The 57,671-nt window shown below is 59.4% G+C and carries 48 protein-coding genes and 1 tRNA gene (1 of these 49 only partly in view); 18 read left to right on the top strand and 31 right to left on the bottom strand.

Features of this window, described 5'->3' with window-relative positions:
* The 3 genes from trpD to HMPREF2605_RS07405 form a co-directional block, all read right to left on the bottom strand.
* Positions 1-245, bottom strand: partial view of an anthranilate phosphoribosyltransferase gene (trpD, locus tag HMPREF2605_RS07415; RefSeq protein ID WP_070847664.1) — the 5' end (the start) only. It extends 829 nt beyond the left edge of the window; only the first 245 of its 1,074 coding nucleotides appear in the window; the start codon lies at positions 243-245; the stop codon falls past the left edge of the window.
* A 111-nt stretch (positions 246-356) separates the two neighbouring features.
* Positions 357-710, bottom strand: coding sequence for a HesB/IscA family protein (locus HMPREF2605_RS07410; protein ID WP_005506039.1), 354 nt, complete (start codon positions 708-710; stop codon positions 357-359).
* A 292-nt stretch (positions 711-1,002) separates the two neighbouring features.
* Complete coding sequence (locus HMPREF2605_RS07405) at positions 1,003-2,397, bottom strand: M20/M25/M40 family metallo-hydrolase (protein ID WP_070847661.1); 1,395 nt, start codon at positions 2,395-2,397, stop codon at positions 1,003-1,005.
* 116 nt (positions 2,398-2,513) lie between these two features.
* Here HMPREF2605_RS07405 and HMPREF2605_RS07400 point away from each other — a divergent pair, with 116 nt between their 5' ends.
* Entirely contained in the window at positions 2,514-3,143 is a 630-nt protein-coding gene (locus HMPREF2605_RS07400; protein ID WP_070847658.1) for a DUF3043 domain-containing protein, read from the top strand.
* A gap of 185 nt (positions 3,144-3,328) precedes the next feature.
* On the opposite strand, the gene HMPREF2605_RS07395 is transcribed toward HMPREF2605_RS07400, so the two are convergent.
* The 9 genes from HMPREF2605_RS07395 to HMPREF2605_RS07355 form a co-directional block, all read right to left on the bottom strand.
* Entirely contained in the window at positions 3,329-3,979 is a 651-nt protein-coding gene (locus HMPREF2605_RS07395; RefSeq protein ID WP_070847655.1) for a DUF6318 family protein, read from the bottom strand.
* A 2-nt stretch (positions 3,980-3,981) separates the two neighbouring features.
* On the bottom strand, positions 3,982-4,698 hold the full coding sequence (locus HMPREF2605_RS07390) for a DUF6318 family protein (protein ID WP_070847653.1): 717 nt from the start codon (positions 4,696-4,698) through the stop codon (positions 3,982-3,984).
* Between the two features lie 369 nt (positions 4,699-5,067).
* Entirely contained in the window at positions 5,068-6,936 is a 1,869-nt protein-coding gene (locus HMPREF2605_RS07385; protein WP_070847651.1) for a DUF262 domain-containing protein, read from the bottom strand.
* A gap of 275 nt (positions 6,937-7,211) precedes the next feature.
* On the bottom strand, positions 7,212-8,300 hold the full coding sequence (locus HMPREF2605_RS07380; RefSeq protein WP_070847648.1) for a quinone-dependent dihydroorotate dehydrogenase: 1,089 nt from the start codon (positions 8,298-8,300) through the stop codon (positions 7,212-7,214).
* A 43-nt stretch (positions 8,301-8,343) separates the two neighbouring features.
* Positions 8,344-9,135 (bottom strand): isoprenyl transferase, encoded by a 792-nt coding sequence (locus HMPREF2605_RS07375; RefSeq protein ID WP_012903550.1) that lies wholly within the window; start codon positions 9,133-9,135, stop codon positions 8,344-8,346.
* 188 nt (positions 9,136-9,323) lie between these two features.
* Positions 9,324-10,187: a DNA repair protein RecO gene (gene recO, locus HMPREF2605_RS07370; RefSeq protein WP_070847645.1), complete on the bottom strand. Its 864-nt coding sequence runs from the start codon at positions 10,185-10,187 to the stop codon at positions 9,324-9,326.
* Between the two features lie 181 nt (positions 10,188-10,368).
* The gene (locus HMPREF2605_RS07365) at positions 10,369-10,644 is read right to left on the bottom strand and encodes a hypothetical protein (RefSeq protein ID WP_005509088.1); all 276 of its coding nucleotides are present in this window, start codon (positions 10,642-10,644) and stop codon (positions 10,369-10,371) included.
* Between the two features lie 387 nt (positions 10,645-11,031).
* On the bottom strand, positions 11,032-11,991 hold the full coding sequence (locus tag HMPREF2605_RS07360) for an L-lactate dehydrogenase (protein ID WP_049327177.1): 960 nt from the start codon (positions 11,989-11,991) through the stop codon (positions 11,032-11,034).
* A 275-nt stretch (positions 11,992-12,266) separates the two neighbouring features.
* Positions 12,267-13,853, bottom strand: a complete 1,587-nt coding sequence (locus HMPREF2605_RS07355; protein ID WP_070847642.1) for an amidohydrolase — start codon at positions 13,851-13,853, stop codon at positions 12,267-12,269.
* A 339-nt stretch (positions 13,854-14,192) separates the two neighbouring features.
* Here HMPREF2605_RS07355 and HMPREF2605_RS07350 point away from each other — a divergent pair, with 339 nt between their 5' ends.
* Positions 14,193-15,278 carry a 2,3-butanediol dehydrogenase gene (locus HMPREF2605_RS07350; RefSeq protein ID WP_049356965.1) on the top strand — a complete coding sequence of 362 codons (1,086 nt, stop codon included), beginning with the start codon at positions 14,193-14,195 and terminating at the stop codon, positions 15,276-15,278.
* Between the two features lie 178 nt (positions 15,279-15,456).
* On the opposite strand, the gene HMPREF2605_RS07345 is transcribed toward HMPREF2605_RS07350, so the two are convergent.
* Positions 15,457-15,542: transfer RNA gene (locus HMPREF2605_RS07345), tRNA-Leu, on the bottom strand.
* A 219-nt stretch (positions 15,543-15,761) separates the two neighbouring features.
* Between HMPREF2605_RS07345 and pepN the strand changes: the two genes are divergently transcribed.
* Both pepN and HMPREF2605_RS07335 read left to right on the top strand, forming a co-directional pair.
* A complete protein-coding gene (gene pepN / locus HMPREF2605_RS07340; RefSeq protein ID WP_070847638.1) occupies positions 15,762-18,434 on the top strand; it encodes an aminopeptidase N in 2,673 nt (890 codons plus the stop codon).
* 388 nt (positions 18,435-18,822) lie between these two features.
* Positions 18,823-20,079 (top strand): HIRAN domain-containing protein, encoded by a 1,257-nt coding sequence (locus tag HMPREF2605_RS07335; RefSeq protein WP_070847635.1) that lies wholly within the window; start codon positions 18,823-18,825, stop codon positions 20,077-20,079.
* Positions 20,080-20,299: 220 nt separating this feature from the next.
* Here HMPREF2605_RS07335 and HMPREF2605_RS07330 read toward each other — a convergent pair whose 3' ends face one another.
* The 6 genes from HMPREF2605_RS07330 to HMPREF2605_RS07305 form a co-directional block, all read right to left on the bottom strand.
* Positions 20,300-21,487, bottom strand: coding sequence for an LCP family protein (locus HMPREF2605_RS07330; protein ID WP_070604277.1), 1,188 nt, complete (start codon positions 21,485-21,487; stop codon positions 20,300-20,302).
* A gap of 327 nt (positions 21,488-21,814) precedes the next feature.
* Positions 21,815-22,069 carry a type B 50S ribosomal protein L31 gene (locus HMPREF2605_RS07325; RefSeq protein WP_005506069.1) on the bottom strand — a complete coding sequence of 85 codons (255 nt, stop codon included), beginning with the start codon at positions 22,067-22,069 and terminating at the stop codon, positions 21,815-21,817.
* A gap of 252 nt (positions 22,070-22,321) precedes the next feature.
* Positions 22,322-23,200, bottom strand: coding sequence for a TrmH family RNA methyltransferase (locus HMPREF2605_RS07320; protein ID WP_070666627.1), 879 nt, complete (start codon positions 23,198-23,200; stop codon positions 22,322-22,324).
* The gene (locus HMPREF2605_RS07315) at positions 23,197-23,985 is read right to left on the bottom strand and encodes an ABC transporter ATP-binding protein (RefSeq protein ID WP_070666630.1); all 789 of its coding nucleotides are present in this window, start codon (positions 23,983-23,985) and stop codon (positions 23,197-23,199) included. The genes HMPREF2605_RS07320 and HMPREF2605_RS07315 overlap by 4 nt, the downstream gene beginning before the upstream one ends.
* A gap of 193 nt (positions 23,986-24,178) precedes the next feature.
* On the bottom strand, positions 24,179-24,922 hold the full coding sequence (locus HMPREF2605_RS07310) for an SDR family oxidoreductase (RefSeq protein ID WP_060824810.1): 744 nt from the start codon (positions 24,920-24,922) through the stop codon (positions 24,179-24,181).
* 72 nt (positions 24,923-24,994) lie between these two features.
* Positions 24,995-25,711 carry a beta-ketoacyl-ACP reductase gene (locus HMPREF2605_RS07305; RefSeq protein WP_005509097.1) on the bottom strand — a complete coding sequence of 239 codons (717 nt, stop codon included), beginning with the start codon at positions 25,709-25,711 and terminating at the stop codon, positions 24,995-24,997.
* Positions 25,712-25,997: 286 nt separating this feature from the next.
* Between HMPREF2605_RS07305 and HMPREF2605_RS07300 the strand changes: the two genes are divergently transcribed.
* Positions 25,998-26,225, top strand: coding sequence for a hypothetical protein (locus HMPREF2605_RS07300; protein ID WP_005506080.1), 228 nt, complete (start codon positions 25,998-26,000; stop codon positions 26,223-26,225).
* Between the two features lie 186 nt (positions 26,226-26,411).
* A complete protein-coding gene (locus tag HMPREF2605_RS07295) occupies positions 26,412-27,140 on the top strand; it encodes a metal-dependent hydrolase (RefSeq protein ID WP_070847632.1) in 729 nt (242 codons plus the stop codon).
* Positions 27,141-27,873: 733 nt separating this feature from the next.
* Here HMPREF2605_RS07295 and abc-f read toward each other — a convergent pair.
* Positions 27,874-29,472 (bottom strand): ribosomal protection-like ABC-F family protein, encoded by a 1,599-nt coding sequence (abc-f, locus tag HMPREF2605_RS07290; protein WP_070847629.1) that lies wholly within the window; start codon positions 29,470-29,472, stop codon positions 27,874-27,876.
* Positions 29,473-29,763: 291 nt separating this feature from the next.
* Here abc-f and HMPREF2605_RS07285 point away from each other — a divergent pair, with 291 nt between their 5' ends.
* From HMPREF2605_RS07285 to HMPREF2605_RS07275, 3 genes are read left to right on the top strand one after another with little or no spacing between them, the layout of a single operon-like run.
* Positions 29,764-30,405, top strand: a complete 642-nt coding sequence (locus tag HMPREF2605_RS07285; RefSeq protein WP_049358339.1) for a biotin transporter BioY — start codon at positions 29,764-29,766, stop codon at positions 30,403-30,405.
* A gap of 32 nt (positions 30,406-30,437) precedes the next feature.
* On the top strand, positions 30,438-31,325 hold the full coding sequence (locus tag HMPREF2605_RS07280) for an energy-coupling factor ABC transporter ATP-binding protein (RefSeq protein ID WP_070847626.1): 888 nt from the start codon (positions 30,438-30,440) through the stop codon (positions 31,323-31,325).
* A complete protein-coding gene (locus HMPREF2605_RS07275) occupies positions 31,315-31,989 on the top strand; it encodes an energy-coupling factor transporter transmembrane component T family protein (RefSeq protein ID WP_070847623.1) in 675 nt (224 codons plus the stop codon). Before HMPREF2605_RS07280 ends, HMPREF2605_RS07275 begins: the two co-directional genes overlap by 11 nt.
* A gap of 79 nt (positions 31,990-32,068) precedes the next feature.
* On the opposite strand, the gene HMPREF2605_RS07270 is transcribed toward HMPREF2605_RS07275, so the two are convergent.
* A complete protein-coding gene (locus tag HMPREF2605_RS07270; protein ID WP_070847620.1) occupies positions 32,069-32,923 on the bottom strand; it encodes a DUF4253 domain-containing protein in 855 nt (284 codons plus the stop codon).
* Positions 32,924-33,465: 542 nt separating this feature from the next.
* Here HMPREF2605_RS07270 and HMPREF2605_RS07265 point away from each other — a divergent pair.
* Entirely contained in the window at positions 33,466-33,966 is a 501-nt protein-coding gene (locus HMPREF2605_RS07265; protein WP_049341270.1) for an HD domain-containing protein, read from the top strand.
* 79 nt (positions 33,967-34,045) lie between these two features.
* Here the strand turns inward: HMPREF2605_RS07265 and HMPREF2605_RS07260 are convergent, their stop codons facing one another.
* From HMPREF2605_RS07260 to HMPREF2605_RS07235, 6 genes are all read right to left on the bottom strand, one after another.
* The gene (locus HMPREF2605_RS07260; RefSeq protein WP_070643262.1) at positions 34,046-34,648 is read right to left on the bottom strand and encodes an Ltp family lipoprotein; all 603 of its coding nucleotides are present in this window, start codon (positions 34,646-34,648) and stop codon (positions 34,046-34,048) included.
* A gap of 237 nt (positions 34,649-34,885) precedes the next feature.
* A complete protein-coding gene (locus HMPREF2605_RS07255; protein ID WP_060824818.1) occupies positions 34,886-35,215 on the bottom strand; it encodes a metal-sulfur cluster assembly factor in 330 nt (109 codons plus the stop codon).
* 39 nt (positions 35,216-35,254) lie between these two features.
* A complete protein-coding gene (gene sufC / locus HMPREF2605_RS07250; RefSeq protein ID WP_049358343.1) occupies positions 35,255-36,013 on the bottom strand; it encodes a Fe-S cluster assembly ATPase SufC in 759 nt (252 codons plus the stop codon).
* 19 nt (positions 36,014-36,032) lie between these two features.
* Positions 36,033-37,307: a Fe-S cluster assembly protein SufD gene (gene sufD, locus HMPREF2605_RS07245; RefSeq protein ID WP_070847618.1), complete on the bottom strand. Its 1,275-nt coding sequence runs from the start codon at positions 37,305-37,307 to the stop codon at positions 36,033-36,035.
* The gene (gene sufB / locus HMPREF2605_RS07240) at positions 37,307-38,764 is read right to left on the bottom strand and encodes a Fe-S cluster assembly protein SufB (protein WP_049341273.1); all 1,458 of its coding nucleotides are present in this window, start codon (positions 38,762-38,764) and stop codon (positions 37,307-37,309) included. Before sufB ends, sufD begins: the two co-directional genes overlap by 1 nt.
* 187 nt (positions 38,765-38,951) lie before the next feature.
* Positions 38,952-39,818, bottom strand: a complete 867-nt coding sequence (locus tag HMPREF2605_RS07235) for a helix-turn-helix transcriptional regulator (RefSeq protein ID WP_070847615.1) — start codon at positions 39,816-39,818, stop codon at positions 38,952-38,954.
* A 175-nt stretch (positions 39,819-39,993) separates the two neighbouring features.
* Between HMPREF2605_RS07235 and HMPREF2605_RS07230 the strand changes: the two genes are divergently transcribed.
* The 7 genes from HMPREF2605_RS07230 to HMPREF2605_RS07200 all read left to right on the top strand — a co-directional run bounded on the left by HMPREF2605_RS07230 (position 39,994) and on the right by HMPREF2605_RS07200 (position 50,025).
* Positions 39,994-41,115, top strand: a complete 1,122-nt coding sequence (locus HMPREF2605_RS07230) for an ABC transporter ATP-binding protein (protein ID WP_070847612.1) — start codon at positions 39,994-39,996, stop codon at positions 41,113-41,115.
* On the top strand, positions 41,112-42,062 hold the full coding sequence (locus HMPREF2605_RS07225; protein WP_070847609.1) for an ABC transporter permease: 951 nt from the start codon (positions 41,112-41,114) through the stop codon (positions 42,060-42,062). Before HMPREF2605_RS07230 ends, HMPREF2605_RS07225 begins: the two co-directional genes overlap by 4 nt.
* A 685-nt stretch (positions 42,063-42,747) precedes the next feature.
* Positions 42,748-44,850 carry a transketolase gene (gene tkt, locus HMPREF2605_RS07220; RefSeq protein ID WP_070847606.1) on the top strand — a complete coding sequence of 701 codons (2,103 nt, stop codon included), beginning with the start codon at positions 42,748-42,750 and terminating at the stop codon, positions 44,848-44,850.
* A 171-nt stretch (positions 44,851-45,021) separates the two neighbouring features.
* On the top strand, positions 45,022-46,122 hold the full coding sequence (tal, locus tag HMPREF2605_RS07215) for a transaldolase (RefSeq protein ID WP_070847603.1): 1,101 nt from the start codon (positions 45,022-45,024) through the stop codon (positions 46,120-46,122).
* Between the two features lie 273 nt (positions 46,123-46,395).
* Positions 46,396-47,943, top strand: a complete 1,548-nt coding sequence (zwf, locus tag HMPREF2605_RS07210) for a glucose-6-phosphate dehydrogenase (protein ID WP_070738391.1) — start codon at positions 46,396-46,398, stop codon at positions 47,941-47,943.
* On the top strand, positions 47,940-48,926 hold the full coding sequence (locus HMPREF2605_RS07205) for a glucose-6-phosphate dehydrogenase assembly protein OpcA (protein WP_005506118.1): 987 nt from the start codon (positions 47,940-47,942) through the stop codon (positions 48,924-48,926). The genes zwf and HMPREF2605_RS07205 overlap by 4 nt, the downstream gene beginning before the upstream one ends.
* The gene (locus HMPREF2605_RS07200) at positions 48,919-50,025 is read left to right on the top strand and encodes a 6-phosphogluconolactonase (RefSeq protein WP_070847600.1); all 1,107 of its coding nucleotides are present in this window, start codon (positions 48,919-48,921) and stop codon (positions 50,023-50,025) included. The genes HMPREF2605_RS07205 and HMPREF2605_RS07200 overlap by 8 nt, the downstream gene beginning before the upstream one ends.
* 92 nt (positions 50,026-50,117) lie before the next feature.
* Here the strand turns inward: HMPREF2605_RS07200 and HMPREF2605_RS07195 are convergent, their stop codons facing one another.
* Positions 50,118-50,945, bottom strand: a complete 828-nt coding sequence (locus HMPREF2605_RS07195; RefSeq protein WP_246828187.1) for an IS3 family transposase — start codon at positions 50,943-50,945, stop codon at positions 50,118-50,120.
* A gap of 32 nt (positions 50,946-50,977) precedes the next feature.
* A complete protein-coding gene (locus HMPREF2605_RS07190; protein WP_070847593.1) occupies positions 50,978-51,490 on the bottom strand; it encodes a helix-turn-helix domain-containing protein in 513 nt (170 codons plus the stop codon).
* Between the two features lie 131 nt (positions 51,491-51,621).
* On the opposite strand from HMPREF2605_RS07190, the gene HMPREF2605_RS07185 reads away from it, so the two are divergent.
* Complete coding sequence (locus HMPREF2605_RS07185) at positions 51,622-51,969, top strand: type II toxin-antitoxin system HicB family antitoxin (RefSeq protein ID WP_005509120.1); 348 nt, start codon at positions 51,622-51,624, stop codon at positions 51,967-51,969.
* A gap of 117 nt (positions 51,970-52,086) precedes the next feature.
* On the opposite strand, the gene HMPREF2605_RS07180 is transcribed toward HMPREF2605_RS07185, so the two are convergent.
* Positions 52,087-54,729, bottom strand: a complete 2,643-nt coding sequence (locus tag HMPREF2605_RS07180; RefSeq protein WP_070847590.1) for a TerD family protein — start codon at positions 54,727-54,729, stop codon at positions 52,087-52,089.
* Positions 54,730-55,201: 472 nt separating this feature from the next.
* Positions 55,202-57,610, bottom strand: coding sequence for a DUF7825 domain-containing protein (locus HMPREF2605_RS07175; protein WP_246828186.1), 2,409 nt, complete (start codon positions 57,608-57,610; stop codon positions 55,202-55,204).
* Positions 57,611-57,671: the final 61 nt, after the last annotated feature.

Raw genomic sequence — 57,671 nt, 5'->3', positions numbered from 1 at the left:
TCTACGGCGTGGGGGTCGATGTCGACGGTTTCGGCTTTGGCGATCATGCCGGCTGCGAGTGCGCCGAGTTCTTCGGGGGTTTCGCCTTTGGAGTGGAGGGCGGTGAGGAAGGATGCGAGGATCGGCTGTTCGGTTTGGCCGGTCATGATGTGGTCCATTGCCCAGGCGACTTCGGTGTCGGTGAGGTTTTGGTGTTTGACGAGCTGGTTGAGGATGTATTTCCAGGTGATTTCGTGCGTAGTCATGTGTTAAGTGTAAAACCCCCGCCGCGTATCTGCATGGTTGGGTGCAGTATGCGAGACGGGGGTTTGTTAGGTGTGTTGCACTGTGGTGCTTAGCGCTGGGGTGTCTTCGGTTTAGTGGAAGGAGTCACCGCATGCGCAGGAGCCTGCTGCGTTGGGGTTGTCGATGGAGAAGCCCTGCTTTTCGATGGTGTCTTCGAAGTCGATGGTGGAGCCGTCGAGGTAGGGTGCGCTCATCTTGTCGACGATGACTTCTACGCCGTCGAAGTTGCGGACTGCGTCGCCGTCGAGGACGCGCTCGTCGAAGTAGAGCTGGTAGATGAGGCCGGAGCAGCCGCCGGGCTGGACGGCGATGCGCAGGCGCAGGTCGGTGCGGCCTTCCTGTTCGAGGAGGGTGCGGACCTTGGTCTGTGCTACTTCGGTGAGGTTGACGCCGTGGGTCGGCAGTTCGGTGGTGGTTTCACTCATTGGTGTTGTCCTTTTGTTTGGTTGGTTGCCCGTGTGCGCCGCGTGTGGGTGCGTGTGGGCGTTTTAGCCTTCACGATACGCGCCCGAGTGTTTGATGTACAACCTAGGGTGTGCATAGTTCGCCGGGGGCGTGAGTGTTGGCGTGGAGGCTTGACATGTAATTCTGCTTCTAGGATACCGAAAAAGTGGGGGTTGGGGTTTGTGACCCTTCTCCCCCACTTTTCTGGTATTTCTGGCGAGCGCGTTCTGCGCCGCTATCTCTGGCTAGTACAGCTAGCTACAGAGAATGCGTTTAGCGAGCGCCGAGTGCGCTGAGCAGTAGCGCCTCCGCAAGGATTGCGTTCTTGAAGTCCGGGATGTAGAGGGACTCGTTGGCGCTGTGTGCGCGGGTGTCGGGGTCTTCTACGCCGGTGACGAGGATCTGTGCCTGGGGGAAGAGGTCCTTCAGGTCGGAGATGAACGGGATGGAGCCGCCCATGCCGGTCTGTACGGGTTCGACGTCCCAGGCGGCGCGCATTGCGTCGAGGGCGGTTTGTGCGCCGTCTGCGTCGACTTCGGTGGCGAAGGGCATGCCGGAGTCTACGGCGGTGTAGGTTGCTTGTGCGCCGTGGGGTGCGTGTGCCTTGATGTGTTCGGCGAGTGCGCGGTGTGCGTTTTCGGGGTTGTCGCCGGGTGCGAGGCGGGTGCTGATGCGTGCGCGGGATACGACGGCGAGGGTGTTGGAGGAGGTTGCGATGGAGGGGATGTCCATGCCGATGACGGAGATTGCCGGCTGGGTCCACAGGCGGGATGCAACGGATCCGGTGCCTGCCAGGGGTACGGTGTCGAGGATGCCGGAGTCGTTGCGGAAGTCTGCTTCGGCGTATTCGAGTTCGGGTTCGGGGGCGCGGTGCAGGCCTTCGACGGCTACGGCGCCGGTGGCGTCGTGCAGGGTGGCGAGTAGCTGCGCCATGAGGGTGTGGGCGTCGAGCATGGGACCACCGAACATGCCGGAGTGGATGGCGTGGCTGCCGACGCGTACTTCGATGTCGCCGGATGCGACGCCGCGCAGGCTGGTGGTCAGGGCGGGTACGCCGGCGCGCCAGTTGGCGGAGTCTGCGACGACAATGTAGTCGGCGGACAGTTCCTCACGGTAGGTGTTGAGGAAGGAGACGAAGGAGGGCGAGCCTGCTTCTTCTTCGCCTTCGATGAAGAGCTTCACGCCGAGCTTGAAGTCCTCGCCGAGAGTCTCGTTGAGGGCTGCAAGTGCGGCGAGGTGCACGAGGATGCCTGCCTTATCATCTGCGGCGCCGCGGCCGTAGAGGCGGTCACCCTTGCGGGTTGCGACGAAGGGTTCGGTGTCCCACAGGTCGAGGTTGCCGGCGGGCTGTACGTCGTGGTGGGCGTAGAGCAGGATGGTCGGGTAGCCTTCTGCGGCGGGTCGCTGGGCGATAACGGCGGGCATGCCCTGCTTTTCGGTACCGTCTGCGGTGGTGTAGGTGGCGCGTTCGATACGTACGTTGTCGAAGCCTGCCTTGGTTGCGAGCGCGGCGACTGCCTCAGCGCTGCGGTCTACCTGGGTGAGGTCGTGCGATTCCCAGGCGATGGAGGGAATGGCGACGAGCTCGGTGAGGGTCTGCAGGGTTGCTTCGAAGTTTTTGGTGACGGCGTCGCTGAGGGCGCTGTGGTGGGTGAATTCAGTAGTCATGTTTCTACCTTACCCCCACCTTACCCGCCGCCGCCGGGTGGTTGGGGTTGTTTCAGTTGCTGGTGTGCGCTTGTGGGGGGCGGGTTTGGTGTGTGCCGTTCGGGTATGATGGGAGGGTGTTTGGTCGTAAGAAAGAGAAGGCTGAAGCGGAAGCTGTTCAGCCGCAGGTTGTAGAGGAGCCTCAGGCTCCGGTTAATCCGAAGTTCACCCCGAAGAAGGGCCGTCCTACTCCTTCGCGTAAGGAGCAACAGGCGGCTCGTCGTCAGCCTCTGGTTGTTAATGACCGTAAGGAGGCGAAGGCGCGTGAACGTGAGGCGATGGCGAAGGCTCGTGAGCGTCAGAATGATGCGTTGATGGGTGGCGATCAGCGTTACCTGCCCGCCGTGGACCGTGGTTCGCAGCGCCGTTATATCCGTGATTATGTGGATGCGCGTCGTAACCTTGGCGATTTCATGCTGGCTATTCTGCTGGTTCTGCTCATTGGTGGCTGGATTGCTCAGGGCGTGGCTGGTACGTCTAGCGTTGGTGCAACGATTTATTACGGTTCCGTGTACGCAATGTATGCGCTGATGATTCTGTGGGTTGTTGACTACTTCATTCTGTGGCGTGGCCTGAAGAAGAAGCTGATTGCGAAGTTCGGCGAGGTTCAGCGCGGTTCTGGCATGTATGCGTTTAACCGTGTGATGATGATTCGTCGTATGCGCCGCCCGGTTCCGATGGTGAAGTACGGCGAGTACCCGCACTAAGTCGTTAGTGCCTTATAGGTGCTTGGGGAGAGGTCTTGAATGTTCAGGCCTCTCCCCTATTTTTATGTTCTTACGCGACTCTCTTACGTGAGAAGCCACATGTGTTTCGAGAAGCCACTTCTTTGGTGGCTTTTCGAAACACATGTGGCTTTTGGGCGTATAACCGTGGCTAGACGCCGGTACGGTTAGGCTTCGATTCGGGAGTAGAGAATCTGCCATTTGCCGTCGCGGTGTTCGAGGGCAAACGTGTAGATTTCTTCTTCCTTGTCGCTGCTCCAGGTTTCTTGGCGGCCGTCGGGTTCCACCTCGGTGTGTTTGTCCCATTCGTGGAGGGTTTCCAGGTAGTAGGTTTGATGGTCGTCAGTCCTGGGTATGCCGGCGGGTTTGAAGTATTCGATGCCGTCGATGACCCATCCGCCGCGCTGGTAGAGTGCTTCTATTTCCTTGTAGATTTTGAGTTCTCCGTCGTTTGATGAGGAGAGGAATTCGCGGGCTTTGCTGTAGTCGCCAGTTTGGACGCCGTAGTTGACCCACTGGTTCCAGGCGTCCATGGTTTTGAGGATGCCGTCGGGGGTCTTTGCGCGGTAGCCGTCTTCGGGGGCGTTGGGTTTGGGGACGTTCTGGGCGGGGCCTTTGGCGTCTGCCTTGCGGTATTCGCTGTTACCGGCGTTGTTGCCGCTACTGCTTGGGCTGCTGTTGGTGGCTGCACCGGAGGCGGTGGACCCGTCTCCTGCAGTTGTGATGTCGTGCGGCACGCAGGCGGCGAGTAGGGTGCTGAGGGTGATGAGTGTGCCTCCGGTCAGCATTGAGCGGCGGTTCAGCATGTTGGGGTTCATGGTTAGCCCTCCACGTGTTCGTAGTTCATGATCTCCCACTTAACACCATTATGCTTCAGCACGAACTTAAACGTGTCATTGGTCTTATCCTCATTCACCCAGCTACGCGAGCTACCATCAGATTCAACATAAATCTCACGATCCCAGTGACGATACGCCTTCCAAAAATACGTCTCCCCACCCTCAGACCACGGCGCACCATCAGCCTCAAAATAGTCAACTCCACCAATAATCCAACCGCCGCTAGCGTAAAGATCCTCAACATCGGCATATGCCTGCAACTCATCTTTAAACTCCGACGACACAAACTGACGAGCCACGGAATAATCACCAGTCTCGGTGCCATAGTTAGCCCACTCAACCCACGCCTTAAGGGTCTTACGCATACCTTCAACAGACTTCTCACGGTACCCATCTTCTGGCTCAGCAGGCTTGGGTACATTCTGCGCATTGCCGTACTTATCAGCAGGGCGATACTCACCATCCGGTGCCTTCGAGCCGCCCGAATAGCCGCGAACACTGGACGGAGTGGCTGATGCAGAAGCAGTTTCAGATGCCGAAGCCGAATCACTCGGCGCCGCGGTTGCGGTAGCTGCCGCCTCGTTACTAGCCTGCTGGCCACACGCCGCCAGCAGGGCGCCTAGGCCCACAAGTGCACCGCTACCCAACAGGGTACGGCGATGAATTCGGGTACGGTAAAGGAAGGTACGAGGCTCCAAAACGGTGCGCTCCTATCGTCGGTGATGGTGTGTATGCACTTATCAGGCTGGTAAAAATGGTCATTATTGACCGCCGGAAGAACCCAGCCGCGCAGCGTACCCAGCAGATGCGACAATGCACCGCGGGAGGCTACATATAAAACCCTACCGCATATTTACAGTCGTTTGCTTTGCAATGAGTGTAACAACAGCAAACCATCATCATTCTAAGATTTTCAAGATTTACATATTGATCAATAAAGATATTCCAAAAAAATGCTACCCCTACAGAATGTTTTAAAATATTTGATACATACACCACTTCAAAAAATAATTGCGGGGGATTTTCAATACCAAAATCCCCCGCAATTAATATATATTAAAATTTATTTACTTATATTTATTGAAACTCCAAATTTCATCATATCCCCGCTCTGCCATTTTTTTCGTTCGATGCACAATGTCTTCAAGAGTCCAAGATTCAGCTTCAAGAATTTCTGACGGTATATCCTGCGACACTCGGACCTTCTTCAATATAACCTGCTTTTCCAGGAAGGGCTTGTTCTTCAAGTCAACCCCATTTGTCTTTCTCCTAACAAGAATGAGATTACCCGGGGAGTTAATGATCCTTGTAATCCTTTCTTTCTCGGCCTGTTTCCATTCATCAGTCACAACAGTCCCATTCTCATGTTTTATCTTTTCATCGACAGCCTTATGCAATCGATCCACTTCAGATTGTGGCATAATATGCTCAATCGTAGCGGGATTATCTGGCAACTCTTTTATCTCGGGCTGATATTTACGCAAAATATACATAAGTAATTTTTGATTATTATCGCTAGATCTATCATACTTGGCAACCTCTGGAAATTTTTTCACAAAAGATTCTTTACTTGTTATTTCCAACAAATATTCCTGAAACTCTTTTGCGAGAGAGTCTTGAATTTTCTGAATTCCACCTTGTTTGCCATTTCGAGGGGATGTCTTATATGTATCATTGGCATATCGAGTGTACAGATTCTCAATCTTACTACCCCTCACACTCTCAACCTTTGTAAAAATAAAATGGAAATCTTCAATCATTGAGAATAAGCGCTGAGTATTTTCCGCCCGGTAATGTCGGTCCCCTCCGTCAAAAAGACGCCTTAGAGTCGCCAAAATTAAAGGGTTGGGTTGCGTTACGCCAAAAGTCTGCAAGGCCTCAAGGGGAGGAATCCAGTTAGTATTTTTTACCCCTCGTTTTGTTTTATCGCCTCTCAAAATAGAAGCCTGGTTGTAGGTCGGCTCATATACAATTCGATAGGTCGAGACATCTTCCAGAAGAGATTTCAGGTATTTATAGGCAGTCTCTGCATCTTGGATATCGTTATGATATTTTTCAAAAGTTTTCTTCTTGCTAATTTTTATTCCGTCAGATGCACCGATAGACATCAAGTAATTATAGAAGTAGTCATCTTCCTTTATGCCACCTGAGATAGGGCACGTAGACAAGACGTCCAAGATTTTATTCCACATTTCAATATAGGTATCATTGTTCCCACTGTCACTCAAGTGGCTAAGAATATGACTTTTAATCAAATCAGTCTGATTTAGTTTAACACCCCTTACATTCAAAGTCATAAATATGCGATAAGCTCCACTGACATCACCCATTAAAATATCTACAAGAGTAAGCTCTCGGACTTTATTTAGTAACTCCAATAAGCGGCTCTTCTTCTCTTCTACTGCCCCCTTAGATATCATCCTTGAAATTTTTAGTTTAAAAAATTTATGTGCATCCATAAGGTTTTTTGAAGGTCCTGATGATATATATTGAGGTTCAGGTAGAGCAGCCCTGCTATCCGAATCTGGAATATCGATGATAGAGCGATAATTATTGTTAAAACCGCCTTCACCATTTTCATAATTAATCTTATAAAAGGACTCGGTTGACCCTGTTACATCGGGCTTGATGTAGTCATCAATTTTTCCACCCTTGAGGTCACCAAGACCAATATAGGCATCTCGAATAGCGGCGAGCAGTACAGAGAGAGTAGTTAAACGTTGCTGTCCATCAACAATATAGTACTTATTTTTCCCGACAGGATATCGGATTATAGTTCCGATAAAATGTGATTCTTCATTTGTTGTAATATCATTCCACAACTCCTCAAACTGTTTCTTCCTCCATGAATAAGGACGTTGGAACCTTGGGATGTAAAGTTCTTCCTCACGTTTCAAGAAGTCCGATAGTTTTGTACTAAAGACCTTAACTTCCACCAAATCTCCTTTGATGCATAGTGTAGTGGCGCAATCATCGGTGCTGCACCACTCTGATAGTACTATCGCTCCAGGTCAGGGTGCAATCCACAACACACCAAACGCTAACAGAATCTCAAGTAAAACTTCAGACCCCCTCCCCCAGATACCAACACAACTGCCCCTTACACGTTGAGCAGGCGCACAAAAAGGGGCACCACCTCCACCTCCAACGAGTAGAGAACGGTGCCCCTTCCAGCGCAACAAGGAGCGTACAGCTCCCGCCTGTAAGCCTTTTAGCTGCGAGCGCGGCGCAGCTTCACCAGGCCACGGTTAATGTGTGCCGCCCAGAGCGGACCCTCATACAGGAACGCGGTGTAGCCCTGCACCAGGTCAGCGCCAGCGTCCAGGCGCTCCTGCACATCCTCAGCGGTGGTCACGCCACCAACCGAAATGATAGCGAGGTCGTCGCCGATTTCGCGCTTGAGCAGGCGCAACACCTCCAGGGAGCGGGGCTTCAGCGGCGCACCGGAGAGGCCGCCGGCACCAATTTCCTTGACCTTGGTCATGTCGCTGGTCAGGCCCAGACCGTCGCGGGCGATGGTGGTGTTGGTGGCGATAATGCCGTCCAGCTTCAGCTCCTTAGCAAGGGCTGCCACCTCGATAACGTCCTCATCGACCAGGTCCGGCGCGATCTTCACGGTCAGCGGTACGTGGCGGTTAGGGCATACGCGGTCTGCCTCTTCACGCACAGCAGCAAGCAGCGGGCGCAGCGACTCGATAGCCTGCAGGGTGCGCAGACCCGGAGTGTTCGGAGAAGAAACGTTGACGACCAGGTAGTCTGCCTGCGGTGCCAGGGTGCGGGTAGAAATCAGGTAGTCCTCGATAGCGTTCTCGAGCTCAACGACCTTGGTCTTGCCGATGTTCACGCCGATGACCGGGCGTACAGCGCCGCGGTATTCGGTTTCGAGGTCTGCGCGGGCAGCAGCAACACGCGGGCCTGCCGCTGCGGCACCGTCGTTGTTGAAGCCCATGCGGTTGATAACTGCCTTATCTTCCACGAGACGGAAAAGACGCGGCTGCGGGTTACCGGGCTGTGCCTGGCCGGTGATGGTACCAATCTCAACGTGACCGAAGCCGATACCAGCCAGCGCGGCAATACCCTTACCGCCCTTGTCGAAGCCAGCAGCCAGACCGAACGGCGAGGGGAAAGTAATGCCCATGACGGTGGTTGCCAGTTCCGGTGCGGGCTGGAAGTACTTGCGCAGCGCGCGGGTGATGCCGACGTTGCGCAGGGTCTGAACGCCCCAGAAGCCGACGTGGTGTGCCTTCTCGGGGTCCATGCCCTTGAAGAAGATGTTGAAGAAGGTCGGGTAGATGCGCATTTGTTCTCCCTAAGGTTGGAGGGTGTGGGTGGTTTATGGGGCGTTACTTATCGTTCGCCACAGCGTCGACTGCGCCACCGTAGCGGCGGTCGCGGCGCGCGTACTCTTCGACAGCCTCCCAGAGGGTGCGGCGGTCAACGTCGGGCCAGAGCACGTTCATGAAAATCATCTCGGCGTAGGCGCTCTGCCACAGCAAAAAGTTCGAGATGCGCTGCTCACCGGAGGAACGCAGGAACAGGTCAACGTCGGGCAGGTCGGGCTCGTCCAGGTACTTCTGGATGGTCTTTTCGGTAATGTTGCCGGGCTTGATCTTGCCCGCCACAGCGTCCGCTGCGATAGCTGCTGCCGCGTCGGCGATTTCTGCGCGGCCGCCGTAGTTCACGCACATGGTGAGGGTGCAGACGGTGTTGTCGATGGTTTCGCGCTCGCAGTGTTCGAGCTCTTCGATGACGTTCTTCCACAGCTTGGGTCGGCGGCCAGCCCAGCGGATGCGCACACCCCAGGTCTTGAGGGTTTCCAGCTGACGCTGCAGCACCTCGGTGGAGAAACGCATAATGAACGCGACCTCGCTGGGTGAGCGCTTCCAGTTTTCGGTGGAGAACGCGTAGGCGGTCACGTACGGGATGCCCATTTCGATAGCGCCCGCAACGACGTCCAGCAGTGCCGCCTCGCCGGCGCGGTGGCCCTCGGTGCGGGGCAGGCCGCGTTCGTTTGCCCAGCGTCCGTTACCGTCCATGACGACGGCGACATGCTGCGGAATGAACTTCTTCGGAATCGGCGGAGGGGTTGCCCCGGTGGGGTGCGCGGGCGGGGGTACGGGCTGGGTGCGTGCCATGTGTGCCTTTCTTCCCTGGCGGGGTTCTCCCCCGGGGTCGTTTGCCTAGATATGCGCCAGAAATAAACGCTGGCGTGCTGTTAGCTATTTTACCGTGACACAGCGCGCATGGGCGGGTGCTTCGGGGTTTATTTTGTCCTCCGTTTGACGCACGGCTGACGCATAATCGCCGCACCGGCGTGCATCTTTTACGATGCAGGAATTTCTGCCTCGAGGGCGCTCGCCGTTTTGAGGGGGTGTTCGAGCAGGTTCTGGGTGGTTTTCAGGTAGAGACCCAGAATTTTGGAGGCGACCGGCACCGGCGCCGCATCAATAGTCGCCCAGGCGCGCGGATCCGCCGATGCGGTGGCGAGCGCGTAGCCGAGCTCTTCGGCACGCAGGCCGGTCAGGGGCGTGTCGGTAGCGGGCGCGCATTCGGGGCAGAGGATTGTGTGGTGCCCGTAGGTGTGGGCGGTATGGAAGGCAATGTACCTTCCGCTTCCACCTGCAGTGTTGGGGACGTTGTCTGCACCGGTATTTTCTGCGCCGTCCGCGTCCTGGCTCTCTGCGTTCACGAGCGGGTTACCGCATCGGGTGCAATTCTCACCGATGAGCGGCCAACCGGCGGCGTTCATGCTGCGCGCCAGGTACCGGGTCAGAATCCTCTGCGGCACATGCTGCCCGTGCGCGAGCGCGGCAAGCGCCCCGTGAGTCAGGGTGTAAATGTCGGCGGTGCTATCGGTGTCTTTGGTGAGTGCTTCTGCCAGTTCGGCGATGGTGGAAGCGCACGTGTACGCATCGTAGTTCGCCATAATCGGCGCGGTGTAGGCGTGCAGAGTCGCCGCCTGGGTGATAGTGTGCAGGTTCGTTCTGCCGCGGCTGAAAGACAGGTCGGTGTGCATGAACGGTTCGAGTCGCCCACCGAACTTGGAGGTGGGTTTGCGTACAGCCTTGGCGACTGCGTGGGTGATTCCTCCGTCGCGGGTGAGCATGATGATGATGCGGTCGGTTTCGCCGAGTTTTTGGGTGCGGAGGATGAGGGCGGCATCGCGCCAAGTGCGGGGTTCGCTCACGGGTATCTCCGTTCTCGGTACATGCTCGGTGGGTATCTGGTGGGTAGGTTTTCTGCGGCCGCTCAGTGGAACTCAAACAAGAGCCGCGCGGGTGTTGTGGGTACGGTTCGACCCCTGCCGTATTACCCCGCGTAGGGGTACCGGTCAGGGGTCGGTCCGTAACGTATGGGCGAGGCGCTATTTAGTCCTCGTACTCAATATCGTCGTCGATGTCGTCTTCATCGTCGAGGATTTCTTCAAGGTCATCCTCGTCTTCATCACCGTAGACGCTCAAGGGAGTGACCTCGTTGTACGCCTCGAAGAGGGCATCTTCGTAGGCTTCGAAGGCGTTGGCGATTTCTACGTATGCCTCATCGACGGCAGAGTCGTGCTCGCCGGTTCGGTTTACGACGGCGGTCAGGTGCGCCTCCAGCGCGTCAAGGAGGCGGGTGAGTTCGGTGCGAGGATCAATGCTCATGCCATTTATTCTACTACCTACAGGCCGATGGTGTGCGCCGGGCGGTCATGCGGCGGTTTAAACGCGGAACTATGAACGGGTGCGGCAGGGAATCGGCGGGTAAATTCGGTGCCGTGAAGAGAACGCCAAAGCCAGAGCGGTAAGCCCAGGTTGGTCAAGCCAGGTGAACAAGCCAGGTAGTCAAGCGAAGCATGCACGCGGCACATCAAGCCCCGCATAAAAACCTCACAGACACAGCGAACCCGCCGTCCCCAGCTTCCCCACTCCTCAAGGGAGCGGGTGCCGGGTGCGGCGGGTTCTTCTGTCGGTTAGCTCAGCTTGACGCTACGCCTACTGAATGTTTGCTTCTTGCGGGTTATGAGCCCGAGAGAATTAGAAGCCGGGGTTTTAGAAGCCCAGGGAAGCTGCGGATGCGCGGATTGCCTCAGCGGATGCCTTCAGCTGTGCCAGCTCAGCCTCGTTCATGGGAACCTCGAGCACGCGCTGGATGCCCTCGCGGTTGACGATGGTGGGCAGGGACAGTGCAACGTCCTTGAAGCCGTACAGCTCGCCTGCAATGGTGGTGGAGACGGGCAGCACTGCGTTCTGGCCGCCGAGGAATGCCTCAGCGATACGTGCGCCGGAGATACCGATTGCGTAGTTGGTGGAACCCTTGCCCTCGATAACCTTGTATGCTGCGCGCATAGCTTCGTTTGCCAGCTCTGCACGGACCTCGTCGGTGAAGACGAGCTTGCCGTCCTGCTCCCACTCGGTCAGGGGAACCATACCGATGTTTGCTGCAGACCAGACGGGGAACTCGGAGTCGCCGTGCTCGCCAACAACGTTTGCGTGAACGCTCTTGATGGAGACGCCAGCCTTGTTAGCAATCAGCCAACGCAGGCGGGAGGAGTCCAGAACGGTACCGGAGGACAGCACGCGGTTTGCGGGCAGGCCGGTAATCTTCTGAGCCACAACAGTGAGAACGTCACAGGGGTTGGTGACGAGCATGATGATTGCGTTGGGTGCTACGGACAGAATGTTCGGCAGCAGCTTCTCGAGGATTGCGACGTTTGCGCCTGCCAGTTCGAGGCGGGGCTGGCCGGGCTTCTGGCGAGCACCTGCGGTGATGATGACCATGTCGCAGTCGCGCAGCAGCTCGATGTCGTCGCCACCGGTTACGGTTGCTTCGTGTGCGAACATTGCGCCGTGTGCGATGTCCAGTGCTTCAGCGTGCGCGCGCTTGCCGTCGATGTCGTACAGGACGATTTCGTCTGCGGAGCCGCGGACCATAGCTGCGTATGCGGTTGCGCTACCGACGCCGCCTGCACCGATGACGCCGAGCTTGGTGGGGTTGTTGACACCGTTCATTGCTGTATGCCCTCTTTCGTGAGAGTTATCCGTGTGGTGCGAGAGGATTCTCGCGTGGTTTATCGGGAAGCGGGTGTGTGCCGCGGGGTTGAATTTCCTTGGGTGGGCGTTCTTCCCCGGTGAGCTTGCTTCGTTATGTTCTATTATGCCGCAGATTTTGCGTTTTGTGTTGGGATATTTTGCTTTTTTCGATGGGTGCTGGTGACTTTATGGGCTATGAGGGGTGTTTTTCATTCACAAAACCAAATAATGACGTTCTGACCTTTTGAGCAAGCTCACATGCCGCTAAAGTAGCCCTCCACATCTACCGCACCGCCGGAAGCCTCAAAATCAGCACGCACCGCATCCGCCAGCTCGTCATCAACCAGGAAGTCCAAAGCCACAGACGCCAAACCGAACGCCGCATCCAGGGCAGCATCCACCGCCGCCGGGGTGTCAGCACAGTGCGCGAACTCCACCGTGTGCATGCCGGTACCCTCGGGCGCAATCTGAATCAGCGGGTGAATACCGGGCACGCGCAGGCTCACATTACCGAAATCAGTAGAAGCCGCCAGGGTGTCACTGACCGTTCCGGGCGGGTACGGGTGGCGACCCACCGAACGCTGAGCCGAAACCCAACGCTTCAACAGCGGGCGGTTCGTACACACCGGCATGGTCATCGGCGAAGAATCCCACGTCACCTCCGCACTCACGCCAGCCATAAGCGCCGCACCGCGTAGCACCTCCTCAACCCGTCGCGACAGCGCACGCAAAGTCGGCGCGTACTTAGAACGGATATTAATATGCAGGCTCGCGGAGGCAGGAATCAGATTCGGGGCGTCCCCGCCATGGTCAATAATCGCGTGAATACGGTCAGAACCGGGAATCTGCTGACGCAACAACCCCAGGCCCTGATACGCCAAATTCGCCGCATCCAGTGCGTTACGACCCATAAACGGATGCGAGGAAGCATGCGCACTCACGCCCGTATAAGTCACGCGGCATTCGCGGCGACCCAACCACGCCTGATCAGCCACATCCATAAAGTAGGGGTGCACCATGATGGCGGCATCCACCCGCTCGAACGCGCCGGCGCGCGCCATCAGCTCCTTACCGGCGTCGGATTCCTCGGCGGGCGTGCCGTAGTAGAGGATTCTGCCGCTGAACGCCTCGGGGCCGGTAGCGAGCGCATCCGCCAGGGCAAGGAAAGCGCCCAGCCCGGATACCGCGATGACGTTGTGGCCGCAGCCGTGACCGATGCCCGGCAGCGCGTCATATTCGGAGAGAATCGCGATGGTGCGGTGTGTGGCGGGGTCGTAGTCGGCGCTGGTGAGCTCCACTTTGAACGCGGTATCCAGACCGAAGGCGGGGTACTCAATCCTGAGGTTCGGGTAGGCTTCGCGGACCGCATCAACGAGCGTGCGGGAGGCAAAATACTCCTCGTAGGCAGTCTCAGGATGCGCATGAATCGCCTTGAGAATTGCGGTCAAAGAGTCCGCACGGGTGGCGACGGATTCGGCGAGGTCGCGGCGAATATGCGCCAGCCCGCTGTCTTCGTCGAGGCGGTGACCGTGATGCATGCCGTGGCCCTTTCCATGACCGTGGCGCTCGCCGTGGCTACGTTCCTGCGCGGGCCGACCGTGGTCAGCATGTTCCCGCTCAGGATGCGCGTGGAAGCGCTTGCGGCGGTGGTCAGCCGCACGCTTACGCTGCTCGGTTTCAAGGGCGAGGATTTCGGAGTACTCGCTACCGCGCACGCAATCAGCGTCGGGCGCGTCATAGTGGCGGGTTATTGCGGCGGGTCGGTTCGGTGCCGTTCGACCGGAGCTGTCAGAAGTGGGCTGGGTGTGGGCGGCGGTGCCCTGTGCGTTCGCGTCAGTCATGCTTCTACGCTACCGTCTGCACTCGCCGGGCGCTAGATGCTCGGGCGTGATGGAGTCGAAAACGCCCAAAAAGAAATTTGTGTCACATAAAAGAAAATTTGTATATATCCTAGGAATCTTTGATTCAGTGGAGTAGCGTTAAGCACATGGGAGCGACAATCCAGCCGCACCCATCACCATCCGGCGCTAGCGATGCGAATGCCGGCAGGACAGTTCACAACCGGTCCAAACCATGTCGTTTGGGCCTCTGTCAACGCTGTGACAGACCCATGGATGCGAACCGTACCGGCAAGCACACACCGCAGTGAGCGCCACAACCACGCTAAGGAGCTCCATCCCATGAAGGCAGCACGCTTCTACGACCGTAACGACATCCGCATTGAAGACATCCCCGCACCCGAAGCCGCTGCGGGCGAGGTTCTGGTCAAGGTCGCATGGTGCGGCATTTGCGGTACCGACCTGCACGAATACCTCGACGGCCCCATCTTCTGCCCCCAGCACGGTCATCCCCACCCCATTTCTGGTGAAGACTCCCCCGTCACCCTCGGTCACGAATTCTCCGGTGTTGTTGAGGCACTGGGCGAAGGCGTAGACGACCTTGAGGTTGGCGATCACGTTGTCGTCGAGCCCTACATCATTCGTGATGACGTCTACACCGGCCCCGACTCCAAGGACTACCACCTGTCCAAGGACATGAACTTCATCGGCCTGGCAGGTCGCGGTGGCGGTCTGTCCGAGAAGGTTGCTGTGAAGCGCCGCTGGGTTCACAAGATCCCCAACACCATTCCCCTGGACGAGGCTGCACTGATTGAGCCCCTGAGCGTTGGCTACCACGCTGTTGAGCGTGCAGGCGAGTTCGAAGAGGGCGCATTCGCACTGGTTACCGGTGCCGGCCCCATCGGTCTGCTGACCTCCGCTGTTCTGAAGGCTAAGGGCGCTAAGGTCATCATCTCTGAGCTGTCCCCGCTGCGCCGCCAGAAGGCTCTGGACTCCGGCGTTGCTGACTACGCTTTCTCCCCCGCTGAGGTTGACGTTCTGGCTGAGATTCACAAGCTGACCGACGGCCGTGGCGCTGACATCGCGTTCGAGTGCACCTCCGTTCAGCCCGCACTGGACCTGATCCTGGATGCCCTCAAGCCCACCGGTAAGGTCGTCATCGTCTCCATTTGGGGCAAGCCCGCTTCCCTGGATGTTCAGAAGGTTGTGCTCAAGGAGCTCGATATCCGCGGCACCATCGCATACGTGAACTCCCACCCGGAGACCATCAAGCTCGTTGAGTCCGGCAAGATTGACCTCAAGCCCTTCATCACCGGCAAGATTGCTGTGGAAGACCTGATTGACAAGGGCTTCGACACCCTGATCAACCACAACGAGACCGCTGTGAAGATTCTGGTCACCACCGACCCGGAGCGTCTGGCTGAGTAATACTGAGCCAATCAGTTTCAGCTGATGCAGCTGCTCTTCTAGCTTCCTTAGCGTAGCTAGTGTGGGGTGAGGTTCCTTTCAAGGAGCCTCACCCCACTACTTTTTTGTGTGCTTTTTACTGGGCATACAAAACCGGGCATACAAAAATCCCCGGTTCCGAAGAACCGGGGATTATCTGTGCGCGAGGGGGGACTTGAACCCCCACCCTCTAATACGAGGACTAGCACCTCAAGCTAGCGCGTCTGCCTATTCCGCCACCCGCGCAGGTGACTTTCGAACGTTTTCCTTTCGGTGCCGTTCGGAGCAACACGTAATACTATACGGGCTTTCTGGATACTCCGCAAATCGAAAGAGTATGTTCTGTGTCACATATTGAGTATCGTTTATCCCAAACCATGCCACTGCCCCTCACTTCTCAACTAATATGACGAGCACGCCCGTTCAACTGCCATATTTCCGGTCATACCGACTAGAATAAAGAGCATGAATAATGAGAACCTCTCCCGCGAAGAAGCCGCAGAACGTTCGGCTCTCATCAGTGTCGACACCTACGACGTGCATGTCGACCTGACTAACGCCAAGGACCCCGAATTCGAGTCCTACCCCACCGTCACCACCGTCCGATTCTCCTGCAACACCCCCGGCGCAGAAACCTTCATCGACTACATCCACCACAGCGTCGACTCCGTTAAGCTCAACGGTACCGAACTGAACCTGGCAGATGTCGTCAACGGCGCACGCATCACCCTGCCCAACCTGCAGGCAGAAAACGTGCTCACCATCCAGGGTCGCTCCTACTACTCCCGCTCCGGCGAAGGTATGCACCGCTACTTCGACCCCTCCGACGGTCGCGTCTACCTGTACACCCAGTACGAGCCCTCCGACTGCCGCCGAGTCTTCCCGAACTTCGAGCAGCCCGACCTGAAGGCAGTCTTCAATTTCCGCATCACCGCACCCAAGGACTGGGTCGTCAGCTCCAACGGCGTACTCGAATCCCAGGTCGTAGACCCCACCGACGACTCCATCACCAAGCGCGTCTTCTCCCCCACCGCAAAGATCTCCACCTACATCACCGCAATCGTTGCCGGCGAATACTTCACCGCAACCACCACCTACAAGCCCAAGAGCAAGGTCAACAGCGGTGACATTCCCCTGGTCGTCTACTGCCGCCAGTCTCTCAAGCCGCACTTCGACTACGACCACATCTTCAAGGTCACCGAAAACGGCCTGGACTTCTTCCAGGACCTCTTCGACTACCCCTACCCGTACCCCAAGTACGAGCAGGCATTCGTACCCGAATACAACATCGGCGCAATGGAGAACCCCGGCCTGGTCACCTTCACCGAAGACTACATCTTCGTCTCCGGCGCAACCGAGGACGACCTCGAAGGCCGCACCAACACCATCTGCCACGAAATGGCACACATGTGGTTCGGCGACCTCGTCACCATGAAGTGGTGGGACGACCTGTGGCTCAAGGAATCCTTCGCAGACTTCATGGGCACCCTCGGCGCTAAGGAAGCCAACAACTTCAACGACGCATGGGTCACCTTCGCGAACAACCGCAAGGCATGGGCATACATGCAGGACCAGCTGCCCACCACCCACCCCATCGTTGCTGACATCCCCCACCTGGAAGCAGCATCGCAGAACTTCGACGGCATCACCTACGCAAAGGGCGCATCCGTGCTCAAGCAGCTGGTCGCCTACGTCGGCTTCGACACCTTCATCGAGGCAGCACGCGTGTACTTCAAGCGCTTCGAGTGGGGCAACACCTCCCTGAATGACTTCCTGCAGGTACTCAACGAGGTGTCCGGCCGCGACATGCAGGCATGGGCTAACGCATGGCTGCAGACCTCCGGCGTGTCCGCACTGGGCACCAAGCGCGTCTACGGCGAAGACGGCCAGCTCACCGACCTGATCCTCACTCAGGAACTGCCCGCACAGCAGCCCGCAGGTCTGGGCCGCCCCCACGTGGCAAAGCTGGAAACCTTCGCGCTGACCGACGGCAAGCTCACCTCCACCGGCCTGCTCTCCCTCGAGTACCCGGCAGAGCCCGTCTCCGAGCACCACGTGGAGCTCACCGAGGAACAGAAGAAGCTCGTTGGCGAAGCTGACCTGCTCATGCTCAACGCAGAAGACCACACCTACGCCAAGGTTGCCCTGACCGACGAAGACGGCCTGCAGGCAGCTATCGAAGGTGTCTCCACCCTCGAATCCGCACTCTCTCGCGGCCTCATCTGGGGCTCCCTCTGGGAGAACGTGCGCGATGCACGCCTGCCCGTCACCACCTACGTCGACGCAGTCGTCCGCAACGTCTCCAAGGAGCCGAGCGCATCCCTGCTGGGTACCATGGTCAACAACGCACAGGTCGCTATCGCAACCTTCTCCGCACCCACCGGCCGTGAGCGCCTCTACGACGCTCTCTACGACGCATTCGCAGCCGCACTGGCACAGGCTAAGCCCGGCTCCGACGAGCAGCTGATTCTGCTGCGCGGCCTGATTTCGGTCTCCACCAACGCGACCAAGGGTGAAGAGCTCTGCCGCGATATTGCCCGCGGTGCTTTCGAAGACACCACCGGCGATATTGCTGACGCAACCGGCATTCCTTACGACCAGAACCTGGGTTGGAGTGCACTGGGTGCGCTCGCAAGCCGTGACCTGGTGACCGTTGAGGATCTGGACCGTGCGGCGAAGTACAGCCCCTCCTCGATTTCTTCGAATGGTTACGCGTACGCGGTTGCTGCTCTGCCCTCTGCTGAGCGTAAGGCTGCCGCATACAAGACCATCATGGAAGACGAGTCGCTGTCGAACGACGCTCTGGCTTCGACCATTAACGGTTTTGCTCGCGGTCCGGTTGAGCTGCGTGAGTCCTACTACGACTCCTATTTTGAGGCTCTGCTGCCCATTTGGGCGTCCCGTTCGATTGGTATGGCGACCCGCATTGTGCGTGGCCTGTACCCGAAGGCTCCGTACAACACCGGCTCCACCGAGGGTCTGGGTGTTGAGGGTAACCCCTCCGTTGCGTTGGCTCAGCGTTGGCTGGAGGCGAACCCCGAGGCTCCTTCGGCTCTGCGTCGTCTGGTTCTGGAGGCTCAGGATCACGGCCACCGTTCGATTGTGGCTCAGAAGTTCAACGCCTCCCTGCAGGACTAAGCTGCATGGTTTGAGGGCTTGTGGCGGGGTGTGAGCCGGTATCTAGACTAGGTTCCGCTCTCCCCCGCTAGGTTCTCTAGCCTCTTTGAGAGACTGCCGTTCGGCACGCTCCCGGTAACGTACCGGGACGCGCCGGGCGGTGGTCTTTTTCTGGCTCATCTATAGAATTCATAGCGGCGGTATGCCGTCTCAATATTTCCCTCATACAGTAGTTCACATACTGACAAGGGCACCTATTACCGGGGCAGTTTCATCAGGGCACAAAACTATATGCACCCGGTGCTAAAAGACAGATAAATGTCACCCGTTTTTGTGAGCTGTCCACCCTGAAAGCATGAGAGAATAGACTAGGTATCCGCTCGCTTAGACACATCAGAAGGAGTTTTCAGTGGTCGATTACGCACTCGGTGACCGCGGTAGCGTTGACATTGTCACCGATGATTACTACGAAGCAGAAACCCTCCAAATCTTTGAGGAACTGCACATCGACCGTGAACGTATCTGGTACGGTGAAGCGCGCCTCGTTCCCGAACCGGATAACCCCTACGAGCCCAATAGCATCGCCGTCTACATTGACGAATTCAAGGTAGGCCGCATGAGCGCGGCAGACTCCGCCGCGTACTGGGATTCTATTACCCGCGTGGTCGCCTCCGGCTACGAACCCATCGCGCACCTGCAGCTTTCCGCCGTTGCCGTGCGTGCTGAAGGCGGCGGCATGCACGTGAAGAGCACCGGTGTGCTCTCCCTGTCCGCACCCGGTTCCCTCTTCCCCCTCAACGACGCACCGACCCGCGCGACCCTGCTGCCCCAGGGCCCGTCGATGAAGGTGCTCGACGAGAAGGAACACTCCGAATACCTGCACAGCATCCTGCCGCCCAGCGGTGAAGGCCGCGTGATCCTGACCCTGGAAGCGAACCAGCTCAAGACCTCCGACGGCCGTTTCGTTGACAGTGTTGAGGTGCGCCACGACCGCAAGCTCGTGGGCCGCCTGAGCACCCAGATGTCTGAGCAGCTGACGCCCGTCATCCGTTACGCTTTTGAGAACGACCGCCTCACCAGCGCGTGGGGCACTATCCGCGGTAACACCCTCGAGCTGTCCCTGACCGTTCAGGCTGCACGACCCGCCGATATTCCGCAGGAATGGTACGAGACCCTGCCCAACAACGTTCCGGCTCTGCTGCCCGTTGGTGAAGAGTACGATGTGCCCCCGGCATTCGTGCCCACCGAAGGTGAACGCCACTACCTGGAGTCTTCCGCACAGCAGGCTCCGAAGAAGCGTCGCGGTTTCATGAGCTCCCTGACCGGTGGTTCCTCCACCCCCGAGCCGACCCGCAGCGAACCCGCCGCAGAGAAGCCTGCCATCGAGTACAGCATTGAGGAAGAGGAATACTACGAGCCCTCCGAACGTGAGCGTCTTCTGAATCTGGTTAAGGGTGCAGGCCTCGCAGTTCTGGTCGCCGGCCTGATTTCGATGCTGTGGACCCCGATGCTCGGCATGCTCATCGCGATTCTGGGTGGCGCTGTCGCGGCTGTAGCGTTCTACTTTGGTCGCCAGCCCCACTACGACGACTACGAGGAATACGACGAGTACGAGGAAGAATACGAAGAGACTGACGAGGCTGAAGAAGCAGACTCGAAGGCATAAACTCCTTCCCAACAGGACGTAAAAATACGAAAGGGGCGACTACCCCACCATCACGGTGAGGTAGCCGCCCCTTTCGTGCGCCCAGCAGCTCTCATGAACGTTTCTCTACACGCTAACGAAAGCCCCTGCGGGTGCCCGCGTTCCAGGACTTTCCGGAATCGGTTAAAAACCAGCGGGGGTAAAAGCCTCATCAGCTTTCACCCCCGCAAGGAGCTATATCTTAGTCCTGACCATAAGTCGCCATGAACTGATCCATCGTGTCATTCTGCAGAGCATGTGCCAGCTGCGCATTTGCAGCCTGGTCTACAAAAATGATTGACTGACCATCGTAAGACCAGCCCGGACCCGCGTTCGGCAGGGTGGTCATACGCATCGTGGTGTCACCACTAGTCAGCACCGGAGCCGCAATCTGAGCAATCTGCGCTGCGTTTAGACCCTGGTCCACGCGCATATAGTCAGTCAGAGACTCGATAGAAGACTGGAAAGATGCCACGTTGCTCAACGCGCCCTTCGCCTTCATCGTGTTGTACAGACCGCGCAGGAACGCACGCTGGTTACGGACACGCTGGTAGTCGCCATCAGCGAAAGAGTAACGTTCACGAACAAAGCTCAGAGCGCCACTACCGTTGAGGTGCATCAGACCCGGAGTAAAAGTCCAGACATTACTGGTGAATGCGAAGGGAACCTGAACGTCCACGCCGCCAATAGCGTTCACGAGAGACTTGAAGCCTTCAAACTCAATCTCAGCCACGTGGTCGATCTTGACGCCCACCAAGTTCTCGATGGTAGCAACCTGCAGGGAAACACCGCCATAGTTCAGTGCTGCGTTCACCTTAGCCGTACCATATCCGGGAATATCAACCCAGGTATCTCGCATAATCGAGATGATGTACACGCCCTTGCCGTCAGCCGGGATGTGCATGAGCATAATGGTGTCTGCACGGGAACCGCTCACCAGAGCTGCATCAGCGCCGGTACGAGTATCGCTACCGAGCAGCAGGATATTCTTGCCGGGGCCCTTGATAACGCCGTAATTATAGCCGTTATCCAGGATACCGTCGCCGTCCTTATCGTGCTCGCTAGCGTTCGCTGCAAGAGCCGCGGCAGCATCGGAGCCGTTAGCGTTAGTGCCGTTCTTGCCAGTATCCGAGTTAGTCACGGTCGGAGCCTTCAGCTCCGTCACATTGAGCTTCTTAGCCTCGCCAAGCTGCTCCTTAATTTTACTGAGGTCTTCATCCACCTTAGTGATGGAGTCGAACTTCTCGGTCTTGCTATCCCAGGTGTGGCCAGCACGCCAGATAAAGAAACCAATACCGAGGGTAATAACCAGCAGAAGAATCAGCAGAATCAGCAGAATACGCTTGACCCATTTCTTCTTCTGCGACGGTTCAGAGTGAGCGTCGCCCATTAAGTTGTCCTTTGTTTGAGGTGGTGATACGCGAGGTGCGCGGCGCATCCAGCGAAGTCTCTAGAGTGCAGAGAGCCGGAAAATAACCCGCCGATATAGGGCGGTGCTGAAGGGCACAGAAAATGCACAGCTCGCAAAATACTTTCCCATTGTAACGCCGTCAGCGAGTCTACGCACCAGTGAACGAAAGGTTTTACATTACAACTTTCCTCACGTTCGCGCGAGCTATTCTGCGATGATTTGCAGAACGCACAATGCCCCGCCTCCCTGAAAACCAAGGAGAACGGGGCATTGATTTCGCTAAAAAGCAAAACCTGGAAAGAAGATTTACTTCTTACCGAAGTTGCCGAAGCGTGCGTTGAAGCGCTCGACGCGACCTGCGGAGTCCATGATGCGCTGCTTACCGGTGTAGAACGGGTGCGACTCGGACGAGATTTCAACCTCGACGATCGGGTACTCGTTGCCGTCTTCCCACTTCTCGGTCTTGTCCGAGGTCATGGTGGAACGGGTCAGGAAGACCTTGCCGGATGCGAGGTCGCGGAACAGAACCAGGTTGTAGTCCGGGTGGATTTCTGCCTTCATTGATTACCTTCTTCTGCTACTGGATTTTGCCAGTAGCCCTTATATAGATGGAGTAGGTTTTTCGATGTGCAGCTATCGAGAAAATCTCAGAGCGCATCACCATTGTGCACGCATAGGGCGCGCACAACCCATTAAGGGTACCACCTTCACGGATTAAATCCCAGTACGTTCCCTCACAGGCACCAACCTAGCTGCCGCAAGGGTACCCGAAGGAGGCGCTCACGCGGACTAAGAATCAGATGAGAACTCAGGTTATGAACGCGGGCGAGTCTCCCAGAACGCCACGGCGCTCGCCGCCGCAACGTTCAAAGAATCCACGCCGTGCGACATCGGAATCATGACCGTATCGTCACACGCTGCCAGGGTGCGCGGCGACAGTCCGTGCCCCTCCGTGCCCAGAATCAGTGCAAGCTTCTCATCCCGGCGAGCAGACAGCTCCTCCAGGGTCAGCGAGTCCTCCTCCAGCGCGAGCGCTGCGCTCTTAAAGCCCAGCTCGTGCAGGGTCTGCAGGTCGGCAGGCCACGACTCCAGACGAGCCCACGGCACCTGAAAAACGGTACCCATCGACACACGAATCGAGCGGCGGTACAGCGGATCAGCGCACCGCGGAGTCACCAGCACAGCATCCACGTTCAACGCGGCAGCCGAACGGAAAATCGCGCCCACATTCGTGTGGTCCACAATATCTTCCAAAATCGCCACGCGAGACGCACCCTGCAACAACTGCTCTAGAGGCTGCGGCGCAGGACGAGCCATCGCTGCCAACGCGCCACGGTGCAGGTGAAAACCGGTTACCTGCTCCAGCTGCTCCTCACTACCCACATACGCGGGAGTGTCAGGATGAGCGCGCAACACATCCGCCAAATCATCAGCCCACTTCTCGCTCATCAGGAAAGAAACGGGCTGATGGCCGGCAGCGAGCGCGCGACGAATCACCTTCGAGGACTCCGCAATGTAGATACCCCACTGCGGTTCCATGGCGCTACGGAGCTTCACATCGGTCAGCTGCGTGTAGTAGCGCAGAGCCTGCTCGGGTGCCTGCGCCAGAGCCGTGACCGACTCGATGGCGTAGACACGCTCGGCACGCTCAGCGATCTGTTCGGCGCTCAGCTGCTTCGGGGCACGACTCATGCGCGCTTGAACGCGGAGTAACGACCCGCGGGGGTCACGGTCAGAGCCAGGTCCATGTCGTAGGTTGCTGCGAGGTTCGCCTCGGTAATGGTGGACAGGATCGGGCCTGCAGCGACCACGCCGCCGTCACGGACCAGCAGGGCGTGGGTGAAGCCAGCCGGGATTTCCTCGAGGTGGTGGGTGATGAGCACGGTAGCCGGTGCGTAGGGGTCAGCGGCAAGCGCGGTCAGACGCTCGACCAGGTCCTCACGACCGGAAATGTCCATGCCTGCGCCGGGCTCATCCAGCAGCAGCAGTTCGGGGTCGGTCATCAGTGCGCGAGCAATCAGCGCACGCTTGCGCTCGCCGTCGGAGAGGGAGCCGAAGGTGCGGTCAGCGAGGGTGTCGACGCCCCACTCAGCCAGCAGTTCGGTGGCACGCTCGTCGTCCATGACGTCGTATTCTTCCTTCCAACGACCGGACACAGCGTACGCTGCGGTCACGACAACGTCGGAAACCTTCTCGTTGGCGGGAATCTGGGTTGCCGAAGCACCGGAGGACAGACCAATGCGCGGGCGCAGGTCGAACACGTCAACAGCGCCGAGGGTCTCGTCAAGGATTTCAACCTCGCCGCTGGTCGGGTGCAGGCGAGCTGCCGCAATCGAAAGCAGAGTGGACTTACCGGCGCCGTTGGGGCCCAGAACAACCCAGCGTTCACCTTCGTTCACAGTCCAGGAAACGTCGTTGAGAATCTTGCGGCCGCCGCGAATCACGGAGACATTCTGAAGGTTGAGTACGGTGCTCATGGTTCTTCTTCCAGTGAGTTAGATGGATGGGATGCGCCCCCCCCTACCTCGCAACCTAGCCTGGTTGCCGGTGCAGTGAGCGCATAGTGCGCGGGTACCCCACATTGGGTTCCTCGCGCAAAGAATAAGGGGCTACAGGTGCCGCCACGGAAGGCGTGAGCGCATCCGTAACGGCACCTAAAGCAACAGAGTATTAGTCGATGAAGCCGCGTGCGCCACCGACCAGCTCAACGTGGCCGGTCTCAACGTCTGCGGTGACCATCTTCGCGATTTCCTGCGCGAACTCGTTGACGGTGTAAAGCTTGCCGGCGGTCTCGCGGCGCTGCTCAATAGCGCCGGGGTGCAGGCGGTTCAGCAGGGTTGCGGTGACGGTGCCTTCAATCATGTCAGCGGACACCACGACCAGGGAGATGCCCTTCTCGGAAAGTGCGGGGATCTCGGCGATCAGCGCGTCTTCGCCTGCGCGCTTGGACTCTGCGACGGGCTTGTACTCGTCCATGGTCTCAACCTCGCGGATGAAGTGTGCCTGGTGGCTGGTCACGAACACGATGCGTGCGCCTTCGGGCATCTTCTCTGCAGCCAGGCGTGCCAGATTCAGCTGTGCATCGCGGTTCAGGCGCATTGCGTAGTCCTCGCCCATGCCGGTCTCCATGCCGCCCGAAGCGTTCAGAATCAGGTAGTCCAGGGAACCGAAGGTCTCCACCGCGGTGTTGACGAGGTTCTGCAGGTCCTCGCTGTTGGTCACGTCAGCCTGCACTGCGATTGCCTTGCCGCCAGCCTCTTCAATAGCCTTGACAATCTTGTTTGCGCGCGGTGCCTTGGAACGGTAGTTCACCACAATGTTCGCGCCCTCAGCAGCGAGAATCTGTGCGGTGTCTGCGCCAACGCCGCGGGAGGAGCCGGTAATGATGATGGTCTTGCCGGTCAGCTGTGCCATAGTTTTATGTCCTTAAGTCTAGAAAGGGTGCGCCCACGCTCGGGCGCTTCATGCAGTCCGTACGGGGTGGAGTTAGTGACCCATGCCCAGGCCGCCATCAACGGGGATGACAGCGCCAGAAATGTAGCTAGCCTCATCAGATGCGAGCCAGCGAATCACGCGAGCGACCTCTTCCGCCTCCGCGAAACGACCAGCGGGGATGGACGCCAGGTAGTTCTTCTTGGTCTCTTCGGGCAGAACCTCGGTCATTGCGGTGTTAATGAAGCCCGGTGCCACCACGTTAGCGGTGATGTTACGGCCGCCCAGCTCACGGGTGATGGAGCGTGCCATACCGACCAGTGCAGCCTTAGATGCGGAGTAGTTGACCTGGCCGGGGGAACCGTACAGACCCACCACGGAGGAAACCAGGATGATGCGGCCGCGCTTGAGCTTCAGCATGCCCTTGATAGCGCGCTGAACCACGCGGAAGGAACCGGTCAGGTTGGTGTCGACAACATCGGTGAAGTCGGATTCCTTCATACGCATCAGCAGCATATCGCGGGTGATACCTGCGTTGGCGACCAGCACCTCCACGGGGCCGAATTCTGCTTCAATTTCCTTGAAAGCTTCGTTAATGCTGTCGGCATCGCGTACATCTGCCTTGACGGCGAAAAATTCTTCGGGGGCTTCACCGCTGCGGTAGGTGATGCAGACGTTGTGGCCTGCTGCCTGGAATTCCTTGGCAATTTCGTAGCCGATGCCTCGGTTGCCGCCGGTGACCAGCACGGTCTTGGGAGTGTTCTCGCTCATGAGCTTCCTTGATGAGTCGACCCCTCGCAATCGGAGCCGATGCAGCAGCTCCGCGGTCGGGGTGTGGACGGATGGACAGTCGAACCTTATTTTACCGCGTTTTAGGGTGATGGTGCCGCAGGCTACACTCCGCTTTTGAACACTGAACGCCTACTCCCCTTCTTTTACATGCCTCATCGGGCGCGTACACTAGCTGAAGCGGAACAGCCCGCACCCCTTTTCTGCGGGGTTGCGCGGGCACGGAATAACACCGCACGTCGAGGCGCAATAGTAAGGATAAGAAGACATGGATCTGCTCGGTTCACTTTCTCAGGATGCACAGCCCGAGTACGCCAAGTGCTCCCGCAAGGGCTGCCAGCAGGCGGCAGAATTTCAGCTGCTCTGGAACAACCCGAAGGTGCACACTCCCGAGCGCCGCAAGATTTGGTTAGCGTGCTCCGAGCACGTGGGCTGGCTGGAGAATTACCTGCGCGAGCGTGAGTTCTGGAAGCAGACTCTTCCGTTTGAGGGGTAGTGCCATCGAGAGGTGATGCCGCGTGAGGTGGCGCCGCTTGAGTGATAACCCCGCTTATCGAAAGTAGTTTCGATATATGCTATATTTGTTCTAATTAGTTCGGGTGAACATCCCGGCATGCCGGGCAACCACGCTCGCAGGGCAATCACACTCGCTGAGCAATCGCATTCAAGGAGGCACCTCCCCATGATGGGCTATTCGCATACTGTCAGCGCCGCAGCTGGCTGGCTAGTGCTCGTCGAGACGGGAGTGGTGCAGGTTCCCGATACCCCCACCCTCATCGTGACCACCCTGGCGTGCGCCGGTGCGGGCATGCTACCGGATATTGACCACCACAACGGCAGTATCGCCAACTCCATCCCGCCCATTTCACGCTGGGTAGCACGTATTGTCGGGGCGGTCAGCGGCGGACACCGCAAGGGAACGCACTCCATTTTGGGTCTGATAGCTTTCTGGGCGGTTGCCTATTTCAGTGCCAACCTGAGCTACAACGGAATCCCCTGGGCTTCACTGCTTCTTGCCGCATTCTCGGGCGGTCTAGCCTTGCGCGTGCTCGGCGCACCGGGTGGATGGATCGGTGCCGTTGCCCTTGGATACGCAGCCTATACAACCGATTCGCTGGCGCTGCTCCCCTGGGCTATTTCAGTTGGCGCCACCATTCACCTGATTGGCGACCTGCTGACAACCCGCGGCCTGCTGCCCCTCTACCCCATTGTCATCAAGCCCCTGGTGGCATCCCCCCTATGGAAAAAGAGCGGCTACATGGCGCTGCCACTCCTGGGTGATGCCGGCAGCGTACGCGAGAAGGCACTCGTTCTAGCACTGACCGGGTACATCGCCTGGTACGCGGCAGCCATGATGGGCTTTACCGAATACCCCCTACAAATGTTCGGACTGGGTATTCACGCCGCATAACTAAATTCTCACTGAGGACAGCAAAGCGCCCCGTCACTTCCCTATGGAAGCGGCGGGGCGCTTTTCTAATCCTTATCCCGACCTATCGGGGTGAGAGATTAAGCGTCCTGGATGGGCCAGAAGACGTCAACCTCAACGTTCTCTTCACCGGAGGTGGGGTACTTCTCGAACTCAGTGTTGTGCATTGGTAGTTCTCCTTCGTGAGCGGGCGGGAATCTCTTCTCCCCCGCGTTAGCTCACCATCGGTAGTGAGCCCTAATGTTTCGCGTTTGCGTCCTCGCAATGGCGGGAACAGTTACAAGTCTACGCCCCATGTATGTTGTGTTTCTACCATTTTTCCCACAATGTATGTAGAGACACATGAAAAATTCGAAAAGCCCACACAGACCCCCTGAAATATCGCCTGAGAGCTTTTCTTTCCCGCAGAAAAACCCACAAGGCAACATTATTTCCCGTCAAATACGCCGCAAGTTTGGTGTGTCAGAACCCACAAGTCACAGGCACGGGAACGCAATAACAGCACACACGCTCAGAAAACAATACAACCCCACGGGTCAGGTCACATTTTTCCGCACTATTCACGAGAAAAATACCGACAATATCTCCGCAACACATTTTCAGAACACAAAAAAATACGCCCCAGACAATAAAACAACGCGCAATACACGTAAAGAGGCCCCGGCACCACACGGTACCGGGGCCTCCCCGTACTCTTATGTCAGCGGATCACGCTTTAAGCCAGCGAAATTAGATCCTGGTAATCCTTCGACCACAGGTCCTCCACCGCATCCGGCAGAAGTAGCACGCGCTCAGGATCCAGCGCCTCCACGGCACCCTCATCGTGAGAAACCATCACGATAGCGCCCTGGTACGCCTTCAACGCGTTCAGAATCTCCTCACGCGAGGCGGGGTCCAGGTTGTTGGTCGGCTCATCGAGCAGTAGCACATTCGCGCTCGACGCCACCAGGGTCGCCAGGGACAGACGGGTCTTCTCACCGCCGGAAAGCACACCGGCAGGCTTATCCACATCATCGCCGGAGAACAGGAACGAACCCAGAATCGTGCGCACGCGGGTGTCATCCAGATCCGGCGCGGCAGACTTCATGTTCTCAAAGACAGTGCGGTCACCATCAAGAATTTCGTGTTCCTGCGCAAAATAGCCCAGCTTCGCGCCGTGACCGTACACGACCTCACCCGTATCAGGCTTGGTGGAACCAGCCAGCATGCGCAGCAGAGTGGTCTTACCGGCACCGTTCAGGCCCAGCACCACCACGCGCGAACCGCGGTCAATCGCCAAATCAACGTCCGTGAAAATCTCCAGAGAACCATAGGACTTCGACAGGCCCTGGGCAGAGAGCGGAGTCTTACCGCACGGCGCCGGATCCGGGAAGCGAATCGCCGCGACCTTATCGCTCTGGCGCTCATCCTCCAGGCCGCGCAGAAGCTTCTCAGCACGCTTAATCATCTGCTGAGCAGCAACAGCCTTCGTCGCCTTCGCGCGCATCTTATTCGCCTGCTCCATCAGAGCATTCGCCTTCTTCTGCGCATTCGCACGCTCACGCTTGCGGCGGTGCTCATCCTGCTCACGCTGAGTCAGGTAGTTCTTCCAACCCATGTTGTACTGGTCAATCACGCAGCGGTTCGCGTCCAGGTAGAAGACGCGGTTGACGACCAGCTCTATGAGGTCGACGTCGTGGCTAATAACCATCAGGCCGCCCGAGAAGTTCTTCAAGAAGTCGCGCAGCCACAGAATCGAGTCGGCATCCAGGTGGTTGGTCGGCTCATCCAGCAGCATGGTGTCTGCATTGGAGAAGAGAATACGCGCCAGCTCCACGCGGCGACGCTGACCACCCGACAGAGTAGACAGCGGCTGGGCGAGCACACGCTCCGGCAGGTCCAGGTTGGAGGTGATGACCGCCGCCTCCGACTCAGCCGCGTAGCCGCCGCCGGCAATGAACTCAGCCTCAAGACGGTCGTAGCGGCGCATACCCTTAGCGCGCACCGCCGGGTCCTCACTCGCCATATCGTCCTGCGCCTGACGCATCTTGCGCGCCACACCATCCAGGCCACGCGCCGAAAGGATACGGTCACGCGCCAGCTGGCTCATGTCATCCACCTTCGGGTCCTGCGGAAGGTAGCCGATAGTGCCGCTGCGGGTGACCGTGCCGTCAGCGGGCAGGGTCAGACCGGCAAGCACCTTAGTCATAGTGGTCTTACCGGCACCGTTGCGGCCCACCAGACCGATCTTGTCGCCCTTATCGATGCGGAAGGTGACCTCTTCCATGAGCAGGCGCGCGCCTGCACGCAATTCGAGGTTCTGTACAGCAATCATGGGTGCCTTTCCGGATGGCGGTCTGGTGTGTGGGTTGATAGTGCTCGGTAGGCGGGATTCGCCGGGCTAGAGGCGGCGAGCGCGCAGAGCACCTCATCAATTTTAGTGCAGGCGTGCCGAGTGCGCATGTGGGGCACCTTTTGTTTTTGTGGTGTGCGGTGTACTATACATACCGGACACCACTCATAGAACATTGTTCAAAACTGGGTTGTGACAAGCAGTCAACCACCGCCACCCTCAACTCTGTAGAAAAATCTGCAGAGCAATACGCATCAAAGGAGTACCACCCCAATGACCGATTCCGTGCGCGAATCAGCCCAGGAACCCCAGGCAACTCAGGCACCGCGCCGTAACGTAGCGGCAAAGACCTCCCTCGCCACCGACCTCTCCCTCATCGCAGTGTTCGCGGGCTTCATCGCCGCGCTCGCCATCATGCCCGCCGTCAGCTTGGGCGGCGTTGCGGTTCCCTTCACCTTCCAGACCCTCGGCATTTACATCACCGCACAGGTGCTCGGCGGCAAGCGTGCCACCGCCTCCGTGGCGCTGTACCTGCTGGTTGGTTTTGCTGGCCTGCCCATCTTCGCTAAGGGCGGCGCCGGTTTGGGTACGCTCGCCTCCCCGAGTGCCGGCTACCTGCTCGGCTTCCTGCCCTTCGCCGCTATTGCCGGTACCCTCGCCTACCTGTTCACCCGCAACACCCGTTCGATTGGTGCGACCTTCCTTATGGCTCTGGTCGCGAACTTCTGCGGTTTTGTGGTTCTGACCGCCTGCGGTATCGCCGGTATGATGGTGAACGCCCACATGACTTTTAACGCCGCGTTCAGCGCGGCAATGGTATTCGTTCCCTGGGATCTGGTGAAGTCCACAATCGCGGTTCTGGTTGGTTTGTCGGTACGCCGCGCCTTCCCGTCCCTGGCTTCTGCCCAGCGTTAAAAGCACACGATGTGCCACACGAGAGGATAGCTATGTTTTTTCGCCGCTCCACGCGCCAGCCTGCACCGCAACAGGTGCAAGGCGAGCAGGCGGTGAGCGCCTCTACCAGCATGCCCGCCCTTGAGCTTGAATCGGTGAGTGTTTTCACTGAGCTGCCCGAAGGCGGGCATCGCCGTATCCTCAAGGATGTGAGCCTGCGGTTCACGGCGAAGCGCACCGCGGTGCTGGGTCTGAACGGTAGCGGCAAGTCCACCCTACTGGGGCTTTTCAATGGGCTCACCCACCCGGATGAAGGTATTGTGCGCGTGAACGGTGTCGACACACTGGAGGCACCGAGCCGCGGCTCGACGGGCGCTCGCGGTCATTCGCAGGGCGCTTTTGAGGGTGTGGGCATGCTCTTCGCCCAGCCGGAGGCGCAGCTGATTATGCCCACCGTTGCCGAAGATATTGACCTGAGTCTGCGCCGTGCCGCCGCCATTGAAGGTAGTGCCCTCAGCGGTGGGCAGCGCCGCGAACGGATTCGTGAACTGCTCCGCGAGCGCGGCCTCGAACGCCTGGAGGACCAGAGCGTTTTCACCCTCTCAGGAGGCGAAAAGCAGCTGGTTGCTCTCACCAGCGTGCTGGCGGCGCGCCCGCAGATTCTTCTGCTCGATGAGCCGACCACCCTGCTGGATTTGCGCAATCGCGCGCGGCTACTCAAGCATTTGGAGTCGCTGGATCAGATGCTGGTGCTCAGCACGCACGACCTGGATTTGGCGGCGTCCTGCGATGAAGCCGTCATTATTCATGACGGCCGTTTGCTCGCTCAGGGGGATGCGGCACAGCTGGTGCAGCAGTACCGTACGTGGTGTGCCGAGGGGTTCCCCAACGAGGGTGCGACCGAAGGTCTGGATTCGGCAGGAGGCGCGCATGGGCGCTAACACGCCGCGCGTGAATCCTCGCCCCGCCGGCCAGGGCTCGGATTTCAATCCCGGTACTCTGCTGGTGGGTTTCTACCAGCCGTTGAACACGCCGGTGCATCGGGCGCCGCTATGGCTCAAGGGCACGCTCTTCTTTGGGCTGTTTCTGCTGTTGGCGGTGACCGGCTGGCAGGTGGCGCTGGTGGCTTTAGTGGCGTCCACGTTCTGCGCGTTGTGGGCTGGTGTGCCCGCCTCCCAGCTGTGGCTAGTGGTTCGCACGCTGTCTCTGCTGCTACTGATTATGGTCGGCTATTACGTGTTTACGGGTCAGTACGCCTCCGGCGCGGATGCTATCGCGACTATGCTGACGGCTTTTTATGCGTCCCGCGCTCTGCTGGTGAGCACTCCCCTGCCGGTTCTGATTGACGGCTTTGTGAGGCTGTGTTCGCCGTTGCGTTTCGTGGGTCTTTCTCCCGAGCGTCTGGGTCTGCTGATTGCGTTGATGGTCCGGTCGATTCCGGCGCTCATGGACCGTTGGGGTGCGTTGCGCAGGGCGGCGGTGGCGCGTAACCTGCCCAAGCGCATGTATTGGCGGCTGCTGATTCCGTGGGTGGTGCAGGCGGTTGATTACGCGACGGCGACCGCTCGCGCTTTGCGGGCACGACACGTGGACGAGCTGAAATAGCGCAGATACGCGAGAGGGGCGGGATGAACCGTGTAGGTTCATCCCGCCCCTTCGCTTTAACTCGCCTAGCTAGGCTGGTTTAGGGCGTTTCAATGAGGAGCACCGCCGGGAGCTGCTCCCACCACAGGTACCAGTCGTGCTGACCGTAGAGCGCCTCCACGAGCTTGTCGAAGCCGCGGTAGACACGCACCGGCATCGCCGAGGAAACCATCGTGTGCTCGACCGCCAGGATTTCGGCGTCGCGGCGGGTTGTGACCGGCACCGGCGTGTAGAACTCGATAAAGTCCGAGGCGATAACAGCCGGGTAGGCGTCATCGCGTTCAAACCAGTAGCGGGCAATGGACAGCATCGCCTCGGGGCTGGGGCTGGAATCCCACCCGCCAAAGGGCAGGTAGGCGAACACCCCGGATACATCCCGCAGCGGCAGGTCCATAATCAGCAGTTCCGCGGCGCTGTCAATGTCGGTAGCTTTAACCTTCTCATTGATGATGCCGGCGGTCAGCTCAAAGGGGTACTCCGCCTTCAACGGCATACCGATATCGTCTTCGCCGAGTTCGCCGTTCTCCATGAGACGGCGGTAGGTCTGCAGGTAGGCGCTCTCATTCAGCTGTCGGAACGCCTCGTGCGCGGCGACTTCTACACCGACCTGATCCAGGTAACGGTGCTCGTCGGTGATGAGGTCGTGTGCGTACCGCTCAACGGTGTCGGCGGTGATGTTCTGCACTGGGGTTGAGGTGCGCAGGGAGACGTTATTCTCAATGGTCCCGAGCAAGGTCGGGTCGAGGGCAACCACGATGGGGGTTGTTCCCCGGTTCTTGCCCTCGCAAAGGTGTTCGAGGTATCGCCGGTTAAGTTCGGCTCGTGGGGCGCCGTGGCGGATTCGCTCGTGTGGGTAGGGGTACAAAGCGACGAAGCGCTCGTAGAGCTCTGCCATGGTGTTCTCCGATGTTTGGTTGCCCCCAGTTTATCGCGTATTCTCGCGGAAAAATACGGGTTTCTGGAGGTTTTGGGAGGGCACGGAGGGCGTGTAATTTTTTCGTTTGATGAGTGTGTATCGGTGTGTGCTAAACACGCTTAAACTGCCTTAGTGTTGGGCGGTTTGTGCACCGATTTTCGCCAGAAAAAGACAGAAATTTTTTTGCCACCATATGAGATTTTGGGCGGTTTACACCGGGCGGTGCCAAAGGGTGCGGTGGACACTTTCGCGGAGGTGCGGGGCGCCTCCTGCGGGTCGGTATCCGCTGCCAGAACTCGGGTAGAACAGGCACCAAGTTCATGATTTACAGCCATAAAACGCCCTATTTTCTTCTTCTGCGCGTCATATTTGACGTATTAGGGGCGTCTCGGGCGAGTTCCGCCGCCGCCGCGTAGCTGCTGGAGTAAAGTGTTGGTACCAGCTACCACCCGTGCCGCGTTGGTGCGGAAAACGTCGCTGGGACCATCAACTCGCAGGAGTTCAAACCAACGGAGGTTCTCATGTCGAATAACTACTACAAAGAGATGGTTCGCCTGGCAGACAGCATCGCTGATAAGGCGCATGAGGGGCAGACTGACCGTAACGGCTGGCCCTATATCTCCCACCCTCGCCGTGTGGCTCTTGGGGTACGTAAGCTTGCGTGTGAGTTGGCTGCCGCGACTCACCCTGATATTTCTTTGGAGGAGCTGAAGGCTGAAGCGCAGATTGTGGCGCTGCTGCATGACACGGTGGAGGATACCGGCGTTTCCCTCGCATATCTGGCCCGTTACTTCTCGGCGCGTATTGTGGATGCGATTGATGCCTTGACCCGCCGCCCGGGTGAGTCGCGTGAGTCGTATCTGAGCCGGGTGCGTGTGAATGATTTGGCTCGTCTGGTGAAGCTTGCCGATATTGCGGATAATACTGACCCGCAGCGTTTGGCGCTTCTGGAGGAACCGACTCGTACCTGCCTCATGATCAAGTATGAGCACTCGCTGAAGCTGCTGCACCTGAACGACTAGGTTCAACGCTGACCATATAGAAGCCGCCCGGTATGGAATGTGTTCCATGCCGGGCGGCTTCTATGAATCATCTATTGAATTAGTCCAGGTGAGAGACTGCGTAATCAGCTTCTTCCTCGGTGAATCCTTCAGCAGATGAAGTCAGCTGGGAACGGATTGCCTCGGGAGACATGTTCATCGTCTTCTGGTAGCTCTTTGCCGATTCCAAAGCATTTGCGTTCCAGTCAGCCTTCACGTTATCCACGGCGTACTGAGCCGCCTCGGGGCTAAACTTTTCGGCAGAACTTGTCAGCTGGTTATAGATACCCTGCTTCGACATATGCATAAGGCGGGAGTACGACTGTGCCGAATTCAACGCTGATTTGTACTCGGTCGGTACTTTATCGCCCTGCTTTGCCTTGGATTCCGCAGCAGTGGTAGCAGGAGCCGCAGAGGTACCGGCATCTGCCGCAGAAGAGGTATCAGTACCTACCGCAGCGGAAGAAGCACTAGTCGCAGACGAATCAACAGCCGCCGAAGATGAGGGGGCACTTACCTTAGTGGAGCTCTTAGAGCCGCCCATCATCGAAGCGCAACCACCAAGAAGAAAAATAATTACGAGAGTGATAAACCACCAACGGAGGTAGAAGGGCTTCTTCTTAACGTAGACAGAACCGTCAGCGGCAATAATCTTTTGTGCCATGATTTCCTTTCGGCTTTCCTCAAGCAACCGTCGCATGAAGAAAACCAATATGAAGTGAGTGGATAATTCACAAGGAAATATACTTGACCCCCCCCCATTGTCAAAGTGGCAAAAATTGGCGTTGCTCAGAACAAGCATCCACTGCTGACATATCTGATATCGCATAAAAGTACCCGCCCGGTGCCGAAGGCATATACCTTCCGCACCGGGCGGGTACCTTATCTGCGAGTCAGGAGCTTAGATGTTGAAGCCCAGCGCGCGCATCATATCGCGGCCGTCCTCAGTAATACGCTCCGGGCCCCACGGCGGCATCCAAACCCAGTTCACACGCCAAGAATCAACCAGGTTATCCAGGTTAGCCTGAACCTGCTCCTCAATAACCTCCTGCAGCGGGCACGCAGCGGTGGTCAGAGTCAGGTCCAGAATGAGGGTTCCGTCCTCATCCCAGCGCAGACCGTAGAGCAGACCGAGGTCAACAATATTGACGCCGAGCTCCGGGTCAATGACCTCCTTGAGGGCTTCCTCAATCTCTTCCTGAGGAACACGACCCTGCACAGTCTCAGTCATAGTTCTATCTTTCTGTCAGAATCCGGTAGGAGAAGAAGCTTACTTCTTACCCACGTAAGAAACGTAGCCCTCTTCTTCCAGGCGGTCAGCCAGCTCGGGGCCGCCCTGGTCAACCATCTTGCCGTCCACGAACACGTGCACGAACTGCGGCTTGATGTAGCGCAGGATGCGGGTGTAGTGGGTAATCAGCATGACGCCCATGTCGTTAGCCTCGTGCGCACGGTTCACGCCCTCAGACACGATCTTCAGTGCGTCAACGTCCAGACCGGAGTCGGTCTCATCCAGGATGCCGAACTTGGGCTTGAGCAGCTCCAGCTGAAGGATCTCGTGGCGCTTCTTCTCACCACCGGAGAAACCCTCGTTCACGTTACGTGCGATGAACGCAGGGTCAATCTCCAGGTTCTTCATGGCTTCCTTAACGTCCTTGGTCCAGGTACGCAGGGAGGGAGCCTGACCGTCCACAGCGGTCTTAGCGGAACGCAGGAAGTTGGACATGGTCACACCGGGGATCTCAACCGGGTACTGCATAGCCAGGAACAGGCCTGCGCGTGCACGCTCGTCCACGCTCATCTCGGTGATGTCCTCACCGTCGAGCAGGATCTGACCGGAATCAACCTGGTACTTGGGGTGGCCAGCAATGGTGGAAGCCAGAGTGGACTTACCGGAACCGTTCGGGCCCATGATTGCGTGAATCTCGCCCGAGTTGATGGTCAGGTTAACGCCCTTCAGGATGGGCTTGGTGGTTTCGTCGTCGAGGATAACCGAGACGTGAAGGTCCTTGATTTCAAGAGTAGACATTGATTTCTCCTGGTAAAGCTTAGTTGTTGCTGAGGGCGAGCTCTGCCTCAAGGGCCTCGGTGAGCTGCTCTTCAAGTTCGGGAACACGGATCTGCTGAATGATCTCGTTCAGGAAGCCGCGCACGACCAGACGGCGTGCCTCAGCCTCCGGAATACCGCGAGCCTGCAGGTACCACAGGTGCTGCTCATCGAGCTGGCCGGTGGTGGATGCGTGGCCGGCGCCCTCAATCAGGCCGGTCTCAATCTCCAGGTTCGGCACGGAGTCGGCGCGGGGACCAACTTCCAGCAGCAGGTTACGGTTCAGCTCGTAGGTGTCGGTGCCTTCTGCATCCTTACCAATCAGAACGTCACCAACCCATACGGAGTGCGCACCCTTACCCTGCAGCGCGCCCTTGTAGGTCACGCGGGACTTGCAGTTGGGTACGGAGTGGTCCACGAACAGACGGGACTCAATGTGCTGACCTGCGTCTACGAAGTACAGGCCGTACATTTCAGTCTCAGCGCCGGGAGCGGTGAACTTGGTGGAGGGGGTCACGCGCACCAGGTCGCCGCCGAGGGACACCACAACGTGCTTGAAGCGTGCGTTGCGGCCCAGCTTAGCGTAGTGTGCGGAGGCATGGATTGCGTCGTCAGCCCACTGCTGCACGGAAACAACGTTCAGCTCAGCCTCGTCGTTCACCACGAACTCAACGTTCTGTGCCAGGATGGTGGAGCCGGTGTGGCGCAGAACCACGACAGCCTTCGAGAAGGGCTTAGCCTCAATCACGATGTGCTGCGCGGCAGCCTCGTTGCCGGTGCCGGTGATGTCGATTTCCACGTGCTCAGCCAGTTCAGCTTCGGCGGGGATGGTCACCACGGTTGCTTCGGTGAAGCTGGACCACGCGTTCGCTGCCACACGGTCCTCGGGGATACCTGCGGAGCCGATGCGTGCATCCTCGCGGGAGACGGTCTCAACCTGAACCTGCTCGGGTGCAGTGATCTTCGGTGCCGGTGCGGTGCCGGTCAGCTTCTCCAGGTGCAGGCCGCCCAGACGCTTCAGCGGGGTGAAGCGCCAGTCCTCTTCACGACCGGTCAGGGGTGCGAAGTCTTCCACGTTGTAGGAGGTCTTACGCTCTGCACGGGATGCTTCGAGTACCTTCTGGACGTTGTTCGGGTTGGAGCCCTGGTGGTGTGCCTCGGTGGCGCGCATCAGGGTGTCATCGTGGGCGAACTCGGTGGCGAGCTTCTCGCCCTCCTGGTCCATGCCGGGGATGATCGGGGAGTGGTAACCCAGGGTTTCTTCGTTGGTCGGCATTAGCCCACAGATCCTTCCATCTGAAGTTCGATCAGGCGGTTCAGTTCGAGTGCGTACTCCATCGGCAGCTCACGGGCGATAGGCTCAACGAAGCCGCGGACAATCATCGCCATTGCTTCTTCTTCGCTCAGGCCGCGCTGCATCAGGTAGAACAGCTGGTCCTCGGAGACGCGGGAAACGGTCGCCTCGTGGCCCATGGTCACATCGTCCTCGCGGACATCCACGTAGGGGTAGGTGTCGGAGCGGGAGATGGTGTCCACCAGCAGTGCGTCACAGACCACGGAGGACTTGGAGTGCTTAGCGCCCTCACGCACCTGAACCAGGCCACGGTATGCGCTGCGACCGCCGTTACGTGCCACGGACTTGGACACAATGGTCGAGGAGGTGTTCGGTGCAATGTGAACCATCTTCGAACCGGTGTCCTGGTGCTGACCCTCACCCGCGAATGCGATGGACAGGGTCTCACCCTTAGCGTGCTCGCCGACCATGTAAACAGCCGGGTACTTCTGGGTGACCTTCGAACCGATATTGCCGTCCACCCATTCCATGGTGGCGCCCTCGTGCGCAACCGCGCGCTTGGTCACCAGGTTGTAGACGTTGTTCGACCAGTTCTGGATGGTGGTGTAGCGAACGCGTGCGTTCTTCTTCAGCACAATCTCAACCACTGCGGAGTGCAGGGAGTCGGACTTGTAGATGGGGGCGGTGCAACCCTCAATGTAGTGAACGTAGGAGTCTTCGTCCGCAATAATCAGGGTGCGTTCGAACTGGCCCATGTTCTCGGTGTTAATGCGGAAGTACGCCTGCAGCGGAATCTCCACGTGAACTCCCGGGGGAACGTACACGAAGGAGCCACCGGACCATACGGCGGTGTTCAGCGCGGAGAACTTGTTGTCACCAATCGGGATGATGGAGCCGAAGTATTCCTTGAACAGTTCGGGGTATTCGCGCAGACCGGTGTCGGTATCGACGAAGATCACGCCCTGCTTCTCCAGGTCCTCACGGATCTGGTGGTACACGACCTCAGACTCGTACTGTGCCGCCACACCCGCGACCAGCGAGTTACGCTCCGCCTCGGGAATGCCCAGACGCTCGTAGGTGGTGCGGATGTCCTCGGGCAGTTCCTCCCAAGAAGCCGCCTGACCCTCGGTCGAGCGCACGAAGTACTTGATGTTGTCGAAGTCGATTTCGGAAAGATCCGCACCCCAGGTGGGCATGGGCTTACGCTCGAAGAACTTCAGCGCCTTCAGACGCATATCCAGCATCCACTGGGGTTCGTTCTTCTTTGCAGAGATGTCGCGCACGACGTTCTCGTCCAGGCCGCGCTTTGCTACCTGGCCTGCTTCGTCGGAGTCTGCCCAACCGTACTCGTAGTTGCCAATGCCCTCGAGTTCGGGGTTCATCTCCAGGATCTCTGAAATGACGGTGTCGTTGGCGTTCTGCCCAACTTTCTCAGTCATTACGGCCTTTCTTCGATGGTTATTACATTTCTCTCCGTCACCTGCCGGTTGCAGGCGCGGTAGTTTTAGGGGCTGATGCCGCGCTCGACCACGGCGTTTAACGCAGCGTGGTGCGGGCGGTTTTCAGCGTGCGGGTCGCATCCTTGAGGGGTTCATCGGGGTGCGCCGCGGGGTACTGCGGTAAGTGTTACGCGGAAGGTTTCTCTGCGGATTCCTCGGCGTTCTTCTCGCTCTCGGCGGTGACGCGGTTCAGGGGCACGTGCGTGGTACACACGTGAGCGCCCGAAGCCATGGTCGAGAGCCTACGCACATCAACGCCGAGCAGGTCGGAAATAATCCCGGTTTCCTGTTCGCAGAACACCTGGAAGTCGCCGGCGAGGTCGCGTACCGGGCAGTGACCCTGACAGAGCTGAATACTTGCCAGAAAATGCTCGGGAACGGTCCGTCCTGCAGGAGGCGCGGTAACCTGAGCGGTCGCCACGAAACCATCCTTGCTCATTGCCTCTGCGAGCGCCTGCGCTCTGGCCGCCACATCATCACCGGCGGCTTCTACGACGGGTCGGTAGCGGGCTTCCATTTCTGCGGCGCGGGCGGAGGCGAAAGCTTCGAGGGCTTCCTGCCCAACCGTGTCGCGGAGCATTTGCAGGGCGTCGCGGGCGATGATGAGGTAGTCGTTGCCGAGGCGTTCGTGGCCCTGGGGGGCGATCACGTAGCGGCGGGCGGGTCGTCCGGCTCCGGCGCCGTGCTTTTTGATGGGCGCGACCTCGATCATGTTGTTGGATTCGAGGGCGTCGAGGTGGCGGCGTACCGCTGCGGGAGTGAGGCTGAGGAGCTCACCGAGGGTTGCTGCGGATACGGGGCCATTGTTGAGGACTTCGCGCAGGACGCGGTCCCTGGTGCGTTCTTCTGCCTCGGCTTTGCGCTTGGATGTGCGTGCCGCGGAGGACTTTGTACTGGAAGCACCAGTAGAGCCCGAGGCGGCGGTTCGGGTGCCGTTTCGGGTCTGCGCCTCGTTCGTTGAGGCGCGCTGAGGGGTCTTATTCACGGAATACACAAATAAAGTATGTCCTAATTAGTTTTTCTTTGGCTAGTTAGGTACCCCTACTTGCTAACTTTTCTACCTTAAAGTGAACTTTTGAGTCGTAACGGGCGTGCTTTGAACGTGAGTTAGGGCATAAGATGAAGGGGCACACACGCTCCTTCATCGCAAAAATCGAAAGTGACTGTCTATGGAGACCACCACCGCGGGCCAGCAGGACCACCCTGGGCGTGCATCCGCCGTACCAACGGCACACACGGAGCCCAGCGCCTCACCCACCGCACGACGACGCATCGTCACCGAAGAACCGGCGCTCACCATTAAAGACCTCATCAAAGAGTTCAAACCCTCACGCGCCTTCCGCACCAAATACCCCGAACGGCTCACCGCCAGCGGGCTCTACCGCGCCGTCAACAAGGTCAACCTGCGCGTCTTCCCCGGTGAAGTGGTCGTCCTCCTCGGAGCCAACGGTGCCGGCAAAACCACGACCCTCGCCTGCGCCCAGGGCCTACTCAAACCCACCCGCGGTACCGTGCGCCTCCTTGGTGAAAACCCGCTGCAGGCGGACCCGGAGCTGCGCGCCAAGGTCGGCATTATGCTCCAGGACGGCGGCCTGCCCAACGCCATGCACCCCATTCCGCTACTCGAGCACATCTCGACCATGTACACCGACCCGTACCCGGTCGAAGAGCTTGCAGAACGCCTCGGCATTGATGCTTTCAACGGCACCACGATTCGCCGCCTCTCGGGTGGTCAGAAGCAGCGCGTCTCCCTCGCCGCCGCCCTCATCGGCCGCCCGGACGTGCTCTTCCTCGACGAGCCCTCCGCGGGCCTGGACCCGCAATCCCGCAACGTCGTCTTCGACATCATTCGTGAACAGCGTGAACTTGGCACCGCAATCGTGCTCACCACGCACCTGATTGATGACGCGCAGAAGCTCGCCGATTACGTCTACATCATTGAAAACGGCGCCACGGTTCAGGAAGGTACCGTCTCCGAGCTCATCGCCAGCGACGGCACGAACCGCCTGCAGTACACACTGGATGCACCCACCCCCACCCGTGAGCAACTGCTGCCCGCACATCTGCGTGCCGGTGTGGAGCTCATCGAGAAGGTGCCCTACACCCCGGCTCGTGACGGCGCACCCTCCGTGCCCGGCGCGTATGAGCTGGTCGGCGCACTACGCCCCGAGCACCTGGCGGCGTTCACCTCAGCGCTCGCCGAACGTTACCTCATGCCGATTTCTCTCACCATGGAACCGAAGACTCTTGAGGATGTCTTCCTCGACATTTCAGGACGTGATATCCGATGAGCAACACCGCACGCACTAACAACAACCGGGCGGCCAACAACCGGGCAACAGAAAACCAAGTAAAAGAAAAGCCTGCAGAAGAGAGCCGAGCGGAAGGGAACCGAATGGAAGAACGCGCCGCGAACACCCGTTCCGCCGTAGACACCCGCCCCAAGGTCTCTTCTATTGACGAAGATGAGGAGTACATTCCCCCGCGCGCGAACTACCCGCTCGTGCGCGTAATCGAGCAGGGCCGCTACGAGACGATGGCGATGCTCCGCAACGGCGAGCAGCTGATGCTCAACATTATTTTTCCCGTCATGGCACTCATTGCGTTGCGGTTTACCGGCCTGATTGATGAGTACGCGAACTCGGTGGGGGTCTCCCGCATGGACGCGGCGGTCCCCGGCGTTCTGGCGCTCTGCGTGATTTCTACGGCGCTGTCCGGTCAGGGCATTGCCACAGGTTTTGATCGCCGCTACGGCGTGCTGCGATTCCTGGCGACCACTCCCCTGGGCCGTAACGGTCTGATCATGGGCAAGTGCATTGCGGTGCTGGTGGTCGTGGCGATTCAGTTCACGCTGGTGGCAGCGCTCGGGTACGGTCTGGGCTGGCGCCCGGACGCTATCGCCGTCTCGCGCTCCATCATCACGATGCTCATGGGCGCCGGCGCGTTTACGGCGCTGGGTCTGCTCATTGCCGGCACGGTGCGCGCGGAGGCGACCCTCGCCATCGTGAATATTGCCTGGGTGATTCTTGCCGGTGCCGGCGGCGTGGTGTTCCCGTTGAAGTCCTTCCCCGACTGGTACGCCGGGGTTGTGGCATGGTCGCCCTCGGCGGCTCTGGGTGACGCGCTGCGCGGCAACTTCATTCAGCATCAGTGGCTTGCCGACCCGCACTGGGTACTCATCGTGTGGACCGTGGTCATTGGGTTTATTGCCTCGCGCAAGTTCAAGTGGTCTGACTAGTATCAACCTGGCAGGCAGCGCTTTTCGCGCATACAGCTAAAGCAACTGCAGGTTAAAAAGGCGGGCGCCGGATATGTTTCCGACCATATCCGGCGCCCATTCATATAACACAAACCTTTAGTCTCAATCACGCACAAAGTGCACGGTCAGAGACTAAAAGAAAGCACTCTCCTCCAGAACCTTTTATCTCACCACCACAGTAAGATAATCGACGGTTCTTACGCGGAGGAGGGGCTTCAATCACCGAGATGCAGACCGACCCAACCACTGTTTCGGTCTGCAACCTTCCTGCTCAACCTTAACATGAGCTTCACCACTTACACAAAAATTGTTACGTTACTGAACAATATTCAGCGCATAGCTCAGAAACACAGCTCAAACGCGCACCGCGAAATCCGCGGAGCCCGCGTTGTAGCGTCGCTTTTTCTCCATCTCAGCCCCGTATCACCCTGTGAATGTCTGCATTCACACACCGGATCCTGCCGCCTCGTGAACTATCCTGTTAAAACGAAAGGGTCGAAACAACTCTCCGGACGCCCCACACACAGCACCCCGTGTGCCCCGCACCTACCCGGGTACCTACCGGCGCGGGAATAAGCGCCACCGAAGGCACGTTACACCCGACGGACAGCGCGCTAGCACAAGCCTGCTGGCGCATCCACTCACGTTGTGAAAGGACACCCACGTGGCAGAGAACTTCCAGTGGACAGAAACCGACCAGCGCGCCGTAGATACCGCACGTATCCTCGCCGCAGACGCCGTAGAAAAGGTCGGATCCGGCCACCCCGGCACCGCAATGAGCCTGGCGCCGGTCGCCTACCTGCTCTTCCAGAAGGTCATGAACCAGGATCCCTCCGACGACCGCTGGGAAGGCCGCGACCGCTTCATCCTCTCCCCCGGCCACACCTCCCTCACCCTGTACACTCAGCTGTTCCTCGGCGGCTACGGCCTCGAAATGAGCGACCTGGAAGCCCTGCGCACCTGGGGTGCCCTCACCCCCGGCCACCCCGAATACAAGCACACCAAGGGCGTAGAAATCACCACCGGCCCGCTCGGCCAGGGCCTGGCATCCGCCGTTGGTTTCGCCTACGCACAGCGCCGTATGCGCGGCATGTTCGACCCCGAAGCAGCACCGGGCACCTCCCCCTTCGACCACCACGTCTACGTCATCGCCTCCGAAGGTGACGTGCAGGAAGGCGTCACCGCCGAGGCGTGCGCGCTCGCAGGTCACCAGGAGCTCGGCAACCTGATCGTCGTCTGGGACCGCAACCACATCTCCATTGAGGAAGACACCGACGTTGCCTTCACCGAGGACGTAGCAAAGCGCTACGAGTCCTACGGCTGGGATGTTCAGCGCGTGGACTGGACCCGCACCGGCGACTACGTTGAGGACGTCGCAGAACTGTACGCCGCTATTGAGCGTGCGAAGGCTGTCACCGACAAGCCCTCCTTCATTGAGCTGCGCACCATCATCGGCTACCCTGCACCCACCAAGCAGAACACCGGCGCAGTACACGGCTCCAAGCTCGGTGCTGAAGAGGTTGCCGCAACCAAGGAACTGCTCGGCTTCGACCCCGCCAAGAGCTTCTTCATCGAGGAGAACGTCCTGGCGCACACCCGCCAGCTCGTTGAGCGCGGCGCAGCGGCACACAAGGCATGGGACGAGAAGTTCGAGGCGTGGGCTAAGGCTAACCCCGAGCGCGCCGAACTGTACAAGCGCCTCGTCGCAGGCGAACTGCCCGCAGACTACAAGGCTGCCTTCCCCGTGTTCGAGGCTGGCACCTCCGTGGCAACCCGCGCGGCATCCGGCACCGTCATCAACGCTATTGCTGACACCTTCCCCGAACTGTGGGGTGGCTCCGCTGACCTCGCCGGCTCGAACCTGACCACCATCAAGGGTGCAGAGTCCTTCAACCCGGCATCGCACAGCACCGAAGACTGGACCGCGAACCCCTACGGTCGCGTGCTGCACTTCGGTATTCGTGAGCAGGCTGCCGCAGCCATCGTCAACGGCATCGTGCTCTCCTCCCCGACCCGCGCGTTCTCGGGCACCTTCTTCGTGTTCTCCGACTACCAGCGTCCGGCTGTTCGTCTCTCCGCGCTGATGGGCGTTCCCGCACTGTACGTGTGGACCCACGACTCCATTGGTGTGGGCGAGGACGGCCCCACCCACCAGCCGATCGAGCACCTCTCCTCTCTGCGCGCTATCCCCGGCTTCGACGTGGTTCGCCCCGCGGACGCTAACGAAACCGCCGTCGCATGGCGCACCATCCTGGAGAAGTCCGACCGCCCCGCAGGTATCGTGCTCTCCCGTCAGAACCTGCCCGTCTGGGCTCGTGAAGACGTGCACGCAGACGCTGAGGGTGAGAAGTTCGCTTCCGCTGAGGGCACCGCACGCGGCGGCTACATCATGGCTGACACCGAGGGCACCCCGGACGTCATCCTGATCGCTACCGGCTCCGAGGTTGAGCTCGCTGTTCAGGCTCGCGCAACCCTCGCAGAGCAGGGCATCGCGGCTCGCGTGGTCTCCATGCCCTCGCGTGAGTGGTTCGCTGAGCAGGACGCAGAGTACCGCGAGTCGGTTCTGCCCTCCTCGGTTGTAGCCCGCGTCTCCGTCGAGGCTGGCCTGGCGATGAGCTGGTACGACCTGCTCGGCACCGCCGGCCGCGCCGTATCCATCGAGCACTTCGGTGCATCCGCCGATGCGAAGACCCTGTACCGCGAATTCGGTATCACTGCGGAGGCTGTCGTGGCCGCCGCTAAGGATTCCATCGACGCCGCTAAGTAGGCAGTAACAACGCCGCGGTAACTGCCGCGCACACTGCGCTCCCCCTGTACGGGTGGGGTGCGGACGCAACGGGTAGGCTCCGGCTGACCGCTCAGCCGGAGCCTCCCGCCGCCCAGAAGATTTCACTGATATCTCAAATTTCAATTTCGACAAAGAATCGAAGGTTTTCACATGTCTGAGTCCACTCAGAAGCTTTCCGACGCCGGCGTCTCCATCTGGCTTGACGACCTCTCCCGTGAGCGTCTGACCAGCGGCAACCTCGCCGAACTCATCAAGACCCACAACGTCGTCGGTGTGACCACCAACCCCACCATCTTCGCTGGTGCGCTCTCCAAGGGCGCCGCATACGCTGAGCAGATGCGTGAGCTTGCCGCCGCCGGCGCAAGCGTTGAAGAGGCAGTCTTCGCCGCAACCTGCGACGACGTGCGCGCAGCCTGCGACGTGTTCGCACCCGTCTACAAGGCATCCAACGGTTTTGACGGCCGCGTCTCCATCGAGGTTGACCCCCGCCTGGCACGCGACGCCGAAGGCACCGCCAAGATGGCACGTGAACTCTACGAGCGCGTGGGCCGCGAAAACGTCATGATTAAGATCCCCGCAACCCAGGAAGGCCTGCGCCCCATCGCGGAGACCCTGGCTGCTGGCATCAGCGTGAACGTAACCCTGATCTTCTCCCTGACCCGCTACCGCGAGGTCATCAACGCCTACATGCTCGGCCTGGAGCAGGCGCTGGAGAACGGTAAGGACCTGTCCACCATCCACTCGGTCGCATCCTTCTTCGTCTCCCGCGTAGACACCGAAATCGATGCACGCCTCGAAGCTGCCGGCGGCGACGCTGTGCAGCTCAAGGGCAAGGCAGGCCTGGCAAACGCACGCCTCGCCTACGAGGTGTTCGAGGAAATGTTCTCCTCCGAGCGTTGGGCACGCCTGCAGGCACACGGCGCAAACGTACAGCGCCCGCTGTGGGCATCCACCGGTGTGAAGGACCCCTCGCTGCCGGACACCCTGTACGTCACCGGCCTGGTCGCACCCAACACCGTGAACACCATGCCCGAGGCAACCCTGAACGCTGTTGCCGATCACGGCGAGGTTACCGGCAACACCATCGTGCCGAACTACTCCGAAGCGAATGAGGTTCTGGACGCTATCTCCGCTCACGTCTCCTACCCGGAGGTCGTGGAGAAGCTCGAGGTTGAGGGCCTGTCCAAGTTCGACGTCTCCTGGGAAGAGCTGCTGCAGACCGTCCGTGAGGCACTCGAACAGGCCAAGTAGCTGCTAGTAGCCGCCGAACTATAGCGCGGCACTAAACACTATCGGTGTGCACCGCCCGATGCGCACCGCGGCACCGCGTCCTAATCCGCCGGGGTTCCCGCCAGAGCTTCACCGCTCGGGGAATCTCGGCGAATTAGGGTGCCACTGAGACAATCCCGTCAAAACCGGTACAATACAGGGTACACACCTTCCAGAATGCGGCATCGCCTCCGCGCGAATAAGGTACGAACCGCGCGCCGCACGAACCAACCAAGGCAATCAAAGGAATATATTGTGACTATCGGTCATGAAGCGAACCCCCTCAGGGACACTCGCGACCGCCGCATTACCCGCATTGCGGGGCCGTCCGCGCTCGTCTTCTTTGGCGTAACCGGTGACCTGGCCCGCAAGAAGCTGCTTCCGGCAGTGTATGACCTCATGAACCGCGGTTTGCTCCCCCCGAGCTTCGGCCTTGTCGGCTTCGGCCGCCGCCCCTGGAGCGATGACGATTTCCGTTCCTACGTACGCGAATCCGTTGAAGCACACGCCCGTACCCCCTTCCGCGAAGACGTATGGAACCAGTTCCAGCAGGGCATGCGATTCGTCGTAGGTGCCTTTGACGACGACGCAGCCTATGAACAGCTCAAGAGCACCCTCGCCGAACTCGACGAGCGTGGCGCTCACGGCAACCACGCCTTCTACTTGTCGATTCCCCCGAAGGCATTCGAGCAGGTCCTCACCAAGCTCGCCGAACACGACCTCGCATCGCGCGATAACGACACCGTCAACCCCGTCGACGGTTGGCGCCGCGTGGTCATTGAGAAGCCCTTCGGTCACAACCTTGAAAGCGCACGCGAACTGAACTCCATCGTGGAAGCAGTCTTCCCGCCCGACGCCGTGTTCCGCATCGACCACTACCTGGGCAAGGAAACCGTGCAGAACATCCTGGCGATGCGTTTCTCCAACCAGATGTTCGAACCGCTCTGGAACTCCAACTACGTTGACCACGTCCAGATCACCATGGCAGAAGACATCGGCATCGGCTCCCGCGCAGGCTACTACGACGGCGTGGGTGCAGCCCGCGACGTCATCCAGAACCACCTGTTGCAGCTGCTCGCCCTCACCGCCATGGAAGAGCCCCTCAGCCTCGACGCCAAGCACCTGCGCGCCGAAAAGGCTAAGGTCCTCGAAGCGCTCCGCATTGACGATCTGCCGAACTCCTTCGCGCTCGGCCAGTACGCCGCAGGCTACCAGGGCGGCGAGCACGTCAACGGCTTCTTCGACGAAAACGACATCCCCGCAGACTCCCGCACCGAAACCTTCGCAGCGCTGAAGGTGTCCATCGCAAACCGCCGCTGGGAAGGCACCCCCTTCTACCTGCGCGCCGGCAAGCGCCTGGGCCGCCGCGTCACCGAAATCGCCGTGGTCTTCAAGAAATCCTCCGACCGTCTCTTCGGCGAACGTGAAAACCCGCAGGTCGGCCAGAACGCCATCGTCATCCGCGTGCAGCCCGACGAAGGCATGACCATCCGATTCTCCGCGAAGGTGCCCGGCACCCAGATGGAAATCCGCGACGTCAACATGGACTTCGGCTACGGCCACTCCTTCACCGAAGAGTCCCCCGAAGCCTACGAACGCCTCATCCTGGACGTTCTGCTCGGCGAGCCGCCGCTGTTCCCCCGCCACGAAGAAGTTGAGCTCTCCTGGAAGATCCTCGACCCCTTCGAAGAGTACTGGGAAGAAAACCGCATTAAGCCTGAACCCTACGAGTCCGGTTCGTGGGGTCCGCGTTCAGCACACGAGATGCTTGAGCGTGACAACCGCGCTTGGAGGCGCCCGTGATCTCGCACCTGCATAACACCACCGTTTCCGCTATCAACAAGGAACTGAGCCACCTGACTGCCGCCAACGGTAGCCTCAGCAGCGGACGAGTTCTCACCCTCGTTGTTCTCGCGGAAAAGGGCCACTCCCGCGAAGCAATGCGCGCCGCAATTCGTGCCTCCCACGAACACCCGAGCCGCATTATTGTGCACATCTCTCACGACCCGCTCGACCCCGACCAGCTGGATGCAGAAATCCACCTCGGCGGCGACACCGGCGCATCCGAGATGATTGTTCTGCGCGGCTGGGGTAGCGCATCCCGCCCGACCGAAGCACTGATCTCCGGTCTGTTGCTGCCGGACTCCCCTATTGTGGTCTGGTGGCCGCACTCGGTGCCCGAGAACCCGGCACAGCACTCCATCGGTCGTATCGCGCAGCGTCGCATTACCGACTCTGCACGCGCCGACGACCCGAAGGAAGCGCTGCGTAAGCTCACCGACGTATTCCGTGCAGGCGACACCGACCTGGCGTGGACCCGCCTCACCCTGTGGCGCACCCAGCTGGCAGCGCTCATGGAACAGATGCCTTCCTCCCCCGTACGCCGCGTGGTTGTATGGGGTTCGAGCAAGTCCCCGTCCGTGGTGCTGCTCGGTACGTGGCTCGGCTGGAAACTTGAAGCGCCCGTACACCTCGCCACCATCGGCGCGGCAAACCGCGGCCTGTACCGCGTCAGCATTGAGCGTGAAGACGGTTCCGTGACGATGTTCCGCCCCGGCATTTCCGTGGCAACCATCTCCACCCCGTACGCGCCCGATCAGCAGATTGCGCTGCCGGTGCGTACCCTCGCCGAGTGCATCTCTGAGGAGCTGCGCCGCCTCGACCCGGACGACACCTACGGTGACGTGCTGAAGCAGGCGCTGTGCACCGTCACCCTCGTCGATGACACCTGCCAGCCTGAAGACATGCTGGACCTCGAAGAATACCCGGAGGTTTTCGATGCCTAAGATTCAGAACATGGGCGCATCCACCCCCACCCTGGTGGCGCACCCGACCCGCGACGCTCTCGCAGAGGACGCGGTGACCCGCATCCTCGACATCATTGAGCACGTGCTCTCTGAGCGCACGATCGCCCACATTTCGCTGACCGGCGGCACGATGGGTATCGCCACTTTGAAGGCGTGGGCTGAGAACGAGCGCGTGAAGGATATCGACTGGTCCCGCGTGCACTTCTGGTTCTCTGATGAGCGTTTCGTGCCCGAGCGTAGCCCCGAACGTAATGACGGTCAGGCTATTGAGGTGCTGCTCGCTCCCCTGCTGTCGCACGGCCTGGTCGTGGGCAATGTGCACCGCATGGGTCCGTCCGATATTTTCACCGGTCTTGAGGCTGCGGCTGAGCATTACGCTTTTGAGATGCGCGACTACGCCGGTTCTGCACCGGCTGTGAGTGTGCAGATGCCCGAGGGCGCAACCGAATTGCCGCTGGCTGGCGGTCACGGTGGCGGCGCAGGTCACGAGCACGGCGGCTCCGGCGGCTGTGGTTGTGGCGGCGGCGGTTGTGGTTCGTCCGCACCCGAGCAGTCCATCGAAGAGACCATCCTGGACGAATTTGACGCTGAGGCTGCTGAGGCTTCTGAATCCGCCGGTGGTTGCGGATGCGGCGGCGGAGGCGGCGGAGGCTGCGGTGGCGGCGGCCAGTGGCCCGCCCCGGTCTTTGACATCACCCTGCTGGGCATGGGCCCGGACGGCCACATCGCGTCCCTGTTCCCGGGCCGTAAGCAGGTTCTGCTGGGTACCGGTCTGCCGGAGGATCCGGTTGAGGGTGGTAAGGCTGTGACCGTGATGGTTTCTGATTCACCGAAGCCGCCGGCTGAGCGTGTGTCGGTGACCCTGCCGATTATCAATAATTCGCGTCACGTGTTCTTCCTCATCACCGGTGAGGATAAGCAGGATGCGACCAGCCGCCTTCTGGCTGGCGCGAAGCTGGACGCTGAGGACCTGAACGCGGAGCTGCTGTTGGAAACCCCGGCGGTGGGTGCACGCGGTAAGAAGCAGACCCTGATTTTTGCAACCGAGGAGTCGCTGGCTCCTGAGAACCGCCCGTAAGGTTCGGTTCTGAACTGCATTGGATAAAGGGTGGAGCCCCGGATAGTTTCGTGAACTGCGCCCCGAAACTTGGACGCATTAAATACTAGCCGTTACACGGCTTCCTGCAGGGCCTGAACCCGGTACTCTACCGGAGTCAGGCCCCTAAGCTTTACCTGACGTCTTACCGTATTCCAATGCGTGATATAGGCATCAAGGTCGGCTTTGAAGCTCTCGAAGGTCTGCCAGTCCTGGCCACGAAAGAACTCGTCCTTAATGTGTCCAAAGACCTGCTCGGTGGCACCATTGTCGATGCAGTTACCCTTACGTGACATGCTCTGGATAAAACCATTATCGGCCAGCGTACTGATATAGGTCTCGTGCTGATACTGCCACCCCATATCCGAATGCACAATCGGCTCGACCCCCTCAGGTTTGGCGTCCACGAGTACCTGAAGCATCTGTTGCTGCTGGGCAAGATTAGGGCACATCGAGATGGAGTGGGCAACAATCTCTTTACTGGCAAAATCGTACACCGGAGCAAGATACGCCTTACCAAAGGAAAGCTTAAACTCGGTAACATCAGTACCCAACTTCTGCCAAGGACCAGTCGCCGTGAAATTGCGACCAATAATGTTGGCGAACCTTTGCCCCACATCCCCCTTATAGGAGTTATACCTACGGTAGGGCCTCTCACGACGTATACCGCAGCGCAGCCCCATCTGGCGCATCATCTTCAAGACCGTCTTATCGGCAATGCGCACCCCTTCCTCAGCACGCAGACACATGGCCACCTGCCTGTGACCGCACCCGTTGGGGGTTCGCGAAAAGATTTGCGCGACCTTGGAACGTAACTGCACTCTGGTTGGCTGCTGGGGATGAGCCAACGCGTAGTAGTAGCTCGACCTGGCAAGGCCAGCAGCTTCGAGGAGATCACGCACCGCGTGTCCCTGCCCTGAAAGCTCAGCGACCACTAGGGCTTTGTCCCGGTTTGGGAGCGCTTCTGCGCCTTCAGGGCAATCGATTTTTTTAGGTACGCCACCTGTGCCTCAAGCTTGCGCACACGCTCTTCGAGTTCCTCCTCACGCGTTGGCGGCACCGCCCGCACCGACCCCTTCGGCCTGCCCTTGGGCTTAGGCTTAAGCGCCTGCGCGCCGCCCTGCCGGTACAGCCTGCACCACTGCTTCAACGGTGTTGCGCTTGCAATACCGAAATGCACCATCGCCTCAGGCTTACTCATCCCACCATCAACCACAGCCTTCGCTGCGGCGACCTTGGTCTCATAGTCGTATCTGGTCCGCTTTACTCCCATGGCAAGAAGCCCGCCCTTCCCGATTACGCGGTACATTTTCTGCCACTCTCTCACAGTCGCGGCAGACACGCCAAGCCTTTTGGCGGTCAAACGATAGCCACGTCCCTTCTCAAACATTTGTACTGCCTGTTTCCGAAGCAAATGGTCATGCCTTGATCTCAGATGTTCAGACATGAAAAGCCTCCTGTTTCTTGGACTTTAGTTTTGTTGTCCAAGAAACGGGAGGCAGTTCATTCGACTATCCGGGGCTTTTCTCTATGGTTTTAAACCAGCCCGAAATGGTACTAGAAGTGGTACCATGAAGTATGCCGAGTCACACTCTCCCCCGCCAAGAGCTCTACACCTACCGCGTCGAGTGGTCTGAAGACGACCAGGAATTCGTCGGAACCGTCGCCGAATTTCCCAGCCTCTCATACCTGGCCCCAACCTCTACCGAGGCATTCGAAGGTATCCGAGAAGTCGTCGCCGATACCCTCGAAATTCTTGAAGAAGACGGCCGCGAGGCACCCGAACCGTTCTCTCTGCGTTCCTTCTCAGGACGATTCAACTTGCGTGTTTCACCGCAATTGCATCGTCGTCTGGTTCAGCAGGCAGCGCTTTCTCACCAGAGCCTGAACCAGTACGTGAGCCAACAGCTCGAAGCGGTCGCCTAAGTAATCCAGGACATCTTCATCATCCAACGAAGATTCCAAAATGTTATGACATGACAAAAGAGTGGAGCCCCGGATAGTTTCGACTATCCGGGGCTCCACCCTTTTCTATGCCGCGCGCTACTTCTCAGGGGCGGTAGGATTCTGCGGCTCTTGCTCTTCCGAAGATTCCTCCCTCTCGAAGCCCACGTACAGTGCCGCCAGCGACGGAACCGTCGCCTCCAGCACCTCCTGCGCCTCCTCAGCGGTCGGGGCGAGCTTCGCACCGGTCAGTTGCAGGTACTCACGCACCGTCATGGGCTGCGCCCAGTCAAAGTGTTCACGCACGGCGGTGATGTTCGCGCCAGACTGTAGCACGTTAATGCCGCGGGCAAGACCAATATCCGTCACCTTCACGATAGCGTCAGTCTCATCAGGAATGTCGTACGGGTCGCGGTTCTGCAGGTCCACGATGAACGGAAGCACGCCGCGGCTCTCAGCGCGCAAGGTGAACTTGGTGTGCACCTGACTCACCTCGTGCACCTCACCCACGCCCACGGCGGGCACCACCATGAAGCCCGCCTGCAGGTCGTTCACCGCGGCCAGGGTGTGTGCCTCCCCGAAGCCGGAGTACAGCTGCACCACCGGCACGAGGTAGCACACCTCCGCCTTGAGCGCCTTGCGCGCCTCAATGTCGATGTACTCCCAGGCGCCGCCGGTACCGTCCGTAATGTCACCGGAGTGGTGCGCGTAAATGGCACCCTGGCTGTTCTTCGCGGTCTGCGACCAGTAGCTGATCTTGTCCATGTAGTTGCCTTCGGCGTCGAACATCATCAGCGACAGGTCAATGTCCACGCCCTCATCCCAGAAGCAGAAGAGGCGAATCACGCCAGTGGGCGGCAGGTGCACCGTGGAGGTGTTGTAGCGGCCCATACCGTCCAGGGAGGGGCGGGCGCTGCGGGTGTTCAGCGGCATGACCATGTCCCCCACCTGCTCGGGCAGGTAGATGCTGGTCTCGGCAAGGCGGCCGGACAGACCAATCTCAACCAGGCGTTCCAGCAGGTCCAGCACCGCCGGGCTGTACTCGCGCGCCGGAATCATGGTGGCGATGCCGGTCTTGGACAGGTTCATGCGCTGCGGGGCGGCAGGCTGATCCTTCTGAGCTGATGCCTTGCGGCGCTCCTCGCGCTGGCTCGCGGGGCTCTCGGAACCGACCGGAATGGACGGTAGCGGGTTCTCCGGACCGGAATTATCCCCAAAGAACGAACCCAGCGGGTTCGGGATGCCCGCGTTCTGCATGATGTTCTGAACCCTCGCGACGCCCTCCGGGTTGCGGCGCGCGTTGTCAGCGAGCTCCCGGTCCTCCTGCACCGCCACCGGGTTGGCGGGGCGTTCCTTCGGCGGGTTCGCGAGCGCGTTACGCTGCAGGGTCACCAGGTTACGAATCTGAACCAGGATGGGCGCGGAAACGCGCGGCGCCACGGCGGCAAACGCGTCAAAGATGACCTGCTGGCCGGGGCTCGGCGCGGTGTCTATGCCGTAGCGGGGCGCTTCGAAAGCATCTAGGGCGCGCACCAGCTGGCGCGCAAACACGCCGGGGCGGGTCGAGAGCAGACGTGCCACATTCTGCGCATCCCGGGTTGCGTAGGCGCGGTCCACCAGCGATTCGAAGCTGTACACCTCGCCGCGGTACAGGTCGTCAGCCCAGCGGCTCAGCGCGGTCAGCGAGGGGTAGTCTCCGGGGTGAATCGCCTTGACGAGGCGCTTGTACATTTCAGCTGCGGGCGCGCTGTCGTAGCGGGCACCGACCGGGTCAGCTTCAATGATGCGGTTGAGCAGGTGTGCGATGCGGGTGCGTTCGCTACGGCGTAACTTCAGGCGCGGGGCGCGGCTCAGGCTCAGGTCGCCCACCGTGCCGTTGAACCGCAGGCGCGAGTAGGCGGCGGCGAGGGCGAGCGCCTCCTTCATGGTGTACAAGTGCTCAGCGTCTTCGGGGTGCAGGCATGCGGCGATGAACACGCGGTTCTCGCGGCTGGTGTTCTCCGGTCGGGCAGCTGGCAGGGCGTCATGCTGGGCGAGGAAGCGGCGCAGCGCCACCAGGTCGCGCTGGTCGGTCTGGTTGTATACCTGCTGCTGGCCGAGCAGCTGCTGGTAGAGGGCACCCGCCATGATTAGGGCGTTCTGCACGCCGCTGACCATCTGCAGGGGTCGGCGGTTGCGTTCCATACCGATGAGGTTGGTGCGGCTCAGCGGCTGCTGCCACTCGTAGGGCACGTAGTTCTCGGGCAGACCGCCAACGATGCGCTCCGTGCCGTCCGGGTTGTAGTACGGGTTGGAGAGGTAGTGCATGATCTGCTCGGTGTAGCGCTGCTCCTCGGTGAGCGTCAGGGCGCGCAAATCAAAGTCGCGGCGGAACACGCGGCCGGGGCGGTACCCGTACTCGTAGGACCAGATGGTCAAGAACAGGGCAAATTCGTTGGTGCTGACCTTCAACGCCTGGGCGAGGGATTCCTCGCTGAGGGTCAGACCGCAATTGCTCAGGGCGGACACTCGCCCCAGGTCGGTGTCGAATACACCGGCCTGGTGCCGCTCATTAATGCTCGAGTAGTTCGAGCGGTAGTAGGGGCCGTACAGGTCGGTGAAGACGTACACGCCGTAGCGGCGCATCAGGATGAGGCGCACGAGGGGGCTGAGGCCTTCGGGCGCTTCGCCGTGAAGGTATGCGGATTCGTTGAGGTAGGGTGATTCCTGCAGGTAGGGGGATGCGTCGTAGGGGGTAGTCACGGGTCGTCCTTTCCGTTGGTCTCACCCGACTGTCACCGTCGGTGGTGTGTTTATGTTCTTATCGTAGCGGCGTGGGCGCGGGTTGTCGTTGCGTTTGGTCATCGGTGACCTGCGGGGGTGCGTATTCGCCGGGAAACAGGCGGTTACGTCATTCCGTGCGGGGCTCGCCAGTCATCTGCGCCCCGTCATCGCGGTGGGAACGGCGGTTAAAAGAAAAATGGCGGGAAGCGAAGAATCCGACAAATATAAGAAAAAGATATTTCAGAAAGTAGGACTCTTCATGATCCGCCATTACCTATAGAGTACTCCCGCCCCGCGACGGTGGTCAAGCCGTTTCGTCACGGGGCGGTGAGTGCGGTTGGGTGCACGAGGTTTCGTGCACGAGGTTGGGTACACAGGGTTGCGCGCGTAGGGGGGGGCAGATACGGCGGCGCAGTTACGGGGTGCTCCCCTATGACTCCCCTACCGTGATCTACCCTTCAGTGCCTGCCGGTGAGGTGCCTCCGCCCGAGGTGTCTCCGCTCGAGGTTTCTCCACCCAGCAGGGTGAGCGCGGCTTTGCGGGCGGCAAGCGCCTCCTCAGTCACGCGCGGGGTCACCGCCGCCAGAGCGCGCAGGCTCTTCGCCAGCACCGTGGAGCCCTTCATCTTCGGTTCCAGCTCGGCGGGAATCTCAACCGGCGTGCCGTACAGTTCGGCAAGCTCCACCGCCAGCTTCACGATGGGGGCACCCTGCCTCACCTGCGGAACTAACGGAAGGATTTGGCGCACCGTCTGGAAGACAGACCACCCCGCCAAAGGGCTCAGCGAAGCGGCATCGTTCAACGTCTGCACTAGACGATTCACCCCGAACCAGCCGTGTTCCAGAAGGTACCCGAGCTCGCTGGCGAAAAGGCGCGCGTCCCAGTTGCCGCGGTCTATGAGGGATGCAATCGTCTCCGCCGCCAATGCGCGACGCTCCGCGGCGTGCACCACAGAAGCCCACGCCAGGAAGTTATACGACGGCACACCCAGAGCACGCTCAGCAGCACCGAGCGCCTGCAGAACCTCCTCAAAACCGTGAAGGCGGGAGAACTGATACACGCTCAGCAGCGGCTTATACTGCGCCGCCAGAAGGTCCGGGTTGTGGCGCATCGCCCAGGCGTACCAGCCACATACCAGGGCAACAGACGGCACCTCGGTATGTTCCAGGGAACGCCCCGGATACTCCGCGCAAGCACCAGCCACCGTGTACGCCGCCGCCGTGAACGTGCTCCGTTCCGTAGCGGGTTCCTCCCCCGGCACCTGCCACAGCTCGTAGGTGGAATCATTCACCTCATACTCACCACGCAGAACCTTCGGAAACGCCTCACGGTACGACTTGAAACGAATCACCGTACGCTCAAAAGAGCGCTCCACCGCAGGCAACGGCTCATCCAGCAGAGGCGCAAAACCCTGCCCAGCCGCGCCCTCGCTGCTATAGGGCTGATCCCCGAACGCAACGCGAAGCTGCTCGTGGAATAGTGCCGTCGGCGACCGGTACGCCCAATATTCGCTACCCTTCCGCGGGTACCCCCTAAAGTAAAAATCAGAAGGCTGAAAACGCCCCACATGCTCCGCTACCGCCGCGGGGTCTGAGGCGTGCACATGCTGGACCAGCAGACGGTACGCCAGATACCGCAACTGGTCGCGACCGTCATGCCAGGCACGACTCAGGTAGCGGCGCAGGTGCTTCTGAAAAACAGGACTGAACTCAATGATCCGCCCCTCCTGATGCGCCCGGTGCAGGTAGGCCAGCAGCGCCGGGATGCGGCGGACAGACTGCTCCCTCTCGTTGAGGTGGTAGAGGGCGAACAGTAGCTCCTCGCAGTCCCGGTCGTCGAGAATAGCATCACGGGTGGCTTCGGAGGCGCACCCAGCCTGCGGCGTTGCTCTGAGGGCGTTGTTCAGCTCAGCGGCTGAGAGCCCAAGGGAAGAGACATCCGGGATCTGCACGCTATGGGGCGGCTGATCTGAGGCGGGCTGAATCGGACTGGGTTGAATCGAACCAGGCTGAATCGAGCCGGGTTGGCTGGACACAGTGCCAGGGCACAGCTTCTGGGCGCGGTCCTTGAGCTCCAGAGGAAGAACCTCCACAGCATCCTGCACATATGCAGACACCTCACCGGCACGTTCTGGTACCGCCCGGACACTCAACTCAAACACCTTCAAACCGGCGGTCATCAGCTTCTTCTCACGCCGGAACAGCAACTGCGCGGCGGCAGGTAGCGCCTCCGCCACCAGGGTTTGAAGCTCATCAGCAGTCAGCGGCGCCTGACCGGCAGAGGCAGCACCGCCAGACGGCGCGCAGACCTGCAGAATACTCTGTAACATCTGCGCACCCAAAGCAGCCGTGGTCGCCACCGGCGAAGCCAACAACGCCGGAATCAGCGCACCGTGCCGAGCATAGGATTGCGCCCGCTCCGCCAAAGCCTGCTTACGTTCAGCACCCCGCAGACCCTTCGGGACCGCCGTCAGCGCCTCAAAGGCACGCGAGAAAACGCGGGCGTTCTGCGGCGCATAATCACGCAGCAATGCCTGAACGCACTCCTGCTCAATCCGGGCGCGATACTGCGGAAAATGCTCCGCCAAATACACCAGCAAATCATGACCGCAGATGGTCAGCTGAGCATCATAAATAAACCAAATCGCGAAACCATTCGAGGGCATGGCACCCTCCACGGTAAACAGCGCCCAGATCTTTTCCCAGTGCTCCGGATGCTCCCTAAAGAATTCAGCAATCGCCTCATCATCCATAGAACGCATGGAACGGCCCGGCACAATACGCCACAGAAACTCCTGCAGGTATTCGGCACTCCACGCAGGCGCCGCAGGATGCACGCTTTCAGGCACAGTATTAGGCACCGTTCTCACCCAGCAGGGCGAGCGCGGCTTCGCGGGCGGCAAGCGCCTCCTCAGTCACGCG

Origin of the sequence: Rothia sp. HMSC065C03 (assembly GCF_001837295.1) — a bacterium.
GTDB lineage: Bacteria > Actinomycetota > Actinomycetes > Actinomycetales > Micrococcaceae > Rothia.
Note: the sequence above shows the minus strand (reverse complement) of the source record. Positions and strands in the feature narration are given on the sequence as shown.

Excerpts from the sequence above, each read along its gene's own strand:
- HMPREF2605_RS07410 (WP_005506039.1), bottom strand. The coding sequence starts at position 710 with ATGAGTGAAACCACCACCGAACTGCCGACCCACGGCGTCAACCTCACC.
- HMPREF2605_RS07405 (WP_070847661.1), bottom strand. The coding sequence starts at position 2,397 with ATGACTACTGAATTCACCCACCACAGCGCCCTCAGCGACGCCGTCACC.
- HMPREF2605_RS07395 (WP_070847655.1), bottom strand. The coding sequence starts at position 3,979 with ATGAACCCCAACATGCTGAACCGCCGCTCAATGCTGACCGGAGGCACA.
- HMPREF2605_RS07380 (WP_070847648.1), bottom strand. The coding sequence starts at position 8,300 with ATGCGCATCTACCCGACCTTCTTCAACATCTTCTTCAAGGGCATGGAC.
- HMPREF2605_RS07375 (WP_012903550.1), bottom strand. The coding sequence starts at position 9,135 with ATGGCACGCACCCAGCCCGTACCCCCGCCCGCGCACCCCACCGGGGCA.
- HMPREF2605_RS07365 (WP_005509088.1), bottom strand. The coding sequence starts at position 10,644 with ATGAGCATTGATCCTCGCACCGAACTCACCCGCCTCCTTGACGCGCTG.
- HMPREF2605_RS07360 (WP_049327177.1), bottom strand. The coding sequence starts at position 11,991 with ATGAACGGTGTCAACAACCCCACCAAGCTCGGCGTCATCGGTGCAGGC.
- HMPREF2605_RS07355 (WP_070847642.1), bottom strand. The coding sequence starts at position 13,853 with ATGACTGACGCGAACGCACAGGGCACCGCCGCCCACACCCAGCCCACT.
- HMPREF2605_RS07350 (WP_049356965.1), top strand. The coding sequence starts at position 14,193 with ATGAAGGCAGCACGCTTCTACGACCGTAACGACATCCGCATTGAAGAC.
- pepN (WP_070847638.1), top strand. The coding sequence starts at position 15,762 with ATGAATAATGAGAACCTCTCCCGCGAAGAAGCCGCAGAACGTTCGGCT.
- HMPREF2605_RS07330 (WP_070604277.1), bottom strand. The coding sequence starts at position 21,487 with ATGGGCGACGCTCACTCTGAACCGTCGCAGAAGAAGAAATGGGTCAAG.
- HMPREF2605_RS07325 (WP_005506069.1), bottom strand. The coding sequence starts at position 22,069 with ATGAAGGCAGAAATCCACCCGGACTACAACCTGGTTCTGTTCCGCGAC.
- HMPREF2605_RS07320 (WP_070666627.1), bottom strand. The coding sequence starts at position 23,200 with ATGAGTCGTGCCCCGAAGCAGCTGAGCGCCGAACAGATCGCTGAGCGT.
- HMPREF2605_RS07315 (WP_070666630.1), bottom strand. The coding sequence starts at position 23,985 with ATGAGCACCGTACTCAACCTTCAGAATGTCTCCGTGATTCGCGGCGGC.
- HMPREF2605_RS07310 (WP_060824810.1), bottom strand. The coding sequence starts at position 24,922 with ATGGCACAGCTGACCGGCAAGACCATCATCATTACCGGCTCCTCCCGC.
- HMPREF2605_RS07305 (WP_005509097.1), bottom strand. The coding sequence starts at position 25,711 with ATGAGCGAGAACACTCCCAAGACCGTGCTGGTCACCGGCGGCAACCGA.
- HMPREF2605_RS07300 (WP_005506080.1), top strand. The coding sequence starts at position 25,998 with ATGGATCTGCTCGGTTCACTTTCTCAGGATGCACAGCCCGAGTACGCC.
- HMPREF2605_RS07295 (WP_070847632.1), top strand. The coding sequence starts at position 26,412 with ATGATGGGCTATTCGCATACTGTCAGCGCCGCAGCTGGCTGGCTAGTG.
- abc-f (WP_070847629.1), bottom strand. The coding sequence starts at position 29,472 with ATGATTGCTGTACAGAACCTCGAATTGCGTGCAGGCGCGCGCCTGCTC.
- HMPREF2605_RS07285 (WP_049358339.1), top strand. The coding sequence starts at position 29,764 with ATGACCGATTCCGTGCGCGAATCAGCCCAGGAACCCCAGGCAACTCAG.
- HMPREF2605_RS07280 (WP_070847626.1), top strand. The coding sequence starts at position 30,438 with ATGTTTTTTCGCCGCTCCACGCGCCAGCCTGCACCGCAACAGGTGCAA.
- HMPREF2605_RS07275 (WP_070847623.1), top strand. The coding sequence starts at position 31,315 with ATGGGCGCTAACACGCCGCGCGTGAATCCTCGCCCCGCCGGCCAGGGC.
- HMPREF2605_RS07270 (WP_070847620.1), bottom strand. The coding sequence starts at position 32,923 with ATGGCAGAGCTCTACGAGCGCTTCGTCGCTTTGTACCCCTACCCACAC.
- HMPREF2605_RS07265 (WP_049341270.1), top strand. The coding sequence starts at position 33,466 with ATGTCGAATAACTACTACAAAGAGATGGTTCGCCTGGCAGACAGCATC.
- HMPREF2605_RS07260 (WP_070643262.1), bottom strand. The coding sequence starts at position 34,648 with ATGGCACAAAAGATTATTGCCGCTGACGGTTCTGTCTACGTTAAGAAG.
- HMPREF2605_RS07255 (WP_060824818.1), bottom strand. The coding sequence starts at position 35,215 with ATGACTGAGACTGTGCAGGGTCGTGTTCCTCAGGAAGAGATTGAGGAA.
- sufC (WP_049358343.1), bottom strand. The coding sequence starts at position 36,013 with ATGTCTACTCTTGAAATCAAGGACCTTCACGTCTCGGTTATCCTCGAC.
- sufD (WP_070847618.1), bottom strand. The coding sequence starts at position 37,307 with ATGCCGACCAACGAAGAAACCCTGGGTTACCACTCCCCGATCATCCCC.
- sufB (WP_049341273.1), bottom strand. The coding sequence starts at position 38,764 with ATGACTGAGAAAGTTGGGCAGAACGCCAACGACACCGTCATTTCAGAG.
- HMPREF2605_RS07230 (WP_070847612.1), top strand. The coding sequence starts at position 39,994 with ATGGAGACCACCACCGCGGGCCAGCAGGACCACCCTGGGCGTGCATCC.
- HMPREF2605_RS07225 (WP_070847609.1), top strand. The coding sequence starts at position 41,112 with ATGAGCAACACCGCACGCACTAACAACAACCGGGCGGCCAACAACCGG.
- tal (WP_070847603.1), top strand. The coding sequence starts at position 45,022 with ATGTCTGAGTCCACTCAGAAGCTTTCCGACGCCGGCGTCTCCATCTGG.
- HMPREF2605_RS07200 (WP_070847600.1), top strand. The coding sequence starts at position 48,919 with ATGCCTAAGATTCAGAACATGGGCGCATCCACCCCCACCCTGGTGGCG.
- HMPREF2605_RS07190 (WP_070847593.1), bottom strand. The coding sequence starts at position 51,490 with ATGTCTGAACATCTGAGATCAAGGCATGACCATTTGCTTCGGAAACAG.
- HMPREF2605_RS07185 (WP_005509120.1), top strand. The coding sequence starts at position 51,622 with ATGCCGAGTCACACTCTCCCCCGCCAAGAGCTCTACACCTACCGCGTC.